The sequence below is a fragment of the Algibacter miyuki genome (genome assembly GCF_030409805.1).
GTDB lineage: Bacteria > Bacteroidota > Bacteroidia > Flavobacteriales > Flavobacteriaceae > Algibacter > Algibacter miyuki.
On sequence record NZ_JAUFQP010000013.1, the window covers coordinates 173,015 to 230,685 of the forward strand.

The window sequence follows — 57,671 nt, forward strand, 5'->3', positions numbered from 1 at the left end:
TGCCACTATATTAGGCGTATCAGTACGAGAGAATTTAGGCTTTGCCGATGGTTTTTTTGTGAATGATAAAACACATCAATTAGCGGTTATTAAAATGATTCGAAAATATCAACCCGAAATTATTTTATGTAATGCTTTTGATGATCGCCATATAGACCACGGAAAAGGAAGTAAATTGGTAAGCGATGCTTGTTTTTTAAGTGGTTTAATTAAAATTGAAACTACAGATGATAACGGCGAAATCCAAAAACCTTGGCGACCAAAACAAGTGTACCATTATATACAGTGGAAAAATTTAGAACCCGATTTTGTTGTTGATATTTCCGATGCTATGGAAAAAAAGATGAAATCGGTGTTGGCATATAAGACTCAATTTTACGATCCAGATAGTAAAGCGCCCGTAACTCCAATTTCGAGTAAGAACTTTACAGACAGTGTAGCCTACCGTGCACAAGATTTAGGGCGTTTAGTAGGTGTCGCTTACGCGGAAGGCTTCAATGTGGAACGATTACCAGTTGTAGATAGTTTGTTTGATTTGAAGTAGTTAGCGTTTTTTGAATATTTTTTTTCAATTTTTTGAAGAAATTTTTTGAAAAGTCTTTGTAGATAACGTTGAAATCGTTTACATTTGCACACGCATTACAAAATGCAAGTTACATGGTGGTTGTAGCTCAGTTGGTTAGAGCATTGGTTTGTGGTACCAAGGGTCGCCGGTTCGAATCCGGTCTTCCACCCAAAAAGTAAAAGCCTTTCAAGAAATTGAAAGGCTTTTTTTGTACGTGTTATTTTCGGTAAAACTTAATCTAACTTTAATCGGTTTTCACGGTTGGCTAGTTCCCAAGCAGTATAAAATACTAGGCGTGCACGTGTTTCCAATAAATCGTATCTAATTTTATCTGGCGTATCGCTAGGCTTGTGGTAATCGGCATGTGTACCATTAAAATAGAATATCACCGGAATGTTGTTTTTTGCAAAGTTGTAATGGTCCGATCGGTAATAAAAACGGTTTGGGTCGTTTTCATCATTATAAGTATAATCAAAATCTATTTTTGTATGCTCCTTATTTACAGCTTCCGAAATATCGTGTAATTCTTTACTCAATTTATCAGCTCCAATAAGATATAGGTAGTTTTCATTACCTTCATGTTTTGGGTCTACACGGCCAATCATGTCTATGTTTAAATTAGCTACGGTGTTTGCTAAAGGAAAAACAGGATCAACATCTGCATAGTATTTAGAACCATAAAGTCCAATTTCTTCAGCGGTAACATGTAAAAATAGAATAGAGCGCTTTGGGCCAAAACCTTTATCTGCTGCTTTTTTAAAGGCTTCAGCAATTTCCATTATAGCTACAGTACCCGATCCATCATCATCAGCACCATTGTTAATGTCTCCATTTCCTGAAACACCAATGTGGTCTAAATGTGCAGAAATGACAATAATTTCATCTGGCTTTTCTGATCCTTTAATGTAAGCTAAAACATTTTCAGAAGCTTTTACGCCTTTTTTAAAGTACGATGCAGGAATGTCTTGAAAATAATCACCGTCAGCAATAGGAGATGGGATGCCGTTGGCAACATAATGGTCTTTAATAAACTCGATAGCTTTTTTTTGGCCAGGTTCGCCCGTTGCTCGACCTTCAAACTCATCTGATGCATACGTGTAAAGCATCTCTTTTAATTCCGATTGAGTAATTGTTTTTGCGTAAACATCGGCGTTAGCACTTGTTTTAGATTTGTTTTGAGAGCTACTACAAGCAATTAAAGCAAATGACGCTAAGCATAGCGAAAGTATTTTTTTCATAATAAATTAGTTTTTCGCTAAGATATTATAAATTGAAAACATCAATAGGACTGTTGATGAATATTTTTAATGTCGTGTTATAAACTCATGGTAAATAACTAAACAAGGGGTTTCGATTTTAATAAGTGCTTAAAACCGAAAGCCCTTTATTTTAAAAATCAATATCTTCTAAATCCGATTCGTCTATTTCAAGATCCTCTTCGTTTATTTCTAATTCTGTGGCATCAATTTCTAGTATTTCACCTTCAGTCTCTATTGATTCAGGAGAAACTTCTAATTCAGTGCCTTCAATTTCTAACGATTCACCTTCTAGTTCTAGCTCTAATTCCGAAGAATCAAAATCCAGCTCTGCTTCATCAATTTCTAATTCTTCAATATCCAAACCTTCTAGTTCTTCCATGGCTTCCTCTTCCGATTCTAGCTCTTTGGCGTCAATTATTTCTGTGTCGGCCACTTCAGTAATTGTAAACACTGCTTTATAAGTAACAATCACTAATGCAGCAATGGTTAAAAAGAACGAAAACTGAATCATCTTATTAATTTTCCCTGTTTTTTTAGACAAGTAAAAAGCGATAAAGCCAAAAATTAGTGCGGCTATAGCAGGAAAAACAGCCAAGTTAGAGAGCGGTAATACCGAAAATATAATGGCAAGAGCTGAAGCTATAACGGCAAGTATGGTGAATATTTTTTTCATAATGATGTAAATATATTATTTTGATAGGCGCCACACAAAAGCGCTAAAGCATTTAATTTTTTAAACCCGAAGCCGATTTTATTTTAAGCTCACCGTTACCAACAGGAATTTTAAATTTTCCATAAACCGGAATTTTATTAGCATCGGCAGTTAACCATAAAAAGTTGCTCGATCCTTCTAATCCACTAGCACTACCAGCACCTACAGAAAGTTTGTAGCATTCTTTAGAACCAATGGCAGTCGATATGGTTTCCTTACCTAAATAAGTTACTTTTCCGTTAAATTCTTTGCGGTCAAAAATAATAGTAATGTTTTTACTGCTGCCTTTACTCATGCTTGCATAATCAAAAAGACGAATGTAATACAATGCAGAAACAATATCCTTAGTGCCCTTATTTATAGAAACTGTTTTATTTTCAACCTGGTTGTTTTTCTTGGTTTGTACAGATTTAACCGTGTTTGTTTTATGACTAAATGTGTATTTCATGGCTTTGTAGTAGCCACCTTCATTAATATCACGCTTGTATAAATAAGGTGTTAAGCTTTTAGGGCTTACATAACTCTCGTATAAATCTCTAATTTTAAAAAAACTATCCCATTTACTATAAGTCATCGCGGTGAATTTTAAACGCAATAAAGTCGCTTTCGAAGTATTCACTTTAGCTGTTTCCATGGTAACCTGAGCAATATCAGTTAAAATACCCGACATGTTGTACGAGGCTGTGTAAACTAATTTCTCATTTGTGCCAACAGCATTATTTTGAGCCTGAACGGCTAAACTAAAAAACAGAGTAATAAGTAAGGTAAAACGTAACATGCGTATTTTCATAATTATAGGTTATAAGGTGGCATTAATCATTTATTGTGCCAAAAATACAACATGAAAAATATTATCAAGCACTTAAAATATAAATATTTAACGGTAGTGCTGTAACAATCTGTAAGTATAAGCGTCATATAAGTATATCAATCAAAACAATCAAAAACAATCACAATCATGAGAGAAGATAATCAATTTATCGTTTTAGCCCATTTAAGTCAATTAATAATCTTAGTAACCGGCTTCGGAAGTCTGTTGCTTCCACTAATATTGTGGATAACACAAAAAGATAAAATTCACCAAATGGACACGCACGGTAAAAATATTGTCAACTTTCAATTAAGTCTCATTGTATGGTTTGTTGTTTGCGTGCCGCTTATTTTAGTTTTCGGTTTAGGCCTTTTAGGTTTTGCCGTTTTAGGAGTGCTTTCAATTATTTTACCCGTTGTAAATGCTATAAAAGCAAATCGTGGCGAAACAGCAACCTACCCATTCACATTCCAATTTATCTCTTAATTTTATTAGTTAGTTTAATGCGAGATATGTAAAACGTTCACTGTTTAGTGGGCGTTTTTTTATGCGCTAATTTGGGCGTTACCACAAGGGTCGGGCTTTCCGCTATATCTTTTTTTGTAATATTAACATCACTCAGTCTATAATTAAAGTAAGTTTTCCTTTTTAAAAGCTCCCGTTATCACTAAGAAGCAAAAAAGGATGCCGCATCAATCCCTAACGCGGGCAAGTCCGTAGTCATTTTTATATGTAAGGAGAAATTACAGCCGAGGTTTTTCAATCAAAATAATTACAAGGTGCGGAAAAATTAAACACAAGTCAATCGTGCCAAATAATCAAAATGTTCACCATCTTTAATAAGTTCACAATTTAAACCAACCGTTTCACAAGCTAGTTTTAAGGTTTCAAAATCTAAATAAAGCCATTTCATTGGCGTTTCTTCTTCACCTTTATACGATAGAAAATAGTCTAATTCGCCATAGTAATTCGCATTTGTATCCATCCAATAGCCACCATCTTCATCTTCGTACATGTATTTAATGTCCGACGAATCCATCAAAATTTGACCAGCATCATTCAGTAGACCTTTCAAATGCGTTAAATATTTAGAAACTTGCGACAGTTCTTGAAAAATTCCAGTACCATTCATTAGTAATAAAAGCGTGTCAAACCGTGTGCTTTCATCTAAAATATTTTTGACTTCAGCATGTAAAACACCGCGTAATTTAGCGACTTCAATAGCACCTTCCGAAATGTCAATCGCTTTTACCTTTAAACCTTTTTTCTGTAAATATAACGTGTGGCTTCCCGAGCCGCAGCCTACATCTAAAATATGGCCTTTGGCAAGTTTTAAAGCTTGTTGTTCCAGTTTAGGCATGTCTTTAAAATCACGAAATAAGTAAGGGATAGGCAAGGCATCTTCATCAGAAATATTGGTAGAGGTTATAATATCTTCTGTGTAATTTTCGTTTTGAAAATCGAGTAAAGCTTGTCCGAAAAGATCTTTCATTAAAAACTGTTTTTCATTTCCAATAAGACGGAAATGGCATAAATTAAAATGTTATTTTTGCAGCATGCAAGACATTATAGATCATCTTCCAAAGCAGGCCAAAGATACACATAACGAGAATAAAAAATTCTTCGCGAAGCTAAAAAAGAAGCCACCGAAAAATTTAGATTATGTAATGCAGGATCTACATGAGGCCGAATTTAAGCGTACCGATTGTTTAGAGTGTGCCAATTGCTGTAAAACTACAGGTCCGCTGTTTACCGATAAAGATGTAGATCGTGTAGCCAAACATTTCAGAATGAAAACTCAAAAATTTATAGATCAATATTTACGAATTGATGAGGACAATGATTATGTGCTTAAAAGTGTGCCTTGCACTTTTTTAGGGGCCGATAATTATTGTTCTATTTATGATGTGCGTCCTAAAGCGTGCCGAGAGTTTCCGCACACGGATAGAAGTAAGTTTCAGCAAATATCACATTTAACACTTAAAAACGTGGCTATCTGCCCAGCAGCATTTAATATTGTTGAAGCCATGAAAAAACGTATCAAGGTGTAAGTGTAACTTTAGTTGTTTTTATATTTCTCAATTTACTAGGAGGAGCGCGCCTTATTAGTATGCTATGTTTTTTTACTATCTTTAAAAACACTAATCTTTCAAAATTTTGGAAACGTTTTTAAATTATTTCGAAACCATACCATCATCACACCGTAGTTTAATTTTGGTCGGTGGTTTGGCTTTTTTCTGGATTTTGGAAAGTGCCGTGCCGTTGTTTAAGTTCGATTACAAAAAGTGGCAACATGCTTGGCCCAATATTTTTTTCACGTTAACTACCGTAATTATAAATTTTGCATTGGCCTTTTTGCTTTTAAATTCATCCGACTGGGTGATGGCTAATAATTTCGGTATTTTAAATTGGTTACCCGAAATGCCTTTAGGTGTTTACATCCTTTTAGGTGTGTTTTTAATGGATTTTTTTGGAGCCTATTTAGCGCATTTTATAGAGCATAAAGTAAGTGTTTTATGGATGGTGCATTTGGTACATCATTCCGATCATAAAGTAGATACAACCACAGCAAATAGGCATCACCCTTTAGAAAGTGTTATTCGCTTTATATTTACCCTGCTAGGTGTTTTTATTATTGGTGCGCCTATTGGTATCGTGATGTTATATCAATCTATGTCGTTAGTTGCAACGCAATTTACACATGCTAATATTAAATTGCCAAAACGCGTTGATAAAATAATAAGTTATATTTTGGTGTCTCCAGATATGCATAAAGTACACCATCATTATATGTTGCCTTATACAGATTCTAACTACGGCAATATTTTCTCGGTTTGGGATCGAATTTTAGGGACTTACATGGAGCTCGATCGCGATAAACTAACGTATGGCGTTGATGTTTTTCCTGATGAAAACGCAAACGGCAACATTAAAGCATTGCTAAAACAACCTTTTCAGAAATATGGACGCCCAACTATAATCCATGAGGAAGATTAGTTGTTTTTTTTTGTAGTTTAGTTTTGAAATTATACGCCATATGAAAACTCAGAAACCAGACATTCAAGGGCATCGGGGTTGCCGTGGATTACTACCCGAAAACACCATGCCAGCGTTTCTGAAAGCTGTAGAATTAGGTGTGGATACTTTAGAGTTAGATGTGGCTATATCTAAAGATAACGTCGTTGTTGTATCTCACGAACCTTATATGAATCCGTTAATTTGCTTAGATCCCGAAGGGCAAGAAATTCCAGATTCTGAAGGTGAAAAATATAATCTCTATCAAATGACTTTTGAAACCATAAAGCAATTTGATTGTGGTTTAAAACAGCATCCTAATTTTCCGGAACAACAAAAGATAGAAGCTCATAAACCCGCTTTGGATAACGTTTTTAAAGTTGTAAAAGATTTAAACCCAAATATAAAATTCAATATTGAAATAAAAGCTGAACCAAAATATGATAGGGTTTTTACACCTATCCCGAAAGAATTTGTCCGTTTGGTTTTAAAAGTAATTGAAGACAATAATATGGTCAACCAAACCAATTTACAAAGTTTTGATGTGCGTATTTTAGAAGAAATAAAAAAGCAATCTCCCAATATGCCTTTGGCGCTTTTAGTGGAAGAAGATGAGGATATTCAAGAAAAAATTAACCAACTTCATTTTTTACCCGAAATTATAAGTCCGTATTACAAATTATTAGATCTAAAAGTAGTTAAAAATCTACAGGCTAAAAATTTCAAAGTTATTCCATGGACCGTAAATACGGTGTCGGAAATGCAAACCGTTTTGGATTATAAAGTTGATGGTATTATCACGGATTATCCGGATAAACTTATAAACTTGTTGAGCAATTAAGTTCTAAAATAACCTATGGATACATTAAATACGATGCACGTGTTTTACTAAAAGCGTCTAATCCATTTTTCCAAGTTGCTCTTATTTCAGCTTCGCTTAAACCCGATTCAATTTGTTTTTGAAGCGTAGTAGTTCCTGCAAGTTTTGTGAAAAATGATGTAAAAAAATCAGCTTTATTTTTAGTGTTTTTATAAGCACCAATCAGCCAAGATAAATTCAACGCGTTTAAGTTTTCGGCCTGAGTTAAATCTGTGCCATAACATAATTTACCATCGTGCTTTGGGTATTTCGCGCCATGGTTTGGTTTTGGTGTAAATCTAAAATGATAAGCATTTGCATTTAAAAACGGACTTCCAAATATCTGAAATTGTTTTTCTGTGCCACGGCCGGCGCTTACATTTGTACCTTCAAAAAAGCATAAACTAGAGTAGAGGTTAATGGCTTTGTCGTTTGGTAAGTTCGGACTCGGTTTTATAGGTAAACTATAAGGAAGCTTGTTATTATAATTTTTAATAGGAATCACTTTTAACGCACATTGTACACCATTTTTTAACCATTTCTCTCCATTAATCATTTCGGCATATTCGCCGATAGTCATGCCATGAACCACAGGAATTGGGTGCATGCCAATAAAACTGGTATGCGCTTTTTCTAAAATCGGACCATCGATATAATGCCCGTTTGGGTTCGGTCTGTCTAAAATTAAAACCGGAATGTTTTGTTCGGCACAAGCCTCCATAACATAGTGCAAACTCGAAATGTAAGTGTAAAATCGAGCGCCCACATCTTGAATATCAAAAATAACAATATCCAAACCTTTAAGTTGTTCGACTGATGGCTTTTTGTTTTTTCCGTAAAGTGATACAATGGGTAAGTTGGTTTTTACATCTACACCGTCTTTTATCACTTCGCCAGCATCTGCAGTGCCTCTAAAACCGTGTTCTGGCGCAAAAACAGATTTAATATTGATGTTTAAAGCCAATAAAGAATCTACTAAATGTGTGTGTGTTTTACCTTTAAAAATAACACTCGTTTGGTTGGCAACAATACCTACACGCTTTCCTTGTAAAAGCGGCAAGTAAATTTCGGTTTGGTTAGCGCCAACTAAAATAGGGGCGATTTCTGGTTGCTGCTTAATTTCGATGGCTGAATCAATGGTTTCTACAGTTTCTATTTCAGTAAGAGAGCTTCTATCTTTAGATTTCGATGTGTTTGCACAAGAAATCATGACCAAAACAAATAATAAAACTGTATTTTTGAAAATATTTAATCGCATAGTAAATTTTGAATTACGAGTTTTTTTTAGCCAAACGTATTATAGGCAGTAAAGCGTATAAAAGTAGTATATCGGCACCAATAATAAAAATTGGTATTGCCGCTATTGCTATCGGTATTGTTGTTATGATGATTGCCATTGCCACCGGTATTGGTTTGCAACAAAAAATTAGAGACAAAGTAGTGGCTTTCAACGGGCATGTTACCATAAGCAATTTCGATAGCAATAACTCACAAGAAAGTATCGTGCCAATTTCCACGAATCAAGATTTTTATCCAGAATTTAATAGTGTTTCAGGTATAAAACACATTCAAGGTGTTGCTACAAAATTTGGTGTTATTAGAACCGAAACCGATTTCGAAGGTGCTGTTTTTAAAGGCGTAGGTCAAGATTTCGACTGGAGCTATTTCAAAGAATTTCTTATAGAAGGCGAGTTACCAACCTTTACAAAAAAATGGAGCGAAGAAGTTTTAGTATCGCAATATTTATCCAATCGATTAGGCTTTAAAGTAGGCGACAAATTCCAAATGGTATTTGCTAAAAATGATATCGAAAAGCCGCCAAATATCATCACCTTTAACGTGGTTGGTATTTATAATTCTGGATTTCAAGACTTAGATAAGCAATATTTATTAGGAAATATTCGACACATTCAGCGTATCAATAATTGGGAAAACGACCAAATTGGTAACTTCGAGGTTTTCATTTCCGACTATAGCCAACTTGATGAAATTGGTGTGGAAATCTACCAAAACACACCATCAACCCTTAATACTGCTACTGTAACTACAAAATATTATTCCATTTTCGAATGGATTAAAATATTCGATAAAAACATTTATGGCATTATCGGCATCATGATTCTCGTGGCCGGCATTAACATGATTACGGCGCTACTCGTTTTAATTCTCGAGCGCACCCAAATGATAGGGATTTTAAAAGCCCTAGGAAGTAATAATTGGAGTATTCGTAAACTCTTTATTTACAACGCCTCATACCTTATTTTACTCGGTTTATTTTGGGGGAATCTCATTGGTTTAGGGCTGCTTTTTGCGCAAAAATACTTCAAACTTTTTCCACTCGACCCTAGTGTGTATTATGTGTCCGAAGCACCGGTTTATATCAGTTTAGGTTACATTGTCGCGCTTAATATTGGCACGCTAGTCCTATGTTTACTCATGCTTTTAGTGCCGTCGTACATCATCACGAAAATATCGCCTGTAAAGGCCATTAGGTTTCAGTAAAATTTTGTGTTTTGGGCGTTCCCTAAAGGGCGGGCTTTCCGCTATATCTTTTTTTAAGGTGTATTTTCGGTATGTTTATATGACGAAGGTTCGTGTTGCTTTTTAGTACTGTTTCTCAATCTTAAAGAAAAAAAGGATGCCGCATCAATCCCTAACGCGGGTGTGTTTGCCGAGATTTGGTTTATATAATGTAAGTGCATAAAAGCAAACCTAATTTATTTTTTAAGATGGTCTTTACTTTGGCGGATGTGCTCGCGTTAGGGATTGAGCGGCATGTTTGAAATCCTTTTTGTTTTCTTAAAAAAACAAAAAGATTGAGTAGCGAAAGCCCGACCTGCAAGGTAACGCCCAAAAAATATTGAAGTTTTATTTACTAATAGAGGCTTGAAATTGCTGCGGCGTTATCATTTCCATTTTTTTAAATTGACGGTTAAAATAACTGGTATTGTTAAAGCCGGATTTAAATGCAATTTCGGACATGCGGAAGCCTTTGCGTTCTTTAATGAGTTTTTTAGAGAACTTTATTTTTTCGGAATTTATGTAATCTATAGGAGAAATGCCGAGTGTGTTTTTAAATTTTTTATGAAAATGTGAGGTGCTCATACACGCTTTTTTTGCGAGCAAATCGACACTAATATCTTTATTGGTGAGGTTGTTTTTTATAAATTTTATTGCCATCCCGATGCGGGTGTCGTTTAAAAAAGAATCGGTGTCGTTAAGGATAAACGATTTGGCTTTGGTTTGCAATAACCGAACAATGAGCTCTTGTATCATTAAATCGAGTAGCACATCTTTCGAGGTGTTGTTATTGGTAAAGGTGTAAACTAGGCGTTTTACCAAATGGTTTACATCGGTGTTATTAATAAGGTGCGAGGCGTTTTGATCGAGTTGCCATGTGTTGTTTTCATTTTCTATGGCGACTTGGTGATTAAATTTTTCGACCACCTCGTTAATTTTATGGTCGTCAATACCTAAGGCTAAACATTGGGTTGGATTATCCATTGTGGCTAAGGGGAAGTCGATGACCATTTCTTTTCCGGTAGGCATAACAACAGATTCTCCAGGGAAAAAATCGAAAGATTCTAGCCCATCAATATGCATTACTTTTTTTCCGGTAAGCATGCTCGCAATTATAGGGAAATCGAATTTGAGCGCTACTTGTTCTGCGTAAGCGTGTGTTTCGTATATATTTAATTCGGCATAATCGGCATTATAAGTGGTTCTGTTTTCAACCAAAGTGGTGAGTTTTCTAATGCTTCTGTGGTGGTTTAGTAGTTGGCTCATAATTAATAGTACAAAAAAAACAGGTGTTGAAAGTTAAATAATAGATATGTTCATTATTATAATAAATACGTTCAAGTGTTTTCGGATTTGATAGTTTAATTTTATGAAATGTAAATATTAAGCAATTTATTAATAATAATTATGAGAATATGTTAAAATGATGTGAAAATCAGGAAGACTATTCGGTAAGGTTGCTTAACGTAAATGTTCAACTAAATTTAAATAAGACCATAATGAGTTATTCTAAACCAAAATTTAAGGAATCGTATTCTAATTTTATCAACGGAAAATTTGTTGCGCCAATTGGAGGGCAATATTTTGATAATACATCGCCTATTGATAATACTTTAATTTCTAAATATCCGCGATCGCAAAAGGAAGATGTAGACTTGGCGCTCGATGCTGCTAATGCTGCAAAAGAATCTTGGGGAAATACGCCAGCTGCAGAACGTGCCGCTTTATTGAATAAAGTAGCCGATATTATTGAAGAAAATCTTGAAGAATTCGCCCTAGTTGAAACCTGTGATAACGGGAAACCTATACGGGAAACTTTAAATGCCGATATACCATTAGCGATAGACCATTGGCGTTATTTTGCGGCGTGTATTCGTGCAGAAGAAGGGAGTGCTACCGAGTTAGACTCCAAAACCTTATCGATGAATATTAAAGAGCCGTTAGGTGTGGTTGGGCAAATAATTCCGTGGAATTTTCCTTTATTAATGTTATCATGGAAAGTGCCACCAGCTTTGGCTACAGGGAATTGTGTGGTTTTAAAGCCTGCGGAACAAACACCATCTTCGGCCACATTATTAATGGAGAAAATTGCCGATGTATTTCCTCCGGGCGTTTTCAATATTGTACATGGTTTTGGTCCGGAAGCAGGGAAACCATTAGCATCTAGCCCAAAAGTGGATAAGGTGGCTTTTACAGGAGAAACCACAACGGGACAATTAATTATGCAATATGCCTCTAAAAACCTAAATCCGGTAACGATGGAATTGGGCGGAAAATCTCCAAATGTATTCTTTAACTCGGTTATGGATCATGACGATGAATTTTTAGATAAAGCCATTGAAGGTGCTGTTTTATTTGCCTTCAATCAAGGTGAAGTTTGTACCTGTCCTTCCCGTATTTTAGTACAAGAAGATATTTATGATGCTTTTATGGAGCGTGTTGTAGCAAGAACAAATGCCATTATTCAAGATAATCCTTACGATGTAAATACTATGGTTGGTGCGCAAGCATCAAACGATCAATACGAAAAAATTCAGTCTTATTTAAAAATAGGAAAAGAAGAAGGAGCTAAGGTGTTAACCGGTGGCGATGCTAAAAAACTAAGTGGCGATTTTGCAAACGGATTTTACATACAGCCAACTATTTTAGAAGGTCATAATAAAATGCGCGTTTTCCAAGAAGAGATTTTTGGTCCCGTAGCATGTGTTACAAAATTTAAAGATGAAGCCGAAGCGTTGGAAATTGCCAATGATACGCTTTATGGTTTAGGTGCTGGTGTTTGGACACGCGATGCACATCAATTATATCAAATTCCTAGAGCTATTAAAGCCGGTCGTGTTTGGGTAAACTGCTATCACGCTTACCCAGCACACGCGCCGTTTGGAGGTTATAAAAAATCGGGATTCGGACGTGAAAATCATGTGATGATGATGAATTATTATCGTCAAACAAAAAACATGCTGATTTCTTATGACAAGAATAAGTTAGGTTTCTTTTAGAATGAAATTAATAGATTAAGACTTAAAAGGTTGAACCGTGCAGTGTTCAGCCTTTTTTGTAATATTAAATTTAAAAATTATGAAAAGAGTAGAAATCACAAAAGAAGCAGCGGCTGTAGTAGAAGAATTGAAAGCAAAACATGGCGAACTTATTTTTCACCAAAGTGGAGGCTGTTGCGACGGGTCGGCACCTATGATTTTTGAAAAAGACGACATGTATCTCGATGAAAGCGATATTTTATTGGGCACGGTGGCAGGGGTTAATTTTTATATGAATCAAGATCAATTTGAATATTGGAAACACACCCATTTAACGGTAGATGTAACCAAAGGCAGAGGAGCCAGTTTCTCTTTAGAAATTCCTTTAGGGCTTCGATTTTTAATTCATTCTCGATTATTTACAGAAGCCGAACAAGCATTTTTTAAAACCGTTTAAAAATTAATTATTTTAAATATTTTTTTGTTAACAAAACCAAAAATTAAAGTCAAATACATATTATTTTGCTATTTTAGAACACAGAACTAAATAACTTTTTTAAAAACAGAAATCAGCAGGAAATTCCCACTTTTTCTGCTAAAAATCAACTAAAAAACACATCATGAGTAATTATCACATAAAACATTTAGAAGAATATTATCAAGTCTATAGAAAATCGGTTAGAGAACCCGAAAATTTTTGGGAAGAAATTGCTGAAGAGCATTTTATGTGGCAAAAAAAATGGGATAAAGTTTTAAGTTGGGATTTTTCAAAGCCTGAAGTTAAATGGTTTGGAGGCGCACAATTAAATATTACAGAAAACTGTATCGATAGGCATTTGCCAACACGCGGCGATAAAACGGCTATTTTATTTGAGCCAAACAACCCGAACGATCCAGCAGAACATATTACGTACAATCAATTGCACGATCGTGTCAATCAGTTTGCCAATGTTTTAAAAAGTCAAGGTATTACTAAAGGCGATCGCGTTTGTATTTACTTACCAATGATTCCTGAATTAGCGATTGCAACTTTAGCCTGTGCTAGAATTGGAGCTATTCATTCGGTGGTATTTGCAGGGTTTTCTGCTACAGCATTATCTACTAGAATAAACGATTCCGATTGTAAAATAGTAATTACTAGCGACGGTTCTTACCGTGGCTCAAAAACCATAGATTTAAAAGGTATTGTAGACGAAGCTTTAGAGAGTTGCCCAGGCATTAAAAATGTTTTGGTGGCCAAACGAATTAATACAGATATCCATATGGAAGCTGGGCGCGACCAATGGTTGCAACCCCTTTTAGAAGAAGCTTCAACTGTATGTAAAGCTGAGGTTATGAATGCCGAAGATCCGTTGTTTATTTTATATACGTCGGGTTCTACCGGAAAACCAAAAGGTATGGTGCATACCACCGCCGGATATATGGTTTACACGGCTTATACATTTAAAAATATTTTTCAATATAAAGAAAACGATGTGTATTGGTGTACTGCCGATATTGGTTGGATTACTGGTCACAGTTACATTCTTTATGGTCCGTTAACAAATGGCGCTACAACCGTTTTGTTTGAAGGTGTACCGAGTTATCCAGATTTTGGACGCTTTTGGGAAATTGTAGAAAAACACAAAGTGAATCAATTTTACACCGCACCAACCGCTATTAGAGCATTGGCAAAACAAGGCGTAGAATTAGTAGAAAAATACGATTTATCATCATTAAAAGTGCTTGGTTCGGTAGGCGAGCCTATAAACGAAGAAGCTTGGCACTGGTATAATGATAATGTTGGGAAAAAGAAAAGTCCGATTGTTGATACATGGTGGCAAACAGAAACTGGCGGAATTATGATTAGCCCAATTCCGTTTGTAACACCAACAAAACCAACGTATGCCACGTTACCGTTTATTGGTATTCAACCGGCTTTAATGGATGAAGAAGGACAGGAGTTAAAAGGCAATCAAGTCGACGGGCGTTTGTGTATAAAATTCCCTTGGCCAAGTATGGCTAGAACCATTTGGGGAAATCATCAACGATATAAAGACACATACTTTTCGGCTTACGAAAACAAATATTTTACAGGCGATGGAGCCTTACGTGATGAGGTTGGCTATTACAGAATTACAGGTCGTGTAGACGATGTTATTATCGTTTCGGGGCATAATCTTGGAACTGCACCTATAGAAGATGCGGTTAACGAGCATCCAGCAGTTGCAGAGTCGGCTATTGTTGGTTTTCCACACGATATTAAAGGAAACGCACTTTATGGTTATGTTATTCTGAAGGATTTTGGTGAAACCAGAGATCATAATAACCTAAGAAAAGAAATTAATCAAATGATTACCGAATCTATTGGTCCAATCGCGAAACTAGATAAAATTCAGTTTACCGTTGGATTACCAAAAACACGTTCGGGCAAAATTATGAGACGTATTTTACGTAAAATAGCAAGTAAGGATACTAGCAACTTAGGAGATACAAGTACATTATTAAACCCAGAGGTTGTTCAAGAAATTATGGATAACGTGCTGTAGTTTAATCTATGTAAATAGAAAATATATTACAGAATATATGCTGTAATATTTTGTAATAAAAAGAGAGTCGCAAGTTTATATGCTGAAGTTTTTTAGAAAACTGAAGTGTATGAGGTTTGCGGCTTTTTTATTGATTTTAGTGTGCGTGGGGGTTTGTTTGAAGCTTATTGTAACCTAAATAAAGGAATTAAAATAACATGTATACTGTCTATAACAGGTTATTAAGTTGAATCGAAAACTTGAGATTTAATAGTTTTACTGAATTATATGTTGAATTATTCTATTTGATATCTTTTTTTTCATCAACTTTTAATATCTTTAAAAACATTTTCTTCCCTAAATAATTTCTAAATGATGGATTTAGCTTATGATTTCATATTGAAGTCTAAACGATACATCATTTAAAAATAAATGAATAGCTTTAAGACCTTAATAAAAGGTATTATTAATCATAAAATAGATATATAGTTAATAGTATCTATATACTTATGTTGTCAGTAATTTGAGGCAACCAATAAGCCAGTTTTAGCTCAAATTTTTTTGTACTCTCATACTTTATTTTAACTAAATACATTAAAGATTAAATCTCTAATAAGCTTTAAAAACTTAAAGACATAGTTATATGTGCTTACATAACTCATCTTTATTTATGTTTTTCACTAAAATCTTCAACTATGTATCCGTAATAAAGACTTGTCCTCCAATCATTATAAGCCCTTAATACCATATTGTTATTATCTCTATAGCAACGACTACTTCGAGGACAGCCAACATATTCCAGGAAATCATTTTTTGATAAAATATTAATTGTTTGATTTATATTAAATTCTTTATTATCAATAATTACTTTTTCTATGAAGTACTCTTCTCCAGCTTTAAATTTTTTTGCATAAAAAGTAACACTCAAAAAAGTTTTTATTGGATAGACTAAATCATTTGCAAATAAATTAAAATCGTCTACTATTCCTTGTGCTTCTATTATTCTTCTTTCTCCTGAAGTTTTATTTAATAATGAAATAGTTGCTTCATAATTCTGCTTTTTATATGTTTTAAATGGATTACAAATAATTTCTATAGTAGTTCTTCTTCTTGGGTGGGTTACATTTGTTAGATATCTATAGGATGTTTTTTTTGGAGGTTGTAACTCATAACTATCTTCTGGTAAAACTTGATGTCTAGTTCTTTTTGGAAAATATGTTCTTATTTCAGCAAAATAATTAGCTGATAAACTATCAAGTAATTCAACTTTGTCATCGATTGCTCTTTTATCTGCGTATTCAGCTTTCTGTATTTTAAAACATAGTCTTCTTCCTCGTTCAATTTGATTCGCAATATTTTGTGCATCTTTGAAAAGATTAAAAGTTTGAGTTAAACTATAATTAGGATTATTGGTTTTGTTATAATATTTTAAATCCCCAGTTCCTTGACATTTCCAACATTTTTCTTTTCCAGATGCTTCTGATTTTGTATAACCAAATCTACAATTATGACAAGGAGTTTTTGAATCTTTATAAGTTCTTGTTCCTTCACATACATGACAATCAATTTCACCTCCACCATTACAAAGGTCACATTGTTGTGCTGTGGCAATAAAAACAAATATTAAACTAAAAAAAGATGTAAGAATATATGTTCTCATTGTATTCATAATTTACTTAATATTAGGCTAATATAAGAAATTTTAAAAAACTACAAGAATAAAAACTACTGCCAACACCATGTATAATTAATTGCTTCTGCCGGCTAAGACGACGATCTTTGTGTACATTTAATTATATTGTATTGCAGAAAATGAATCCTGTACTTTTACGCAACTAACCATACATAAACACGTTGATATTCATGGCTCACTCAGCTCTGGTAAAATAAAAACTACTCAAAAGTGGTTTAAAATTAATCCCTTAAATCCCACTCAACGGACTTCAGACAATTCAAAACGCCACTGTTACGTGCGACTGACTTTGCTCGTGCTAGAAAACTCTCAGGTTTCTAAATTTAGCCGCATATCTTTCGTAAAATAAGACGGATAAAAAATACCATGCACACAAACATGGCGCTATTCTTATAGGTAACCATTGTGCTGCTTTTTGCAACCAAACGAGATAATTACAAATTAAGCATTAAATCATTTAAAAACGTACTGTAATTATCCAATTCAAAAGGAACATCTGCATTTTTTTCCATATCGTGAAAATGATGTGTTGCTAACAATTCCATTCCTGTAAAAGCATTCATTCTATGAAACCCAAACATAACACCTTCATCTACGCTTTTTTGATTAAAAAATTCATTTTCTAAAGTAAATGCCGTCTTTGGTGCATTCCAACTTGTAGTAAGTATATATTTTTTTCCGTGCATTAACCCGCCAGTCCCGTAATTGATGTTTGGATTTTTTCTACTTCTTCCATCACTGGCATAAATTCCATTTTGATGGCCTTCCGTAAAAACTTCATCTATATATTTTTTAAATCCAAACGGTATTTGAAACCACCAAATTGGCGTATGATAAATCACTACATCTGCCCACTTAAATTTTTCAACTTCTTCTTTTACATCATAATTGTCGCCTACTTGAGTAAATTTCACCTCAAATTCCTTAAGCGTATCAAAATATGATTTAGTGGTATTGAAAAGTGTTTCGTTAAATCTTCCTCCAGAATGTGCAAAGGGATGACCTCCATTAATTATAAATATATTTTTCATTTGTATCTTATTTAGTTTGAGGCGAAATTAAAGCTATATATGTTATTGTAAAAATAATACAAATCATACCTTTGTATAAATATTTTAATAGTTATGGTAAATTTAGAATGGTACAGAACATTTAAAGAAATATATGAAAACGGAACTTTAACTAAAGCTTCTATTGCTTTATATGCTTCTCAACCCGGAGTTAGTGTCCACTTAAATGCACTAGAAGCTTATGTTGGGAAAAAGCTATTTGAACGTACTTCCAGAAAAATGATTCCAACAGAGGATGGGAAATTTTTATATGAATATATTATTGAGTCTTTAAAAAAACTTGAAATAGCAGAACAGCATTTTAAGAAAACCACGCAAGAAAAAAATCCATCTTTAAATATAGGAATGTGCTCTGAAATGTTTCAACTTATTATTGAACCCGAAATTACCAAGCTAGACTTCGACCTAGTAGCTAGATTTGGATCACATATAGATTTAATAAAAGACCTAAATAATGGCATTTTAGATTTGGTAATAACACCTAAAAAACAGAATGAAAAAAAATCGTTGGTTGAATATATTCCTTTTTCAAAAGAAAGAATCGTTTTAATAGCAGGAAATAAAACAGATACAACTCAAATTCAAAACCACATTAAATCAAATGATTTCAATAAGTTAGAGGAGGTGCTGTTTCAAAATATTTGGTATAGCTCATCAAACGAAATGGAACATTTTAGACGTTTTTGGTTTGAGAATTTTAATAAGAAACCGGCCTTTAAACCGAACTATATTTTACCAAATATTACTTCTATTATAAGATGTTTAAACAATGGAAACGGACTTGCATTAGTTCCAGATTTTTTATGCCAAGAACAAATTTTAAGAAACGAAATAAATTTAGTTTGGGAAGGAAAAGTAAAAACTGAAAACACCTTATATTTTGCATCAAGAACAGATTTGAAATACAAAAAAGAATTAGATACAATTAAGACTATATTTACATCAAAAATGAAATAAACGTAGTATAACACGTGTATAAAACATGGCTAGTAATTGATTTATCTAAGGTTCGTGCGTATTTGCAGAGTCCGCCAAATTTTAAAATTTGGCTTGTAGAAAAATAAAGATAAAAACAAAATGTAAAAATTCGACTCGGTGCTAATCTTAGAGTTATCGTATATTTATACGCTACGTTTCATACACCAACGGTTCTACGCAATTTAAGAGCACGTACATTGTAACATATTAATAATTTGCTCTACTTATACCTTGAACACTAACTTACAAGAAATGAAAAAGAATAATGGAACGATCTTTATGGTAATAGGATTGATGTTTACAACTCTTGGATTAACAATTTTGAAAGAATACAAAATTTTACAATATAGCGCTCTAATTCTTGGAGTTACATTAACAATATATAGTGTATTTGTATCAGGCAAATGGAAGAAAAACCAAAAAAGCATGAAAAATAAAAATTCTGCAAAATAATAAAATTAAAACGATTGAATAAAATACTCTGAATTGGAAAAAAATGCCGAATTTACTCTTTGGGAGTTATTACTCAAACGGAATTTAACAAGTTTGTGGAATTGATAAACTGAAAGAAAAATTAGCGGAATAAAAACGGCTTAGAATACCGTGCGTGGATAATTTTCTGGTTTTAGGTAGTTTACGAAAGCCTTTGCACTCAAAAACGCAGTCTTAATAAAGAAACACGTTAGAAAACATATACTCGTCTACCTACAATTTATTTATATGCCTTCTAAGGAACAATCGAAAGCAAAATAAAACGAAAAAAGGTGGTAAAAAAAATACCACCTTTAATTGTATATACGTATTTTAGAATGTCAAATAAGGTGAAATTAAATTATTTAAAAATAATTTTTTTATTTGTTTTTCCTAGTTCCGAAACAACCTCCACAATGTAAACACCACTATTAATTGAAGGTATACTTAATATATTTGATTTAGCAACTCCAACACTTTTATTTAATACATGTTTACCAGATAATGAATACATATTGATATCGGCTTTGGTATTTAATCCAACAATAGTGATTTCACTAGCATTAGATTGATATATTTTGATGTTTTCAAGATTTGAATCAAACTCATTAGTACCTAAAGTTGAACTATCAATATTAACTTCAAAAAGTACATCAAAAGTAGTATATGGGACAGTGTTAAAATAAAGTGTACCACCGTTGTAATTAGGGGAAGGTGTTTCATCATAATGAAAATCACCAGATGAAAGATCAAATGTGTAGGTGTCTCCACCAATTAAGCTTATGTTGGCACTAGATAAATCAAAAGTGCTATACTCTGCATCTGTGTAAGCTGTAGTTTGGGTTATGCTTTGTGAGCTTATTGAACCCATTATATTTCCAGAAAATCCATCTCCTTCGTATATAGTAACAGTTATTCCAGATACATCTCTTGAGCCAAATACTTTTAGGTTATTTAAGTCACCAGTACAACTAGCCTGAAAGCTTTGGCTCCATCTACCAAAACCACCAGCTTGAGTTCCGGATAGGTCATTATTGCCTGTGGAACATTGTTGTGCATGGCTATTATTGTTATAGGCTAATAAAAAAATAGTTAATAAAAAGAGTAATTTTTTTGTCATTTTGGTTTGATTTAAAGGGTTATATTTTTTTGTAAAGAAACATAAAAGTAGTGTTATTTTCAATAATAAACGTTGAAAAGATAATCTTGTAAGAAATAAAAACTAAATATTGTTAATTTCGTCCGATAATCGATATGTTTAGTTTGTTTCGGTATTGTTATTTTAAATAACTAATTCATAAAACGATTAATAAAAACTGAAATGAATTTCCTCTAACTATGAGGAAAGTTCCAGTAGCCCCGCATTCCGTTGAGAATGTAAGCGAAACGAAAACTCTTAGCTTGATTAGAGTAGCAATGAAACAATAATTTCAGAAAAGCATTCGAATTATGCACTCAATCACAAAATAAAACAGGTGAAGCCCAAATTATCCAATCCAACCAAGCTTAACTTTAGTATCTTGCCTTAATAAAATATTATTATGAAAATAAACTTATTGTCTTGTGATGCTCAAAGACCAGATAGAAGAGCGATAGCTAAATGTATTGTCGAAATTTCAACAGGCATAGATGGCGGTTTGGCAAATGAATTTACAGATATCCTTTTAGAAGGTGATCCTGTAGATATTGAGCTGGACGATAAAAACACAGGTTCTGCTTTACGTGCTTTGCGAAAGCTTGATATTGATTACGAAATTGTAGAGTAATTTTAATAGGTTTTCTAGACTTAGAAATCTAATGTTTTGTGTTTAATTTTGGTGTTAATTATTTGTTAATCAGGAGTTTGTTAAATTTGGTTAAAAAGGTTAAAACTATTTTAAATAGCATTTCAATCATGAAAAAAAGGTTTGCTTTGTTTCAAATAACAAATAAATTTTTAATTATGAAAAAAGTATTACTAGTTGCTGCGATGGCAGTTTTTTGGTTAACACAAGTGACTGCTCAAGATTTTCAATTTGGTGCTAAATTAGGGTTAAACTTTGCTTCAGTCAATGGCGATAACACCGACGGATTTGATGCGGTAACATCTTTTAATTACGGACTTGTGGCTGAGGTGCCACTTTCTGGAAAGTTTTCCTTTCAACCTGAGGTTTTATATTCTGGTCAAGGTTTTTCTTTGGGTTCTGATGAATCTGATACGGTTCAGTTAGATTATTTAACCGTGCCGTTAATGGGGAAGTATTACTTAACTAAAGGCTTAAGTTTAGAAGCCGGACCGCAAGTAGGCTTTTTAGTTTCTGCTAAGCAAGACGATGTTAATCTAAAAGATAGTTACAAAGGCTTAGATTTAGGTGTCAACTTTGGATTGGGCTATAAATTCGACAACGGACTTAATTTTTCAGCACGCTATAATGTAGGCTTATCAGATGTTAATGATGTTGATAGCTTTAATGAAAAATATAAAAACGGAGTTATGCAAGTGTCTATTGGTTACTTCTTTTTCTAAAAGATAGCATAAATAATATACTTAAAACCGAAGCCTAGTGTTTCGGTTTTTTAGTTTTAGCCGTGTAGTAAATACCCCCATTTTAAATGCTTGCGTTTATCTAATCGGGAAAGGATTTTCAAAAATATCATAGCCGTTATTAAGGCATCGCCACTAGCAGTATGTCTATCTACTTTAGGTACGTTAAGTTCTTTGCATAAGTCGTCTAGCGAGTAATGCTTCTGCAAGGTGTCTTGATATATCTTATGTTTAGATTTTTTGAAGAGTACGCCGGTATCGATAAACCTGTTTTTTAGTTTTCCTAAACCGTTACGTAGCATCATTTCATTCATCATGTTTTTATCAAAACCAGCATGGTGAGCTACAAGTACGCTGTTTTGAATGTATTCTAAAAAGGCTTTAATAGCTTCTAGTTCGGTTACTTTTTCATAATCACCATTTTTCATGATACCATGAATTTTTACAGTTTCAGATTTAAAAATATCCTGATGTATATAAAGCTCAAAACTGTTACTTACAGGTATGGTTTTGTGAATAATAGATACCGCTCCAATAGATAGCACACGATCTTCCTTTTTATCAAAACCTGTAGTTTCTGTATCAAAAGCTACAAAGCGCGTATCCTCAATGGGGTCTTTAGATTTCTTTTTAAAACGCTCTAAATAGGCCAAATAAAATTCGGGATAATTGTCTTGTTTCTTATTAAACCAATTAAATACCATTTTAGATAAAGTTTTTTAAATCGAAACGTAATTTTAAAGTTTCTTGTATATCGTGTATGGGTTTAAAACAGCGCTTTAATTTTAGTTTTTCTTCCTTAGTTAAAGTTTCTAGTTTTATAAATTTCCCGGAGTTGTTGTGCAATAAACCTTGTTTGGTTTTAAATTTAGATAAAGCCTTAAACGCATAAGCGCAAGACTCGTAAAGTTCTTTATTATTCGGATCTATTTCTGCCATTTTTTCGAAACGCTCGTAAGTGCTGTTTACGTTTTTAATTTGATTGCTTAGTACCAGTAAGCGTGCGGCATCAATTAAGGGCATTAAACCACGGCTTTTAATATTAAACAAATCTTTCTGTTCGCCATTTTGTTCAACTAAAAATTGTTTAAAAATACCAAGTGGTGTAGGGCTTTTTACAGCTTCGCTACCCAAGAATTTATAGAAAAGGCTCGATCCGGATAAGGCTTCAAAAATACTTTCCGATAAGGTGTCTACTAATTTTTCATTACCATAAACACGAGAATAATCAAAGAAAATAGACGATAGTAAAATGGCTTTATCATCTGGACTTAAAATCCAATTCTGAAATTGTGTTTTCCATTTAGAAATCGATTTACACCATTCTGGGTTAACCGCCATCATATCAGCTTCGCAATATTCAAAACCAATTTTATTAAGCGATTTGGTTACATATTTAGCCAGTTGCAAAAAGTAAGCTTGAGTTTCTTCATACTTATCTTCAGGAACATCTTCAAACACTAAAGCATTGTCTTGATCTGTAAACAATAGCTGTTCTCTTCTGCCTTGGCTACCTAGCGCGAGCCAAGAAAAAGCAACTGGAGGTTCGGTTGGCATTTTCTTTAAAGCAATTTCAATGGCACGAATGGTTACGGCATCATTAATTTCCGAAATAACATTAATAATATGTGTTAACGGAATGTTTTGTTCTAAATAACTTTTAAGTAAAGTGTTTGCTTTTAAGCGCGCTATACGTAGCTTTTTAGTACGGTTGGCACGTTTTATTTCTTTTAAAATTACCGAAGGCGTGTTTCCTAAAGTCACCAAAACATCATGGTGTGTAAGTACACCAATAAGGCGAGAGTTTACCGTACCATCTTTGGTGATACACAAATGACCAATACTGTTTTTAATCATTTTTAGTTGGCCATCGGCAACCGTTAAATCTTTTTTAGCCGTAATTACCGGCGAACTCATAATGTTGGTAACCGCTGTGGTAATCGGGAATTTACCCGTTGCAATTTTGTTTTTTATATCGCTATTGGTAATAATTCCAACAGGTTTTTTATTGTCCACAACAATAATACAACCAATTTTATGGGTACACATTAGGCTAGCAGCCTCTTGTAGTGTAGCTGTTTTAGCACAGGTAATTGGTGTTTTGGTATAGTTTGCCGTTTGGAAATTTACAATGTCTTGCGAGGTATTTGGTAGGTAATCTTTAAAAATGGCATTGTTTTCCTCGGTAGTGTAAGAGTCGTATGCATTTGTTGCAAAAGCCGTAATAAGGTATTTGTAAACCTTCGCATTATTCTCTGTAGCACTTTGGAAATTTTTAATAGGCAAGGCGTAAATAATAGTTTCCTCGTTTGCCGTAGCCGTTAATTTGTAATTTTCGCGCGCAATAAGTGGGCGCACGCCAAAAATATCGCCAGTATCATTAATAGTAACCAATTCTTGCGTGTCGTTTTCTGTGTGAAACAAGCTAATAGCACCCGCGCGCACAATATAGAAATACTCGTTTGCTGGCTGGTCTGCCTTAAATAAAGTGTCACCTTTTTCTAGATACACAATAACCACCTGCTCGGCAATTTCTAAAAGCTTTTTAAACTTTATTAAATCGAAGGGCGGATAAATTTTTAAGAAATCGCAAACACGTTCAGCAATCGAGTTTTTCATAAGTTTGTTTTCGGTGTAAAATTTATATTAATTTAAAATCTAAAAGTAATTCACCTTCAATCGATGCTTGTAAATGGTCGCCTTTTTCGTTTAATCCTGCACCTTCAGCTGGTGTTCCTGTAAAAATTATATCGCCAGGGTTTAAAGTCATATAAGTAGACACGAAGCTAATAATTTCAGCAAAATTATAAATCATAAAATCGGTGTTTCCAACCTGTTTTTGCGCGCCATTTATTTTTAAATCAAAATTAATGTCGCTCAAATCTTTAAACTCAGAAACCGATTTAAAACTTGAAATTGGCGATGCACCATCAAAACCTTTTGCCAGTGTCCAAGGGCCTTTGTTTTCACGACTTGCCGCAAGTACATCCTTTGCAGTATAATCAATACCAACCCCAATTTCAGAAATATAATCGTTAGCATCTGCTAAAGCAATATCCTTTCCTGTTTTTCCAATTTTCACAACTAATTCCACCTCGTAAGCCAATTTTGTTGTAATAGCCGGAAAAACCACATCGGCATTATCGGTAACAACAGAGCTGTCCGGTTTCGTAAAAATCACTTGCGCACCCGTTTTAATCGCGCTAATTTCAGCCTTATTAATCACGTAATTCTTTCCAATACCAATAACTTTCATGTGTTTAGTTTTAAGTTTTTAATTTAGTTTAACAAAAAATAAAAGTAGTAAATAAGCCGTTCAAAAAAGGGTTTTCATTAAATAATTTGGGCGTTACCACAAGGGTGGGGCTTTTCGCAGTCGCTTTTTTGTGTTGCATAGGCGCAACCACACAAAAAGAGCTCCAACAAATGCTTCAATCCCTAACGCGGGCTAGTCTGTTAAATTAAAACTTAGAGCTCGGTGTAATGTAAATATGTTAGGTTTTGTTAAAAAAAGTAAATGAAAATATGTCATAATCTCCACATGTGGTATCTTTATTGACTTGTATTCTCAATATACTAAAAATTCACATGCAACACCTTAAAGAATCCGAATCACCCAAAGATAAAACGAAACAAAAAGTTACCATGGCGCAAGCCTTTAAAACCATTATTTGGCCGCGCCGGAAATTGGTTTTATTAGGTTTATTATTAATTGTAATTCGCAGTTTGGCGGGTTTAGTATTGCCATGGCAAAGTAAAGTTTTACTAGATGATGTTGTGCCAAGTAAAGACATCTCATTATTATACAATTTAATAGGTATCGTTATTGCGGCTATTACAGTACAAGCGGTAACCTCGTTTTTACTAACACAAATTTTGAGCGTACAAGCGCAATATTTAATAAGCGAATTACGTGCACAGGTACAGAAAAAAGTGCTTTCACTGCCTATTAGCTTTTTCGATAATACTAAATCTGGTGCTTTAGTATCTCGAATTATGAGTGATGTAGAAGGTGTGCGTAATTTAATCGGTACTGGATTAGTACAGCTTGTTGGCGGATCGTTTACAGCGGTTGTGTCACTTATTATTTTAATCGATTTAAATCCTTGGATGACGCTTTTTGTGTTTGTCCCTTTATCCATTTTTGGATATATCGCGCTTAGAGCTTTTAAATATATTCGACCTATTTTTAGAAAACGCGGAAAAATTAACGCTGAGGTAAAAGGTAGACTTACCGAAACACTTGCTGGTGTGCGCGTAATAAAAGCTTTTAATGCTGAGGAACAAGAAAATATTGTTTTTGAAAAAGGCGTTGATAAATTATTTCAGAATGTAAAAAAGAGTTTAACCGCAACGGCTTTAATGACGAGTTCTTCGACCTTTTTAATAGGTGTTGCCACCACAGGTATTATGGGGATTGGTGGTTATTATATGATTTTAGGAGAAATGACCACTGGGGAATTTCTTTTCTTCACCTTAGTTCTTGGTTTTATGATTGCGCCTATTGTACAAATGAGTAATATTGGTAGTCAACTTACCGAAGCTTTGGCTGGTTTAGATCGTACCGAAGAGCTTATGAATATGACAGCCGAAGAAGATAATGAAGCGCGAAGCATAGAGCTTAATACATTAAAAGGTGATATAGAATTTAAGGATGTGTCGTTCTCATATGAGGAAGGAAAAGAGGTCTTACATAATATTAATTTTAAAGCGCCAGCAGGTTCTGTAACAGCTTTAGTTGGTAGTTCGGGATCTGGTAAATCGACTATAGCAGGACTTTCAGCAACGTTTTTAACACCTCAAAAAGGTCAGGTGACTATTGATAGTCAAGATTTATCTAAAGTCAGGTTAAGTAGTTATCGCCAGCATTTAGGTGTGGTTCTTCAAGATGAGTTTTTGTTTGAAGGTAGTATTAGGCAAAACATTATGTTTCCGAGACCAAACGCTACAGAAGCCGAATTACAAAATGCTGTAAAAGCGGCTTATGTTAATGAGTTTACAGATAGATTCGACGACGGATTAGAAACTTTAATAGGGGAGCGTGGTGTAAAACTTTCTGGCGGACAACGTCAACGTTTGGCTATTGCGCGTGCTATTCTTGCAAATCCGAAGGTTATTATTTTAGATGAAGCAACCTCGAGTTTAGATACCGAAAGTGAAGCTTTAATTCAGAAGAGTTTATCAGAATTAATAAAAGATAGAACCACCATAGTTATTGCACACCGTTTAAGTACAATTCGTAAAGCCGATCAAATTTTGGTTATCGAAGCCGGCCATGTTGTAGAACGTGGCACGCACGATGAACTGATTGCATTAGGTGGGCGTTATTATGATTTATACACATACCAAGCAAAAATTTAATACATGAAAGTAAGCGATTTAAGAAGGACTGAGTATCACGAGTATTACGCAGGCTATATAGGTAAGGTGCCAAAAACCTGGACACTAAAAAAAGGTTTTGATTTAGGTAAAACAGAAGTCGTTGATTTTTTTAAAGCTGTACCAAACGATAAATTGGAATACCGTTATGCCGAAAATAAATGGACCGTAAAAGAAGTGTTTCAGCACATTATAGATACCGAGCGTGTTATGGCGTATCGTTGTTTTAGAATGGCGCGTCACGATGCTACGGCTATGGCAGGCTTTGAGCAGGACGATTATATTAAACCTTCTAAAGCAAACCAAAAATCTATGGATATCTTGGTAAACGAATATTTAAGCGTTCGCCAAAGTACAAATGCCTTAATACAGAGTTTAAGCGACGAAGATCTAGAATTTGTAGGGAATGCTAACGGAGCGGCAATGTCGGCAAGAGCAGTCGCCTTTATGATCTTAGGACACGAAATCTGGCATATAGATATCATAAAAGCGTTGTATTTGTAATTTAAAATATCAATTTTAAGACACTTTCTTGTTTTTAGTGTTTTAGAGCATGTTTAGTAGTTGGTTAAATTGGATTTAAGGTGCTTTTTAAGAGATTTAAGACGTTTTTTAATAATTAACAAATGTTAATAATTATTGAGTGAAGTCGATAAAGTGTATTTAAAATGCCATTTTAATTCGTATATTTGTTTGTATTCAAAAGGATGCTCGATAGCATCTTTTTTTATGCTAATGAAATACTGAATCTTTTTTATAGAATTAAAAAATAGATGGTCAGAATTTCATTAATCCTGTATAAAAAGCAGGGTCTCATATTAATAATAAAATAATATCAATTCATAATTTATGAGCGAAGAAAAAGAAGAGTTTAACAAGCACAATTATTCTGCCGATAGCATTCAAGCTTTAGAAGGTATGGAGCACGTGCGTATGCGTCCGTCGATGTATATTGGCGATGTTGGTGTACGTGGTTTACACCATTTAGTTTACGAGGTTGTCGATAACTCGATTGATGAGGCTTTAGCCGGACATTGTAATAATATTACAGTAATTATCAACGAAGATAACTCGATTACTACTGAAGATGATGGTCGTGGTATTCCTGTAGATTTACACAAAAAAGAAGGTGTTTCGGCTCTAGAAGTTGTAATGACTAAAATTGGTGCTGGTGGTAAATTCGATAAAGATTCTTATAAAGTTTCTGGTGGATTGCACGGTGTTGGTGTAAGTTGTGTAAATGCTTTATCTGCACATTTAAGAGCTACGGTTTATAGAAATGGAGAAATTTGGGAACAAGAGTACGAGCGCGGTAAAGCTGTATATCCTGTAAAGAAAATAGGAGAAACGGATAAACGTGGTACTATAGTTACTTTTAGACCAGATGAAACTATTTTTAAACAAACTTTAGAGTATAGTTATGATACTTTAGCAAGCCGTTTACGTGAGTTAGCTTACCTTAATAAAGGTATTACAATCCATTTAGTTGATAGAAGAACTAAAAAAGAAGATGGCGAGTTTGAAGGTGAAACGTTCCATTCTGAAGAAGGTTTAAAAGAGTTTATCAAGTATTTAGATGCCACTCGTGAGCCTTTAATGAAAGATGTTATCGCTTTTGAAGGAGAGAAAAATGGTGTACCTGTTGAGGTTGCCATGATTTATAATACATCATACGCCGAGAATTTACATTCTTACGTAAATAATATTAATACACATGAAGGTGGAACACACCTTTCTGGTTTCCGTCGTGGTTTAACTCATACCCTTAAAAAGTATGCAGATGAATCAGGATTATTAAAAAACTTAAAGTTTGATATTGCTGGTGATGATTTCCGTGAAGGACTTACCGCTATTATTTCTGTAAAAGTACAGGAACCTCAATTTGAAGGGCAAACCAAAACAAAATTAGGTAACCGTGAAGTTTCTGCATCTGTAAGTCAAGCAGTATCAGAAATGCTTACCGATTACTTAGAAGAACATCCAGATGATGCTAAAATCATTGTTCAAAAAGTAATTTTAGCTGCACAAGCACGTCACGCCGCTCAAAAGGCCCGTGATATGGTACAACGTAAAACGGTAATGAGTATTGGTGGTTTACCTGGTAAACTATCCGATTGTTCTGAGCAAGATCCTGCAAAATGCGAAGTATTCCTTGTAGAGGGAGATTCGGCAGGTGGTACGGCTAAACAAGGTCGTGACCGTGCATTTCAAGCTATTTTACCTTTAAGAGGTAAGATTTTGAATGTTGAAAAAGCGATGACTCATAAGGTTTTTGAAAACGAAGAGATTAAAAATATCTTTACTGCGCTAGGTGTAACTATTGGTACTGAGGAAGATAGTAAAGCTTTAAACCTTTCAAAACTACGTTACCATAAAGTAGTGATTATGTGTGATGCCGATATCGATGGTAGTCACATTGCTACTTTAATTTTAACATTCTTCTTTAGATACATGAAGGAGCTTATTGAAAATGGACATATTTACATTGCAACACCGCCATTATACTTAGTAAAACGTGGTGCTAAAAAACAATATGCTTGGTCTGATGAAGAACGTGATACTATTGTTTCTGAGTTTGGAGATGGATCTAAGATTCAACGTTATAAGGGTCTTGGAGAGATGAACGCAGAACAACTTTGGGATACTACTATGAATCCTGAATTTAGAACCATGCGTTTAGTTCAAATTGAAAACGGAACAGAAGCTGATAGAGTTTTCTCTATGTTAATGGGGGATGAAGTGCCACCTCGTAGAGAGTTTATTGAGAAGAATGCTATTTACGCAAATATTGACGCGTAAAACATATTTATTTTATATACAAAAGCGCCTGTCTAAATTTAGACAGGCGCTTTTTATTTGGCTATTAATGTAGGGATAATTTGGGGCAAAGTTTTTATAATATTCTTTTCTAGAATAGCCCCAAGCCAGCTCTTACGCTTGGTGTGCTTACTCTAACTCTCGTGTTAACTGTACTTCTGTTATTATATCTATTATTGTAATAGTTGTTGCTATAACCATAGTAGTAAAAAGAAGTATGATGGTAGTAATGGTCGCTGTGATGGCAATGGTTATCACAATGCTCGTAGTGGTTTGCATAAGCATCTTTTTTGCCTTTCATGTATGCCCGGTAAGCTTTTTTATCGTTTTTCTTTAAGTTCTTTTCGTAAGTTTTTTGGTCTTCCCAAAAGGTTTCGTCATCGGCTTTTGTTTCTGCCGAAAATTGTTGTTCGTATTTAGCATCTTCTAATGCTCGTTTTTGGTAATACGATGTTTTGTCAATTTGTTTTTCTTGAGAAACTTCTGCTTCTTGGCTGTATGTTACAAAAGAACTTCCTATGATTACTGCGAATACTAATGTTTTAAATAATGTCATCTCTTTAAAATTTTAATGATTAATTAAGCTTTTAATAAGCCTTCATTAATAAGACACTTAGTATATAGTTTACCCTACGGGATATTTGTTTTTTTATTCGGAATTAGCTTTTTATTACAAATTGAAACCTAAAGAAAACTGCCAAACTCTATTTTGAGGAGATCCTTCATCATAAATATCTCCTAAGCCAAGATGATATCTCACTCCTAAACTTACGCCTGAGTTTGTTTTAAATCCGCAACCAAAATTCATACCCCAATCAAAGTTGTTAGGTTTAAATTCTTGAGTAGTATCAAATACTCCAAAGCTACTATCAAATTCTTCCTTATGCGAAATAGCTAAGCCTGCTTGCGGTCCTGCTTCTAAATAGAAATTGTCACTAGGATATATTTTTAATAATAGAGGTACATTGATGTAATCTAGTTTTTGTGTAAATCTGCCGCTATTGTCTTGTAATTCGTAACCTTGTTGCGAGTATAAAAATTCAATTTGTAGTGCGGCATGATTGCTGAAAAAAGATTCACCATATATGCCAGCATGAAAAGCATGCCTTTGTCCTGTTTCGGTTTCGCCATCAAAACTAACAGCGGCTAAATTATAACCGAATTTTATACCTACGTTTGATGTTTTCTCCTGTGCGTTTATACTAAGTAAGCTGCTTAAAGTTAATAAGCATGTTATAAGTAATGTTTTCATTTTAGTTGTTTTTTAATTGAGGTTTATTTACCACCGTTAGCTTGTAAATCGGCAATACACTGTGCATCTAGTTGAGGTGCAGTGCTCATACCTGCCATGTCGCTTAGGTTTGCTGCAGATTCTGATGCCCAATACATTAAGCAGTTTTCTATATCGCAATGTTTTGGGTGTTCTTCATCTTCATGTTCACTTTGTAGTGGTGTGCCTAAATTTGTGAGTCCTAATATATGTCCGAATTCATGGTTAATTACTGTCGTTTCTAGCAATGTTCTGTCCGGTTCAAATGGACTGTTACTAAAGCTTTCTACTGTTTCTTGATAAATAACAAACGAGGTATTCCAGTAAGCTGTTCCTAACACAACGGTGTTGTTTTCTTCGGAATCATTATCAGATTTTCCGTCAGAAAAATAAGCCCAAACCGCAATTTGGTTACTTGTGTTGTAGTGTGTTCTGTGTTCAGTTTCTATGTTGGCAATATCTTCTAAGCTATAAGTGGTTTTTCCTGGAGACGGGATCGCTCTTTTTTCAACAGTAATACCATTTGATTTATAGGTTCTGTTTTCTAAAAAAGTAGTGAAATTGTTTAAAGCACTTTCGGTAGGTTCAAAACCTTCTACATAAACGACTTCAATAATCATGCTTGTAAAGGTGTTGTCTGATAGTAAATCGCGAGCCGAACTACCTGTGGTTTGTCGGTTTAATACTTTTGATACAGTGTTATCTGTATCATTGTCTTCTCCCGATTCGTCTTTAGAACATGCGCTTATTATTAAAAGGCATAGAAAGGAAATTAATATTTTAAACTTCATTATATTTTGTTTTTATTTTATAAAAGCAGCTCTATATTAGTATAGAGCTGCTTTTAGTATAACATGCGCGAGACTATTATTTTAAATTTGAGTTAAAACTAATGTAATCGCTGAATTTGTTGAACTTTGCAGAGAGATAGAACTTTGAGAAAAGCTTGTAACTTTCCAAGTATTATTTAATAATTCGAAAGAAGCGTTTCCTGTAAAAGTTAAATTTAAAAATACTTCAAGCTCAGATGCTACGGTATAAGTGCCTTCGATATTGCTTATTGTTGTGTTTACTGTGTTTTCTGCAGTACAACTTAAATCGTTAGCAAAATCGATAGTGTAATCGGCATAGTTGTTCGCGGTATTAACACTAGCTGTTATAAAAGATTCTACTTTAAAAGTACCATCAACCAAAATACTTTCTAGTGTATTAGCGTTTTCTTCTGCTTCTTCGGTGGCTTCATCATTTTCTAAGCAATTTGTAATTGCAGTTTGTAAATCTGCATCACTATTCAGTTCAATTGCGGTATTATTTTCACCCGTTAATGTTGCTGTAATAGGGTAGTTAATTGAGAATAAAGCATCGTTATCAAAATTATTCATATAAGTGTATAATTGTTGTTCAGATTCTATAACAATACTACCGGTTTGTTCTGCGCTTAAATCGTAAGTTAAAATTGTAATAGGGAAATCGATGTTTACACAGTTTATAGCGTCTTTACCTTCATTTTCGGCCGCTTCACAAGCATCAATAAGTGCATCGTATTCGGTTTGATTTGCAACTTGTACTTCAGTATAGTTACTTAGTTTTACGGTTAATGGGAATTGAAATTCAATGCTGTCATCATCATTTGTAAACTGTCCTAAAATATTTAAAACAAGTTGGTAATCTGCTTGACTAATTAAAGTAATTTCTGTGTTATTAATTGTTGCAGTTAAAGGAAATAAAATAGAAGAACAAGATACACCATCTAAAAAATCATCAAAACTACCATCGTACATAGACGAGCGTTCTAAGTTATTTGCTGTGGGTGATGTTGCAGAATTTGTGTTTGGGTTTTGCCCGTTTTCGTTATCAATTTCATCTTGGCAAGATGTGAAACTCATAATTGATGTTAGTAGGATTGCTGTTAATAATTTTAAATTTTTCATGTTTTTAATTTTTAGGGTTTTTATAATTTTCTTTTTCACAGCCGTTTTTTTTCGCTGTTCTGTAATTAAGACCCTTAGATATAAGTTTACCCTACGATTTTTTTTAAAATATTTGAAATTAAATATAAGTCACTGTTTATCAGTATGTATTGTTGTTGATTTTTTTTGTCATATTTTTACCGCATATCAATTTGTATAAACTTTATGAATAGCCCCAAGCATAAACTTTGCGAAGAATCTCATTTTAACACCTTTTACACAGAACATATTCAAGCCGCAAGTAATTTTGCCTTTTATAAGTGTGGAAATAGTGATGCATCTTTAGATTATGTACAAGATGCGTTTGCTAAAATTTGGGAAAATTGTTCTAAAATAGATTTCTCTAAAGCCAAAACATATCTGTTTACCACGGTTAATAATTTGTTTTTAAATACTATTCGACACCAAAAGGTGGTGCTAAATTATGCAAAAGAATCGCCATATTTAGATGAAACTAATTTGAATCCAGAATATATAATGGAGGAAGATGAGTTTAAGCAAAAACTTATGTTGGTTATTGAGAACTTAAGCCCAGAACAACGCGAGGTTTTTTTATTGAATAGAATAGAAGATAAAAAATATAGAGAGATAGCCGAGTTGTTAGATATATCTCAAAAAACAGTTGAAAAACGAATGTCGGCAGCCTTAAAAATATTAAGAAGTAAAATTGAAGACTTAAAAATTTAATTTTTTAGTAGGGTAAATAAATAATAAGGTGTCTTATAGTTGTATAGCATAAAAGATGAATAAAGAAAACGACATATTAAAATGGTTTGAAGGTGAAATGTCTTTGGAAGATATTAAAAACAAATATCCTTCGGAAGATTTTTCGACTCTAGAAAAAATGGGCTTCTATTCTAAGCAGATTGAAGTGCCAAAAATAGATGCAGAACACGCTCTGGCCGATTTTAAGAAAAGATCATTTAAAAAAGAAGAAACCAAGGTTGTTCCATTAAACTTTAAAACGTTTATGAAGGTTGCTGCTGTATTGGTTGTGTTATTAACATCATCTTACTTTTTGTTTTTTAATCATACCGCATCTTATTCAACTGAAATTGCTCAAACCGAAACTCTAAAATTACCAGATAATTCTGAAGTGATACTGAATGCACAGTCAGAGTTAGCCTTCAATAAAAAAGAATGGAACCAAAATAGAAGTTTAACCTTAAAAGGTGAAGCTTTTTTTAAAGTAACAAAAGGTAAAAAGTTTACTGTAGATACCGATGCTGGGAGTATTCAGGTTTTAGGAACGCAATTTAATGTTAAGGAACGCGATAATTATTTTGAGGTACAATGCTACGAAGGTTCGGTTAGTGTTACACACAAAAATAATAAAACCATTTTAACTCCAGGAAAATCGGTGAGAGTTGTTAATGGAGACATTGTAGAGGTTAAACCTTTTAATGCTGAAAATCCATCATGGTTGGCTAAAGAATCTAGTTTTAGTGAGGTGCCGCTGTGGCAAGTAATAAACGAGCTAGAAGTTCAGTATGATATTGTTATCGATACGAGTAAAATTGATGCCGAGCAGATGTTTTCTGGAACTTTTACACATAACGATAAAAACATTGCCCTGCAATCTGTAACTATTCCGCTTAAATTAAGCTATAACATATCAGGGAAAAACGTTGAGTTTTATAACTATGAATCTAACTAAAATTTATTTTGTTTTAATTTTATTCAGTGGTTTCTTTTCTTTCGGATTTCAATCTCAAGATAAGAAGCCGTTAATAGATGTTATTGCTGAAGTTGAAGCCAAATTTGATGTTAAGTTTTCGTATTCGGTAACAGATGTGGATCAGGTTTTTGTTGATTCAATAAAAAAATCAGAATCTCTTCAATTTATAATAGACAGGTTAAATGCAAACACAAATTTAAATTTTAAATTACTTAGCGAACGGTATATTACCATTTCTACCATCGAAAAAACTATTTCGCTGTGCGGTGTTTTAATAGATAACATAGATCAGTTGCCTTTGCTTGGAGCTTCCGTGGTAATTAATAATAGATCTAAAGGTGTTATTACGGATATAGAAGGTCGATTTCAGTTAAGTAATATTCCCATTAATGAAACTATAGAAATTCGTTTTTTAGGGTTTAAATCTCTAACATTTAAAGCTAGTGAGCTGAGGTCTGTAAATGGTTTTTGTAAAACCATAATAATGGAAGAAGAAAGTCAGGCGCTGAATAAAATATTAATATCTAAGTTTTTAACAACAGGCTTGCAGAAACGTATTGATGGAAGTACGGTTTTAAATACGGCTAAATTTGGAGTGTTACCAGGGTTAACAGATCCCGATGTGTTGCAGTCTATACAAGCTTTACCTGGTGTAGAAAGCGTAAATGAAAGTATTGCTAATATTAATGTGCGCGGTGGTACAAACGACCAGAACTTAATACTTTGGGACGGTATTAAAATGTATCATTCAGGACACTTTTTTGGTTTAATATCTGCTTACAATCCATATTTAACAAACCAAGTCGTGGTTACTAAAAATGGAACGCCAAGTGAATTTAGTGATGGTGTTTCTAGTACCATTAATATGTCTACTAAAAATGAAATAAACAATACATTTTCTGGAGGTTTTGGTGCTAATTTAATGCATGCCGATGTGTTTTTAGAAATACCTATTAGCAAAAAACTGGCTTTGCATGTTTCTGGTAGACGCTCGTTTACAGATGTTTTTAATTCACCAACTTATGATAATTATTTTGAACGTAGTTTTCAGGATAGTGAGTTAACAACTAATAGTGATAACATAAGTGATGGTAACCGAAGTTCAGATTTTTTCTTTTACGATTATACAGCGAAATTATTGTTCGATTTAAATGAAAATCATCAGTTTCGTGCAAACGTAATTGGTATTAATAATAACTTAGATTATACAGAGGTGTATACAGATAATGACGATAATGTAAATTCTAAAACCAGTAATTTACAGCAAGAGAATATTGGTTTTGGTGGAAGCTGGAATGCAACGTGGAATGATAGATTCACAACAGAAGCCTCTGCTTTTTATTCAAACTACAATGTAGATGCTACAGATAATAGAATTGAAACTAACCAGCAACTAACCCAAGCAAACGAAGTATTAGAAACCGGTTTTAAGCTGAATACAAAGTATAAAATCAATAAATATTTGCACTTTTTAAACGGTTATCAATTTAGTGAAATTGGTATTCTTAATGAAACTACTGTAAGTGCGCCATCTTACGAGAAAACAAAAAAGGATGTTCTTCTAAATCATGCTTTGTTTAGTGAAATTGAATTTAATAAAAATAAGACGTATTTACGAATAGGTGTAAGAGGGAATTATTTTCAGAAATTTAATAAACTCATTATTGAGCCGCGATTAAATTTTAGGCAAAAACTATCACAACAAATAGCATTTAAACTTCAAGGCGAATTTAAAAATCAATCTGCAAATCAAATTATTGATTTTCAGGACGATTTTTTAGGTGTTGAAAATAGAAGATGGATTTTGGCTAACGAAAATGATATTCCAATATCTAAAAGTAAACAAGTGTCTTTAGGTTTCGAGTTTAATAAAAATAACTGGTTAATGGATATTGAAGGCTTCTATAAACATGTTGATGGTATTACGGCTTCAAACCAAGGGTTTTATAATAATTTTCAGTTTGTTAATGCCACCGGAAACTATACGGCAAAAGGTGCTGAGTTTTTAATTAATAAAACAGCTAATAAGTATAGTACATGGCTTAGTTATACTTACAGTCAAAATAATTACAAATTTCAAAGCTTTAGTCCTTCTGTATTTCCTAATAATGTAGATATACGGCATTCGGTATCGTTAGCTGTAAATTATAATGTTTTAAAGCATTTAGAACTATCTGTTGGCGGTATGTGGCGTTCAGGCCAGCCTTACACCAAACCTGTTGAAGATAATGAGACGGTTCGGGATGGGAATGATGTTTTGGTGAATTATAGTGATCCAAACAGTTTTAATCTTGATGATTTTATCAGATTAGATGCTTCATTAAATTATACTTTTCGGGTTACCGAAATAATGAGCGGTGCTTTAAGAGTTGGTGTATTTAATGTTTTAGGCAAGCAGAACGTTATAAATAGGTATTATGAAGTTAACCCAGAAGACTCTAATACTGCCATTCAAATAGATAATAAATCCCTTGATTTAACTCCAAATATGAGTCTTAGATTCAATTTTTAATCCGTTTAAAAACAATAAAGAATCGTTCAAATGCATTTTTTAGCGTTAAAATGTTGTGTAGTATAGAAATTAGTGTATCTTTGCTTTGGCTAAGACGGTGATTATAAAAACTTTAACCTAAAAACAAGCTGTTTTTGTAAAAGGAAGCGATATTTTGATTGAAGTGTAGTTTAATAATTGAAATTTATAGAATCCTTGCCCCCCTTAATTTTTAGCCATAAATAGTAAGTTTCAATTGAGTTGTTACAACTTAATTTTAAAAATAATATTACTCATTTATAAATCCTTTTTGAGGTTTTAAAATTGAGATTAGAGAAAGGAAAGTTTAGTTTTATTTAGTTTAGTTTAGTTAGTTGTTAGAAAAGCACAGAATTTTATTCTGTGCTTTTTTTTATTTCATTTTAAGGCGTATTAATCACTGTTCTTCATGAAAAATAGAAGTTAAATTTGTAAATTTGCGTGATTTGAAGCGTGTTTTTCAGGTTTTTAGTCAATTAAATGAATGAATTAAATAAAATATAAAAATTTAACTTATGAAAGTAACTGTAGTAGGAGCAGGAGCAGTAGGCGCAAGTTGTGCGGAGTATATTGCAATTAAAAATTTCGCTTCGGAAGTCGTTTTATTAGACATCAAAGAAGGCTATGCTGAAGGAAAAGCCATGGATTTAATGCAAACCGCATCTTTAAATGGGTTTGATACTAAAATTACAGGTGTAACTAACGATTATAGCCAAACAGCAGATAGTAATATTTGCGTTATTACTTCAGGAATTCCTCGTAAACCAGGAATGACACGTGAAGAATTAATTGGTATTAATGCTGGAATTGTAAAAACAGTATCTTCAAATTTAATTGAGCATTCTCCAAATACAATCATTATTGTTGTGAGTAACCCAATGGATACCATGACATATTTAGTGCATAAATCAACCAACTTACCAAAAAATAGAATTATTGGTATGGGTGGAGCTTTAGATTCTGCACGTTTTAAATACAGATTAGCTGAAGCTTTAGAAGCACCAATTAGCGATGTTGACGGTATGGTAATCGGTGGACATAGCGATACTGGTATGGTGCCATTAACGTCTCACGCTACAAGAAACTCTATTAAAGTTTCTGAATTTTTAAGTGCTGAACGTTTAGAGCAAGTTGCTGCCGATACTAAAGTAGGTGGAGCAACCCTTACAGGTTTATTAGGAACTTCTGCTTGGTATGCGCCAGGTGCTGCAGTAAGCGGTATGGTTCAAGCTATTGCTTGCGACCAAAAGAAAATGTTCCCATGTTCAACTTATTTAGAAGGTGAATATGGTTTAAACGATATCTGTATTGGTGTACCTGTAATTTTAGGTAAAGACGGTATTGAAAGTATTGTTAATATTCCTTTAAGTGATGCTGAAAAAGCACACGTACAAGCTAGTGCTGAAGGTGTAACAAAAACAAATGGTTTATTAGATTTATAGTCTTAAATCACTAAATTTCATAAATATATAGAGGCTGTAGCAATACAGCCTTTATTTTTTTATATTTGCGCCATGCAATTAAAAAGGTACATAAGTGCTATAGTTATAATCCTGAGTTTTTTCGCTGTGCTTTCACAGCAGGAATTCACGGTGCCTAATCAGGAAATTGTATTAGAATTTAATCAAGAAAACGTTTCTTCTCAAGAAACTTTAAGTGCCGTAGCCCAAGTAAAACAACAGTTACAAGATCTTGGTGCTCATAATATTCAAGTAAAACAAACTGCCAAGGGTACATTAAAAATCACGTATTATAGTGATGCCGATGTGGCTAGTATTAAGAAAACATTTTCGAAGTCTACTAAAGATGTTCTAAATAGCACACCTTTTAAAGATAATAATAAGTCTGCCGAATTTCCTTCCGAAGGAAACATGGCTTACAATTTAGATGTTTACGAAATAGAAAGCTCAAAGACTGCCAGTTTAGGTTTAAACGGTGCATGTGTTTTAAATACCGATTCTAAAAGTGATCGTTTTTTCGATCGAAATATGTTGTTTTCTATCGAGCCTGGTAAGGTTTCAGAAGAATGCAACTCAATTAAAACGGCTTACAAAGTGCGTAGAAATGTTTCTATTTCTACACAAAATAATCTTCATAATATCCCCGAAGTTCGGGCAGGACCAACCTGCTAAACCGATTCATGTATTGGGTTCAACGTCATTTTAAGTTGAAAAACCAACATTAATCATTCTTATAGAATTCCCAATTATATCAATTTCAACATAAAACTTGTCTAATTAAATAGGGTATTCCAAGTACATTTAAAATACTAAATGCGGCGTTTATGCTTTCCGAAGAAAGAAAGTAGAAGCAAATTTATTCTAGCATTTTTTAATGTTTATTTGGTTTAAATGATATATTTGCCCGTTAATTTTTTTTGACAAACTAAAAACAATCAAATGCAAAATAAAGGATTAGTAAAATTATTTGCTGTTTTGTTTGGTTTGGTAAGTATTTACCAATTATCATTCACATTCAAAGCAAAGCAAATTGAAACTGCAGCCGAAGAAGCTGCCATTAGTAAAATTGCCGAAACCGAAGAGGATTATCGTGCAAAACGTAGTATTGAAGAGACTTCTTATCTTGAAGCTATTGCTACAGATACCGTATTTAATATGGGTATTGCAAAATTCACTTACAATGAAGTGAAACAAAAAGCCATGAATTTAGGTTTAGACTTAAAAGGTGGTATTAGTGCTACACTTCAAATATCTATTAAAGATATCTTGAAAGGTTTAGCAAACAACACTAAAGATCCTGTTTTTAACAAAGCTTTAGACGATGCTTCGGAAATTCAAAAGAATAGCCAGAACACGTATTTAGAAGATTTCTTCGTGGCTTTTGAAAAAATTAAAGGAGACACTAAACTAGCTTCTCCAGATATTTTTTACACCAAAGAATTAGACGGTGAAATTAATGGAAACATGACTGATGATGAGGTTAAAACCATTATCGCAACTAAAATTGATGAGTCTGTAATTTCTGCATTCGAAGTATTACGTAAACGTATCGATGAGTTTGGTGTAACACAACCAACTATACAACGTATCGGGACTTCTGGTCGTATTTTAGTAGAGTTACCAGGTGTTAAAGATAAAGATCGTGCTATTAGCTTATTACAAAGTACTGCACAATTAGAGTTTTGGGATGCCTACAAAGGGGAACAATTCTTTCCATTTTTAGCACAAGCTAACGAAACATTAAAAGACATTGTTTCGCCAAAAACTGAAACTGCAGAAGTAGAACCACAAGATACTGAAGATGCAGATTCTGCAATTGATGATCTTTTAGGTGAAGCTGAAACAGATTCTACATCTGTAGCTACAACGGTAAACCCAATTTTTGATTTAATTAGAGGACAAGGATACCAAGGAGGACCAATTATTGCACAATTTGAAGCAAAAGATAAAGAACTTATCGAAAGCTATTTAAGCATGCCTCAAGTACGTGCTTTACTTCCAGCAGAACAACGTTACGCTAAATTTGTATTTGGTAAAGCTAAAAAAGGAAGCGAATTATTAGATTTATATGCCTTAAAAGGTAACAGAGAAAACCAACCACAATTAAATGGAGCGGTTGTAACCGATGCAAGAAACCAATTTGGAGCAACAGGAAACTCTGAGGTATCTATGCAAATGAATGCTAAAGGTGCTAAAATCTGGGAAGAAATGACTGGAAATGCATACGCTCAAGGAAGTCAAATTGCTATTGTTTTAGATAACGTAGTATATTCTGCTCCAGGTGTAACAACAGGACCAATTGCAGGTGGTAGTTCTTCTATCTCTGGAGATTTTTCTTTAAACGAAGCAATCGATTTAGCAAACGTATTACGTGCTGGTAAATTACCTGCCTCTGCAGATATTATTCAAAGTGAAGTTGTAGGACCATCTTTAGGTCAAGAAGCTATTGATAGCGGTAAAATGTCGTTCATGATTGCTTTAGCATTAGTATTAGTTTGGATGCTTATCTATTACGGTAAAGCTGGTGGATTTGCAGATGTTGCTATGGCATTAAACATCTTATTAATTTTCGGTATTCTTTCAGGCTTAGGTGCTGTGTTAACATTACCTGGTATTGCCGGTATTGTATTAACCATTGGTATGTCGGTGGATGCAAACGTACTGGTCTTCGAGCGTATTCGAGAAGAGTTATCTAAAGGGAAAGGTCAAAAAGAAGCCATTCAAGACGGATTTAGCAATGCTTTATCTTCAATCTTAGATGCGAATATTACAACCGGTTTAACCGCTTTAATATTATTTATATTTGGTACAGGTCCAATTAAAGGTTTCGCAACTACTTTAATTATTGGTATTGGTACATCATTATTTACAGCTATTTTCATCACACGTTTATTAATCGATTGGTATACAAACCGTGGTGGAAAATTAGAATTCTCAACAGGATTAACTAAAAACTTATTTAGAGATATCCGTATCAACTTCTTATCAAAACGTAAAGTAGCTTACATCATATCAGGTACATTTATCGTGGTAAGTTTAGGATCTTTATTTACAAATAGTTTAGATCAAGGTGTAGATTTCGTTGGAGGTAGAACATACCAAGTACGTTTTAATCACGATATTAGTGCTTCAGAAATTACAGGTGTATTGTCTAGTCCAGAAGTATTTGGTAGTGCAAACGCTAAAATATTTGGTGATGCTAACCAAGTAAAAATCACAACTAAATATAAAGTTGAAGAAACAAGTTCAGATGTAGACGAAGAAATCCGTAAAACACTTTACACGGCTTTACAACCTTATTTTGAAGGTCTTTCTTATGAAGAATTTATTAGCGATGCCGATACAAAAACGGTAGGTTTATTAAAAACAGATAAAGTAAGTCCAACTATTGCCGATGATATCAAACAAGAATCATTCTGGGCAGTATTAGGATCATTAATCGTCGTATTCCTTTATATCTTAATCCGATTCAAAAAATGGCAATACTCATTAGGAGCCGTAACTGCGGTATTCCACGATGTATTAATTGTATTAGGTGTATTCTCATTAACATACAAATTCATGCCATTCTCAATGGAAATCGATCAAGCCTTCATTGCGGCCATATTAACCGTAATTGGGTACTCATTGAATGATACCGTGGTAGTATTCGATAGAGTTCGTGAATTTTTCAACGAGCACACTGGTTGGAAATTTGAGCGTGTTGTAGATGCCTCATTAAGCAGTACATTAAGTCGTACCTTAAATACCTCATTAACCACATTAGTAGTATTATTAGCGATCTTTATTTTCGGTGGCGATTCTATTAGAGGGTTCATGTTCGCCTTAATTGTAGGTGTAATAGTAGGTACTTACTCGTCGTTATTTATAGCAACACCAGTAATGTATGATACCATCAGTAAATTAGAAGGAAAAAAGAAAGAAGAAGAGTAAATCAATTCTTTTCATTATTCAAAAGCCCGTCAGCGTTAGTTGCCGGGCTTTTTTTTATACCATAATTTGGGCGTTACCTTTCAGGTCGGGCTTTCCGCTATATCTTTTTTTTAGAACGTTCTAATTCAGTAAAATTTATCATTCAATGCTTTTCATCGCTTCCTTAAACCATCTTCAACCATCATAAAAAAAGGATGCCGCATCAATCCCTAACGCGGGCATACCTGCAAAATTACACCCGTTTTAAAGTGTAATCTTTCTGTGTTTATACAACACCATAATAATAGAATGCTTCATGGTTGTAAACGAACAATTATTAATGCTGTAACTCGTGCTTTTCGATTTTTTATTCAAAATGTATTTGCTATATTTATCGCTTAAACACGCAAATAATTAGTGATATAAGTATTTTACTGCAACTTATTAGCGTACTTTCGCGTTTAAACATGCAAAAATATCGTATATGTATGATTGTTTGCAACTTAGGTGCATGTCAGGTGTGTGTTTTTAAGGTTAAAACGCTCTGAATAAACAAATAAATAAAACGAATGAAAATTTATAAGCTGTCTTTCGGTGTTATTAATATTCATCATCCAAGGCTAGCAGAAGTTATTATTAACGAAGGTGTCGTTATGGATGAAGAAATTGTGGGTCAATATCACGACTTTCTACTTAGTAATTTGAAGGCGCCATTTTGTCTTCTTGTAAACAAGGAAAACGCATACACATATACTTATAAGGCGCAAGTAAGCGTGGCCGATTTAGACGCAATAAAAGCCGTAGGCGTTATAACAAAATCAACAGGCGCCGTTATGGCAACTGAAATGTTAATGGATATGAATGTTCCGCTTCAAAGTAAAATGAAACTATTCGGAAGCAGGGCCGATGGGTTAGCTTGGCTGGCTAAGAAGTAGCTGTTTTCTTCGGTTTTTCACACTTTATTCCGATTTAAATGCGTATATTATACAATACCGCAATAGAAGTGTAAATATAATAGTGATTTTCATTCAAACTTAAAATTACATCTCAAAGCTCTCAATGTTATAAAAGCAGTCTCCTTTAATTTTAATAACTCACCATGAAAGTCTATAAACTTCCTTTCGGAACCATAGAAATCTGCGCACCAAGCATCGCAGAGGTCACCTTTGACGAAGGTGTGGTTTTAGACGAAGACGCAGTTAATATTTGTCATCATTATTTAATCAATAGTTTAATAGCACCGTTTTCCGTACTTATAAATAAAAAATATAATTACTCCTTCACATTTACAGCGCAACAAAATATTGGCAATATCGCCGAGTTAAAAGCTATGGCGGTAGTTATAGGTACTACAGGTGGTACATTGTCTGCAAAAACCATAATGTCGATAAATGGCGCACTTCGCGAAAAAGCCAAACTATTTTATAAAAGAGAAATCGGTTTAAATTGGTTATTGGAACAACACCAATAAGTATTCCCTCTCAAACGTTTTAGTGGTTCTAAACGCAAAAGATAGTAGTTCTTGTTGTGTGGCAATTTATTAAACGTAAATTTGCACCCTCAAAAAACAACATTCATGACAGATTTTATTCGGAAGATAGCCCCTAATGCAAAAGACGATGTATTAGCAGGTATTACAACATCCTTAGCTATGATTCCCGAAGTAGTAGCTTTTGCTTTCGTGGCTCAAATAAGCCCTATTGTAGCGCTTTTCGGAGCTTTTGTAATTGGTATTGTTTCTGCGAGCTTTGGTGGGCGTCCTGGTCTTATTTCGGGTGCAGCTGGTGCTGTTGCTGTTATTTTTGTACACATGATTCAAGAAGGGCACGCTAAAGGCCTTTTATTCGATCAGCCTGTAGAAAATATGGGGTATTTTTATCTGTTAGCAGCCGTAGTTTTAATGGGGGTTATTCAAATTTTAGCAGGTGTTTTTAAGCTTGGTAAATTTGTGCGTTTAATTCCGCATCCTGTAATGATGGGGTTTGTAAACGGTCTAGCCATTGTTATTTTTATGGCACAACTGGGTATGTTTACCGAAAACACTAAAGATATTTATGGCCAGAACATGCGTAAAACGGAATCGAAAGAGTTGGTTTATAATGTGAGTGATCAAGCTGTAACGGATTTAGTTTCTAACACCGAATTGTTTTCAATTAAAGATAACTCGGTTGTAAACATCAAAACAGGCGAGGAAGTTTATGTTATGTCGGACAACCAAGTTTTTGATGTTAAAACCAAAAAAGTGGTTTTCAATGTAAAAGATAACGGGTTTTATTCCGTAAAAGATAGTGGTGTTGTAAAATCCACATTAGAAGGTAATACGCTCTACATTATGATAGGGTTGGTGCTTTTAACCATGCTTATTGTCTGGGGTTTACCAAAATTAACAACCAAGGTGCCAGCGGCTTTAACAGCTATTTTAATTGTTACTTTAATTGCTGTTTTTGGTGGTGTGGAATCTATTAATGTTGGTGAGTTTATTAGAGATGGAGGAGGAGCTGGTTTAAATGGTTTTGATGAATTATCTAAAAACCTAAACTTAGTAGAGCTTTGGAGTAATCTTCCTTTTAATTTAGATACCTTAAAATTTATTGCGCCATATGCATTTTTAGCAGCTTCTGTTGGTTTGATTGAAACTTTAATGACGATGAATTTGGTGGATGAGTTAACCGAATCTAGAGGTGATGGAAATAAAGAGTGTATTGCTCAAGGTTCTGGGAATATATTAAGTGGATTGTTCGGAGGAACAGGTGGTTGTGGGATGATTGGTCAAACCGTAATTAATGTAAACGCAGGTGGACGCGGACGCTTATCTGGAATTATGATGGCCTTAACCCTATTAACGTTTATTTTATTTGCTGATAAATATATCGAACAAGTGCCTATTGCTGCTTTGGTAGGAGTAATGTTTATGATGGTTATTGAAACCTTCGCATGGTCTAGTTTTAGAATCATGAAAAAAATACCAAAATCCGATGCTTTTGTATTAATTATAGTTTCGGCAGTAACCGTATTTTTCGATTTAGCAATTGCTGTTTTCGTTGGTGTTATCATTTCCGCTTTAGTTTTTGCTTGGGAAAATGCTAAGAAAATTAGAGCTAGAAAACGTGTTAAAGAAGATGGGACTAAGGTTTATGAAATTTGGGGACCATTATTTTTTGGAAGTATTCAAGCCTTTAACGAAAAGTTTGATATTAAAAGTGACCCTAAAGAGGTAGAGATCGATTTTGTTGAATCTCGTGTCAGCGATCATTCAGCAATTGAAGCTATTTTTAACTTAGTTGAGAAATATGAAGCTGAAGGGAAATCTATTAAGTTGAAACATTTAAGCGATGATTGTAAATTATTACTTTATAAATCAAACCCGAAATTCAGAGAAGTTATTGTTGAAGATATCGACGATCCTCGTTATCACTTAGCAGCAAATCCAGAGGCATTTCCTAAAGGCCTTTCTGAATATAAATTTTAAAATAAACAGTCAATAGTCAGCAGTATTCAGTCAGTAAATAGATTGGTATGCTGACTAAATGCTGAACACGAAGTACAGAAACTACTTCATTAACTTCCGTTTCCAGTACAGGATATAAACAGTACCTAAAAGTGTTGGCAGCGTCCAAGAGACAATATTCGAAATGCCTAAACCTGCAATAATAAACGCGGTGAAAGAGGCAATGAGTGCGCCTATCATTTTACCAATGTGCGATCGTAACCAGCCATTTTTAGCTTTCTTCGGATGCTTGTAAAACCGCATATCGTTAACAGATAGTAGCAGTCCGAAAGCTCCAAAGAATAGAAATAAGATACTATTGGTAATCTGACCGAAAAGCCCGTAAACTCCAATAAAAATCATGATTAACGAAAATACGAGCATACTAATAGATAGTATTTTGTCTAGATAATCGGCTTTTTGGTTTGTTTTGAATTTCAAGGCTCTTCGACCTGAAATCACGAGGTATATTGTAAACAAACCGATTAAGAATAAAAATAAGTTTTCATGGTTTGGCATACATGAAATTGGTAATGAAATTAATGAGCTACAAATCATGCCAACGGAAAAAAGTTTGCCAAAAAGTTTATGTGGTGTACTTCCTTTTTTTACTATTATACTTCCAATTCCCGTAATTAATCCCATGCCGCCAAAGAAAGCGTGTATGTAAATTAATATTTTAATTGTGTCTTCCATCTGTTTTTTTGTTTAACAATTCAAAAATCAGAATATAGTTTCATTTCAGGGAATTTAAAGTTCCGAAGTGTTGTTTTTAAGTGATGTGTTGTGAAAATGAAGAAATTCCAATTTTACTATTAATAGCAAAAACTACAAAATAGATTTCGGAAGAATTTTACGAGTCCAAGTTTTTAAACGCTTGTAACGGCTTACTTCGGAATCTGGATTAAAATTTAGCGTAGTTTCCCAAGAGTTTTCGGGTTTAAACTCGATTTCCATGCCTTTTAAAACACCTTGGGAAATATCTTCTGAATGCACAATCACAATACACTCCGTGTTTAAATTGGCGCTTCTAGGATCCAAATTAAAGGTGCCAACAACGGTAATATTATTGTCGATAACCATGGATTTAGCATGTAGGCCGAAAATAGGTTGGTAATCTAAAGTTTCTTGAAGTTCGCCTGTCATAATTTTTTTGCGTTCGTCAGCATCCGGACGAAATTCAAAAATGCGAACACCTGTTTTTAGTAATTTCTTACGATCACTTTGGTAGCTACTAAAAGCTTCTACATTATCTGTAGAGGCTAAACTATTGGTTAAAATTCTAACATTTACGCCGCGGTCTACTGCGTTTTTAAATAAATTCCGACTCAATTCCGAAGTAATTAAATAAGGCGTTGAAATTTCAATAGAAGATGTTGCGTTTTTCACCAAATCTACCAAGGCATCAGTAGAAATACCACCACCAGATAGTCCGTTTTTACCATCATTTTTTCCTGGTAAATCTGAAATAAATTGGACATCGTCCAGCCAAATTAAATGACCTGAATTTTTAATTGCCTCAAAAGTATCGGGTAAATTTTTAATACGAGTTTTTACCTGCGGCCAAAAATTTTCAGGATTGCATGCATATTCATGGAGTTTGTTAAACGTGGTTTCGGGATCGGCTTTTTGTGGGGCAACTTTAGCCACTTCAGTAACATCTTGGCTTAAATCACTATTCCAAAAATCGTTGAATGATGTTTTTACCGTGGCCGTTTCTTTTCCTAATAAAAGAATATCACGATCTCTAAAGTTGTACTCATGATCGTAATCAAAATATTCGTCGGCTATATTTCTTCCGCCAGTAATTACAACCTTATCATCTACAATAAAAGTTTTGTTGTGCATGCGTTGGTTCGCCATGACAAAATCGGTTGTGAATTTTTCTATCTTCTGAAAGATGTTTTTTCCTAAATTAACTCCCGGATTGTAGATTCTAACCGAAATATTCTCGTGCGAATTAAAGGTTAATATATCTTCAATGTCGGCATCCACCATAATATCGTCCACTAGAATACGTACTTTTACACCGCGATCGGCGGCACGTACCAAATAATCGCAAGCAATAAGGCCCACATTATCTGTAGAAAATATAAAATACTGAATATCTATTGTTTTTTCGGCATATTCACTTAACCATGCTCTGGCCACCATGGAGCCACTACCGTCTTCAAGTACGTAAACACCTGTTTTATCTTGCATTAAAGGCGCAATGTCTTGAAGGGCTTTAGATAGCGTTAGGCTGTCGTTTCTTTTCATAGTATCGCAAAAATGGGTGGTTATGCTTGGTGCTTTATCGTTTTTACACGATAATAAAGTACAGCAGATAATACAAAATGAAATTCCGAATTTTAAAATAGAGTGCATGTAGGTGTCTTATTTTACACGTACAGTAAGCGGAACCAGCTTGGTGTAATCACCATTATTCCGAATCACGTCGCGCACAATAGAGGATGCAATGTAAGATGTGCGTGCCGCGGTAAGGAGAAAAACAGTTTCAATAGGAGCAAGGTCTCTGTTGGTGTGGGCAATGGCTTTTTCAAACTCAAAATCGGCAGGATTTCGCAGGCCTCTTAAAATGAATTCTACACCTATTTCTTGACAAAAATCAACCGTAAGCCCTTTATAAGTCATTACTTTTACTTTAGGTTCATCGGCAAAAGTTTTTTCAATAAAGGCTTTACGTTCTTCCAACGAGAACATATATTTTTTATCAGCGTTTATGCCTATGGCCACAATAATTTCATCAAAAAGGGTGACGCCTCGCTTTATAATATCGTAATGTCCTAAGGTTATCGGATCGAAAGATCCCGGAAAAATAGCTCGTTTCATTCTATAAAATTACTGTTTTTATTTTAAAGCTTCCGTTATGGCATTATCAAACAAATCAGAAAGGCTAATTCCTGCGGCAGCGGCTTGTTGTGGTAGAATACTTTCTCGGGTAAGTCCCGGAATAGTATTCATTTCTAATAAATGGGGTTCACCATCTTTAAAAATATACTCACTACGGCTAAAACCTTTCATTTTTAAGACCTCGTAAACCCGTTTTGCTAGCGCATTTACCTTGTCTTCTTGTGTTTTTGTCAGTCTAGCAGGGGTTATTTCTTGCGATTTACCCAAATATTTGGCTTCATAATCAAAAAAATCGTTTTCGCTTACAATTTCAGTAATGGGTAAAACTTTAGTTTCTCCTTGATAGGTAATCACACCTACAGAAACTTCAATACCATCTAAAAATGATTCAATAATAATCTCATCATCCTCTTTAAAAGCCACATCAATGGCAGGCTGAATATCTTCTATAGTATGGGCTTTAGAAACTCCAAAACTACTACCTGCTTTATTGGCTTTTACAAAACATGGTAAACCTACTTTGCTCACAATATCAGCCGTGTTTATGGTGTCGCCTTTGTTTACAAAATACGATTCGGCAGTTTTAATTCCGTAAGGTTTTAGCACACTTAAACAGTCGCGTTTATTAAAGGTAACACCGGCTTGATACATATCACAGCTGGTTTGCGGCATATTTATCAATTTAAAATACCCTTGCATAAAACCATCTTCGCCAGGCGAACCATGGATGGCATTAAACACACAATCGAACTTTATTTTTTCACCTTCAACGGTAACTGAAAAATCGTTTTTATCGACCGGGAATTCAACATTATTAGTGTCTACATATACCCATTTTTCTTTAAAAATATGAATACGGTAAGCATTATATTTCGATGCATCAAGCGATTCAAAAACCACATTTCCGCTCGTTAATGAGATTTTGTATTCACTAGAATAACCTCCCATAATTATGGCTATATTTTTCTTCATTGGTCTGTTTTTATATCTTCCGCGAAAGCGAAAAAATCAATATTCCGTCTAAAATCAATAATAAAACGTACTTATTATTACAAAGCTAAAATATCATATATATTACAAAAGAAAAAACAGTTCTGTTTTTATATCTTTGCCAAACGAAAAAAAAATCATGAGCCTTATAAAATTCCTTACGAGTAAAACATTTTTTAAACAATTAGCATTGGCACTCGTTGCCGTTGTGGTACTTTGTTTTGTGATGCTAAAATGGTTAAATGTAACCACAAACCATGGTGAATTTGAAACCGTTCCCGATTTAAAAGGGAAATCTATAAGTGTGGCCGAGTTAGAGCTTAACGAGAACCGTTTAGTGATGCAAATTCAGGATTCGGCAAATTTCAATCCCGATTATCCTAAGTTTTCAGTAATTGAACAAGAACCTTTAGCAGGTACTCAGGTTAAGGAAAACAGAAAAATATATTTAACATTAAACCCATCAGGCTACCGAAAAATTGAGGTGCCAGATTTAAAAGAACGTACTTACAGACAAGCTAAACCAACTTTAGAAGCCTTAGGTTTTAAAGTAGGGAAATTAAGTTACGAAGATAATATAGCAGAAGATTTAGTATTGCGCATGAGCCATAAAGGTAACACTCTACAAGCCGGCGATAAACTACCTAAGACCTCGGTAATCGATTTGGTTTTAGGAAACGGTAACAGACCTTAAATAATGGACGCATACACACCACAATTACCCGACGATGATAATCTTTACGAGCATCACGCATTTACCGTAGATAAAGGCCAAACGCCACTTCGGATAGATAAATATTTAATGAATTTTGTTGAAAATGCCACACGAAATAAAATTCAGGCAGCAGCAAAAAATGGCAGTATTCATGTGAATAACGAGCCTGTGAAATCGAATTATAAAGTAAAACCTTTCGATGCTATTCGTGTGCTTTTTGCACATCCACCTTTCGAGAATTTATTGGTGGGAGAAGATATTGAAATCGATGTGGTTTACGAAGATGACCAGCTTCTTGTTGTTAATAAAAAACCCGGAATGGTTGTGCATCCAGGACATGGAAATTATTCGGGAACTTTAATAAATGCCTTAATTCACAGGTTTGATAATTTACCTAACAATTCTAGTGAACGTCCAGGATTGGTACACCGTATTGATAAGGACACTAGCGGACTTCTAGTGGTTGCAAAAACCGAAGAAGCCATGGCACATCTATCGGCTCAGTTTGCTAATAAAACTAGCGAGCGCGAATACGTGGCTATTGTATGGGGAAATATGGAAGAAGAAAATGGAACTGTTGAAGGTAACATTGGGCGCCATCCTAAAAACCGATTACAAAATACAGTTTTCCTTGATGATGAAGCTGATAAAGGTAAGCCAGCCGTAACACATTACTCTGTTTTGGAGCGCTTGGGTTATGTTACTTTAGTATCTTGTAAGCTCGAAACGGGGCGTACGCACCAAATTCGTGTGCACATGAAGCATATTGGCCATACATTGTTTAACGACGAGCGTTATGGTGGTGAAAAAGTATTAAAAGGGACCACCTTTACCAAATACAAACAATTTGTAGATAACTGTTTTAAAGTATTGCCGCGCCAAGCACTACACGCTAAAACATTAGGTTTTGTACACCCGAAAACAAACGAATTTATGCGTTTTGATAGCGAAATTCCAGACGATATGCAACAATGTATTGAAAAATGGAAAGTCTATTCTAAGCATCAAGAATTATAATACTATGTTTTGGGCGTTCCCCGAAAAGGGTCGGGCTTTCCGCTATATCTTTTTACAACGTATAGATAAGCTTTTAACGTAACCAGATAAAATAAGTAAAGCCTAGACTAACCACAGTCTAGGCTTTTTTGTTTTTGTAAAAAGGATGCCGCATCAATCCCTAACGCAAATACTTGCAGAGATTGGTGCGCAATCCATAGTTTATACCGGTTTGGAATTTTAATGCTTCTAAATAAATTGGATTAGTTTTATTTTGTTGATTACACACTCGCTGTATTGAGTAAACCGGTGCGGTACATCATAATTTGTTCTTTAATTCGGGTTTCTTGAGATAGGGTAAGTTCGTGCATCCAGTCGTCATCAACATAATTCATATAGTTGTGTATGGGTGCGTAATCGCCAATTTTACAAACATTATGTGGTTTGTTAGTTTCAGGTTTTCCGTAGTTTGCACCACTATGTGCAGGGGTATCTAAAACATGGTCGCCAATACCATCGCATCCACCTTGAAAGGTGTGGTATAAGCCTAACCAATGCCCAACCTCGTGCACGGCTGTCATTCCTAAATTGTATGGCGCAGCACTTCCGCCAGGTAACGACTCGTCTAACATCACAACACCATCAATATCAGGGTCGCCAGCCAAATCGAATGGAAATCGCGCCCAACCTAATAATCCAGATACCAAACCTCCGGTATAGAAATTAAGGTATTTATGCGGGTCGGCACCAAGTGCAATTTTCGCCTGACGCTCATTGGCCGAACCATGCCCCATATTGTACCAATTTTCATTATCGATAAATTTTACCTGCGATTCACTATAAACAAAGGTTAAGTTGGCACCTGCGTAAGCTTTATTTAATAACTCTATTTGTTGTCTTCTTTGTGTTTTTGTTATTAAACCACGAGCACCAAAAGTGATATGATGAAATCGAACTTCTATGGTTAATTTACTGAACAATTGTCTTCTAGATTTATTAGCGTTAATTTGTTCGTCTACACGCATAATCTCAATTGGGGTTGGGATTTTTGTTGCACATCCACGTCCGAATTTCGAAAATTCTTCCTGATTTAAAAATTCTTTGTTGTTAATAAAAAAAGCCATAGTTGTTGTGTTTTAGTGTTGGTTAATACTGCATTTTCTTTTGTTATTTTCGGTCTTTAAAATGTTCCAATCTTTTATTTAATCTGATGATGCCATTAATTTTTTTGGCAATATCTTCAATGGTTTTTTGTGTTTCTTCTATAATACTATCTAATTCTTCGTCAACATCAACCTGATATTCATTCAATTCGGTATGTACACCTTTTAGTTTCGCTTCGGCCATGCGTAAGCGTCGTTTTATATTGTCATTTCGGTTAATTTTTTTAGGCGACACAATGTTAAAAGCATATAACATATAGAGCATGAAAGAGATTGGGATGCATGTTATTAGGATAATGATAAACAAAATAGCCACCGTAATATCACTGATGCCTTCGTCAAACTCTTCGCCTGCATCGTTATAATAAGCTTCTTTACAATGGTGCGACCCATCAATAGGATAGAAGGTGAAGTTTATAATGTTTTTGTAAATGTTCCACCGCCACGGAACATCTTCAGGTTTGTAATAAGCTTCCGTATAATAGCCAACACGTGAGGAAATCGTGTTGTCTGGATTGCCACCTGCAATAACATTGCCGAGTTGATCGATGGATATAAGGGTGTTAAAAAAGAAATTCATGGTTATTGCAAAGTTTTTTCAAAACAAGTACTGTCTGTAATATTGGTGTATTGCCCGTAATTAGGAATAATATCATACCCATTTTTTTTGTACAAACCAATGGCTTCAGTTTGTTTAATTCCTGTTTCTAAAATACACTTTTTATAAGATAACTCGCTGGTCCATTGCTCTAGTTCTGCTAAAAGTATGGAGGCAATTCCTTTTCCTCTCCTTTGCGGTGCCGTGTACATGCGTTTAATTTCCATAACGGAATTGTTGTACGCTTTTATAGCTCCACAGCCTAAAGGTTGATTATCTTGATAGGCTATAACAACGTGTTTTATGGTATCTGCTTTATTAAATTGTGCATAAAAAGCATGGTCTTCGCCATCTTTTTCGGCTAAGTAAATATCCAATTGTTTGGCTAGATCAATAAAATCTTTGTTTTCAGAGTTTGTTCGGACGATATTCATTTTAGGGCTTCTGTTTTTACGACGTATTACTTTTAACCTGGTTTTTAATAGCATATTAAATTAACTATTTTCATCCATTTCTAAACCTAAAAAAGAAATTTTTATCAAGAAAGCACACTTTTTGAAAGTGTAAATATTAGTTTTTGTTTAGCGCCCAAGTAAGTGCTTTTTCTTTTGTAGCTCTAAAAATAGTGTTATGTTTTTCGTCCGATTCTTCACTATAATGCCATATTAAGGTTTCTGGAGCTTGGGTTTTCATGGTTTCGGCAATTTTATTGGTGTGCACCGAAATATCTTGAGCACTAGAACCCGCAAACCAGAGTTTTGTTGGCGTTTTAGGCAGTGCCTTAAGGTACTTTTTCGTGTTTTTTTCTAAATAATGATTATTCCACCAAAGTGATGGATCTACAGCAATATAAAAATCGAAAGTTTCTGGTTTAAGTAAAAAGGTTTCCATAACAAATAAGCCAGCTAGCGATTCGCCAATGATACCTTTTTCTTTTGTAGTGCGGTATCTTTTGTTAATTTCAGGGAATAATTCTTCAGTAAAAAAGTTTCTAAAGTTTTTAGCGCCATCGGTTAAAGGACAATATTGCGCATCTTCCTTAATTTCCGAAGGACCTGTTAAATCGCGTGCTCTTTTTGTGTTTTCTACACCAACAAGAATAATTGGTGGTATGGTTTTATTTTTAATAAGTTTGGAAATCGTATTTGCTATATGTGGAAAATCTTCTTTTATTCCGCCGTCGGGCATATAAATTACGGGTAGCGCGGTATCTTTTGTTTTGAATTCTTCCGGCATCCAAACGTTAATCACTCGGGTTTCGTTTACGTATTGAGACTCTAAAGTGAAATTATCGTGTATTGGAATAAGGTCGGTTTGTGTTGCTTTTTTTGAACAGCTTATCAAAATGATTGATAATAGAAGGAGGGATAATATTTTTTTCATTTTTGAACATCTTTAATTGTGATGTTTATCGCTCTTAAATATAGTGGGGCCATGCGATTTAAGAGGTAATAAATATCTTACTTTCAAATGTTTAGCTAAAATAAGTAAAAATTTTATTCTAGACTAGAGTAAAATGAACTAAACTATTGATTTTTAAAGAGGTATCGTTTTTGCTCGGGTTGGTTTAGTTTCAGTAGTTTAATAGACTCAAAAGGTGCTTGATGGATCACACCTAAAAGGGAGTTTAAAATCCTTCAAATAAAAAAGTCCATAAAGTTTTTTTTAAACTTTTTATTTGAAGGATTGAAATTTATAATACTAACTGGGTGTAACTATGCCAGTTCATTTTTGTAATATTTTTTCTTCAGCCAAAAAGAAATACGTACCAATAAAATTAATGCAGGAACTTCTACTAATGGGCCAATAACCCCTGCGAAAGCTTGACCTGAATTTAATCCGAAAACAGCAATAGCTACAGCAATGGCTAACTCAAAATTATTTCCAGCTGCTGTAAATGCTACAGAAGCAGTTTTACTATATTCTGCACCTGTTGCTCTGGTGACAAAAAAGCCAATGATAAACATGAGTGTGAAATAGATAAGTAGTGGTACTGCAATAATTAAAACGTCCATTGGAATTTCAACAATAAGCTCGCCTTTTAGCGAAAACATAACTATAATGGTAAATAACAGCGCAATTAAAGTAAGTGGCGATATGGCTGGAATAAAGACGGTAGTGTACCAATGTAGTCCTTTTAATTTTACCAAAATATACCGACTTAAAATTCCTAATACAAACGGAAGGCCTAAATAGATAAGGACACTCTCGGCTATGGTGGCTATTGAAATATCGACTATGGCCCCTTCGAAACCAAAATAGGGTGGTAGTACGGTAATGAAAATCCAAGCATAAAAACTGTATGCAAATACTTGAAATATACTATTTAATGCAACCAAACCTGCGCCGTATTCTGTGCTGCCATCGGCGAGATCGTTCCATACCAAAACCATGGCGATACAACGTGCTAGGCCAATTAAAATGAGGCCCACCATATATTCGGGATAATCGCGTAAAAAAGTAATGGCTAAAATGAACATTAAAATAGGGCCTACAATCCAATTTAAAAATAAGGATATAGACAAAATTTTGGTGTTTTTAAAAACCTTTGGTAACAAGGCGTAATCCACTTTTGCTAAAGGTGGATACATCATTAAAATTAAACCTATGGCGATGGGTATATTCGTAGAGCCGCTACTCATGCTGTTTATAAAATCTGGAAATGTTGGTATAAAATAGCCTAAGCTAACGCCTATAGCCATAGCAACAAAAATCCATAAGGTGAGGTTTCTGTCTAAAAAACTTAATGATTTAGTCTGTGCCATAATTATAAGTTAATTTGCGAAAAAATATAAAGCATTTCGGTAGCAATTTGTAAACTTCTTTCGTTGTATTTTTCGGCCTGTTGTGGGGTGTTGTCAAAGGCTTTTGGGTCATTGTAAGTAATGGGAATACGCTGTTCGGCACCTGAAATAAATGGACACCCATTATCGGCTTGGGAGCAGGTCATTATTGCAGCAAACTCCGATTTCGGGTTAAAGCGATCGTCAAGTGTTTTTGAAAATCCAATAATAGGCATGGCATTGTCGGCATATTTAATACTATAAATAGGATTCTGAGTTTCGGCAATTTTATGAATCTCAAAACCTGAATGTTCCAACGTTTTTGCAGCCATCGGAAAAAGTGCTGTAGCTTCGGTGCCTCCCGAATAGCAAAATACATTTTTTACATTAAAATGATAAGCCATCGTTTGTGCCCAAACTTGCGATAAATGACTTCGGCGCGAGTTATGGGTGCAAATAAAATTAATTCGGATATCGGCATTACTGTCCACTTTCTTTTGAATAAATTCAACTAAAGGTTTTAGTATTTCCTTTCGTTCAGTAGTAATGGTTTCAACGTTTAATGTTGAAATTAACTGTTCAATTTTTGTATATAATATCATGCTATAAAAACGAGATTTTATTAATAGATTAGCAACATCCGCTACCTGGTGCACAGGAATTATTACTTTGAATGTCCATCATTTTTAATTTTGGTTTTTCATCCGGAATACCACATTTATCTTTAGCTAAGCAATCGGTTTGTTTACTTGTTAGTAAAAAGTTTGTGCCATCGAAATCCATTCCGAATTTGCCAATAGTTTCTGCTTGATATTCAACTTCAACTTCTAAATCGCCAATGTTTAGTGTTTTTTCAGAAAGTTCAATAATATGTAATAACTTTTCTGGGTGCAATCTGTGGTCGTAATCGTCGGCATTCCAAAGTTGGAAATTCACAACTTCTTCTTGTCTTACCGTGCCACCACAATCAATAAAATGTTTGGTTACTTTTCCAACTTCAGTAACATGAAAATGATTTGCTACTAAGTCGCCATTTGGTAATTTAAAAGCAATTTTTTCTAATGTGTTTAAAACATGTTTTACTTCTGATAATTTCATAATTCAATTT

Annotated in this window: 54 protein-coding genes and 1 tRNA gene (1 of these 55 cut by a window edge); 28 read left to right on the forward strand and 27 right to left on the reverse strand. The window is 34.2% G+C overall.

Going from position 1 to position 57,671, the window contains the following annotated elements; genetic code table 11:
• Nucleotides 1-544, forward strand: partial view of a bacillithiol biosynthesis deacetylase BshB1 gene (bshB1, locus tag QWY92_RS12975; protein ID WP_290271960.1) — the 3' portion only. Its footprint begins 176 nt before the window's first position; 544 of the gene's 720 nt are visible here — the last part of the coding sequence; its start codon lies beyond the left edge, outside the window; it ends in the stop codon at nt 542-544.
• Nucleotides 545-659: 115 nt separating this feature from the next.
• Nucleotides 660-735 (forward strand) — tRNA-His (locus tag QWY92_RS12980).
• Between the two features lie 63 nt (nt 736-798).
• On the opposite strand, the gene QWY92_RS12985 is transcribed toward QWY92_RS12980, so the two are convergent.
• The 3 genes from QWY92_RS12985 to QWY92_RS12995 all read right to left on the reverse strand — a co-directional run bounded on the left by QWY92_RS12985 (nt 799) and on the right by QWY92_RS12995 (nt 3,326).
• Nucleotides 799-1,803 (reverse strand): M28 family metallopeptidase, encoded by a 1,005-nt coding sequence (locus tag QWY92_RS12985; RefSeq protein ID WP_290271962.1) that lies wholly within the window; start codon nt 1,801-1,803, stop codon nt 799-801.
• 151 nt (nt 1,804-1,954) lie between these two features.
• Nucleotides 1,955-2,497, reverse strand: coding sequence for a hypothetical protein (locus tag QWY92_RS12990; RefSeq protein ID WP_290271963.1), 543 nt, complete (start codon nt 2,495-2,497; stop codon nt 1,955-1,957).
• 52 nt (nt 2,498-2,549) lie between these two features.
• Nucleotides 2,550-3,326: a DUF3108 domain-containing protein gene (locus tag QWY92_RS12995; protein ID WP_290271964.1), complete on the reverse strand. Its 777-nt coding sequence runs from the start codon at nt 3,324-3,326 to the stop codon at nt 2,550-2,552.
• Between the two features lie 168 nt (nt 3,327-3,494).
• Between QWY92_RS12995 and QWY92_RS13000 the strand changes: the two genes are divergently transcribed.
• Nucleotides 3,495-3,833 carry a DUF4870 domain-containing protein gene (locus tag QWY92_RS13000; RefSeq protein WP_290271966.1) on the forward strand — a complete coding sequence of 113 codons (339 nt, stop codon included), beginning with the start codon at nt 3,495-3,497 and terminating at the stop codon, nt 3,831-3,833.
• A gap of 304 nt (nt 3,834-4,137) precedes the next feature.
• Here the strand turns inward: QWY92_RS13000 and QWY92_RS13005 are convergent, their stop codons facing one another.
• Nucleotides 4,138-4,839, reverse strand: coding sequence for a class I SAM-dependent methyltransferase (locus tag QWY92_RS13005; protein WP_290271968.1), 702 nt, complete (start codon nt 4,837-4,839; stop codon nt 4,138-4,140).
• Nucleotides 4,840-4,903: 64 nt separating this feature from the next.
• Here QWY92_RS13005 and QWY92_RS13010 point away from each other — a divergent pair, with 64 nt between their 5' ends.
• The 3 genes from QWY92_RS13010 (at nt 4,904) to QWY92_RS13020 (ending at nt 7,203) form a co-directional block, all read left to right on the forward strand.
• A complete protein-coding gene (locus QWY92_RS13010) occupies nt 4,904-5,398 on the forward strand; it encodes a YkgJ family cysteine cluster protein (RefSeq protein WP_290271970.1) in 495 nt (164 codons plus the stop codon).
• A 106-nt stretch (nt 5,399-5,504) separates the two neighbouring features.
• Nucleotides 5,505-6,344 carry a sterol desaturase family protein gene (locus QWY92_RS13015; protein ID WP_290271971.1) on the forward strand — a complete coding sequence of 280 codons (840 nt, stop codon included), beginning with the start codon at nt 5,505-5,507 and terminating at the stop codon, nt 6,342-6,344.
• A gap of 40 nt (nt 6,345-6,384) precedes the next feature.
• The gene (locus QWY92_RS13020; RefSeq protein WP_290271974.1) at nt 6,385-7,203 is read left to right on the forward strand and encodes a glycerophosphodiester phosphodiesterase family protein; all 819 of its coding nucleotides are present in this window, start codon (nt 6,385-6,387) and stop codon (nt 7,201-7,203) included.
• A gap of 13 nt (nt 7,204-7,216) precedes the next feature.
• On the opposite strand, the gene QWY92_RS13025 is transcribed toward QWY92_RS13020, so the two are convergent.
• Entirely contained in the window at nt 7,217-8,479 is a 1,263-nt protein-coding gene (locus QWY92_RS13025) for an exo-beta-N-acetylmuramidase NamZ family protein (protein ID WP_290271975.1), read from the reverse strand.
• A gap of 8 nt (nt 8,480-8,487) precedes the next feature.
• On the opposite strand from QWY92_RS13025, the gene QWY92_RS13030 reads away from it, so the two are divergent.
• Nucleotides 8,488-9,723, forward strand: a complete 1,236-nt coding sequence (locus QWY92_RS13030) for an ABC transporter permease (protein WP_290271976.1) — start codon at nt 8,488-8,490, stop codon at nt 9,721-9,723.
• 366 nt (nt 9,724-10,089) lie between these two features.
• On the opposite strand, the gene QWY92_RS13035 is transcribed toward QWY92_RS13030, so the two are convergent.
• Entirely contained in the window at nt 10,090-11,007 is a 918-nt protein-coding gene (locus QWY92_RS13035) for an AraC family transcriptional regulator (RefSeq protein ID WP_290271979.1), read from the reverse strand.
• Nucleotides 11,008-11,240: 233 nt separating this feature from the next.
• On the opposite strand from QWY92_RS13035, the gene QWY92_RS13040 reads away from it, so the two are divergent.
• From QWY92_RS13040 to acs, 3 genes are all read left to right on the forward strand, one after another.
• Nucleotides 11,241-12,740, forward strand: a complete 1,500-nt coding sequence (locus tag QWY92_RS13040; RefSeq protein ID WP_290271982.1) for an aldehyde dehydrogenase family protein — start codon at nt 11,241-11,243, stop codon at nt 12,738-12,740.
• Nucleotides 12,741-12,819: 79 nt separating this feature from the next.
• Complete coding sequence (locus QWY92_RS13045) at nt 12,820-13,176, forward strand: DUF779 domain-containing protein (RefSeq protein ID WP_290271985.1); 357 nt, start codon at nt 12,820-12,822, stop codon at nt 13,174-13,176.
• Between the two features lie 163 nt (nt 13,177-13,339).
• Nucleotides 13,340-15,247, forward strand: coding sequence for an acetate--CoA ligase (gene acs / locus QWY92_RS13050; RefSeq protein ID WP_290271987.1), 1,908 nt, complete (start codon nt 13,340-13,342; stop codon nt 15,245-15,247).
• Between the two features lie 643 nt (nt 15,248-15,890).
• On the opposite strand, the gene QWY92_RS13055 is transcribed toward acs, so the two are convergent.
• Entirely contained in the window at nt 15,891-16,886 is a 996-nt protein-coding gene (locus QWY92_RS13055; protein WP_290271990.1) for a DnaJ-like cysteine-rich domain-containing protein, read from the reverse strand.
• A 467-nt stretch (nt 16,887-17,353) separates the two neighbouring features.
• Nucleotides 17,354-17,950, reverse strand: coding sequence for an NAD(P)H-dependent oxidoreductase (locus tag QWY92_RS13060; protein WP_290271993.1), 597 nt, complete (start codon nt 17,948-17,950; stop codon nt 17,354-17,356).
• Between the two features lie 93 nt (nt 17,951-18,043).
• Here QWY92_RS13060 and QWY92_RS13065 point away from each other — a divergent pair, with 93 nt between their 5' ends.
• Entirely contained in the window at nt 18,044-18,946 is a 903-nt protein-coding gene (locus QWY92_RS13065) for a LysR family transcriptional regulator (RefSeq protein WP_290271995.1), read from the forward strand.
• Nucleotides 18,947-19,219: 273 nt separating this feature from the next.
• Nucleotides 19,220-19,420: a hypothetical protein gene (locus QWY92_RS13070; protein ID WP_290271997.1), complete on the forward strand. Its 201-nt coding sequence runs from the start codon at nt 19,220-19,222 to the stop codon at nt 19,418-19,420.
• Between the two features lie 379 nt (nt 19,421-19,799).
• Here QWY92_RS13070 and QWY92_RS13075 read toward each other — a convergent pair whose 3' ends face one another.
• Nucleotides 19,800-20,558, reverse strand: coding sequence for a T9SS type A sorting domain-containing protein (locus QWY92_RS13075; RefSeq protein ID WP_290272000.1), 759 nt, complete (start codon nt 20,556-20,558; stop codon nt 19,800-19,802).
• 421 nt (nt 20,559-20,979) lie between these two features.
• Here QWY92_RS13075 and QWY92_RS13080 point away from each other — a divergent pair, with 421 nt between their 5' ends.
• Together QWY92_RS13080 and QWY92_RS13085 are read left to right on the forward strand one after the other, a co-directional pair.
• Entirely contained in the window at nt 20,980-21,204 is a 225-nt protein-coding gene (locus tag QWY92_RS13080; protein ID WP_290272002.1) for a hypothetical protein, read from the forward strand.
• A 176-nt stretch (nt 21,205-21,380) separates the two neighbouring features.
• Nucleotides 21,381-21,944 (forward strand): porin family protein, encoded by a 564-nt coding sequence (locus tag QWY92_RS13085; protein ID WP_290272005.1) that lies wholly within the window; start codon nt 21,381-21,383, stop codon nt 21,942-21,944.
• Between the two features lie 56 nt (nt 21,945-22,000).
• Here the strand turns inward: QWY92_RS13085 and QWY92_RS13090 are convergent, their stop codons facing one another.
• From QWY92_RS13090 to QWY92_RS13100, 3 genes are read right to left on the reverse strand one after another with little or no spacing between them, the layout of a single operon-like run.
• Complete coding sequence (locus tag QWY92_RS13090) at nt 22,001-22,666, reverse strand: 3'-5' exonuclease (RefSeq protein ID WP_290272008.1); 666 nt, start codon at nt 22,664-22,666, stop codon at nt 22,001-22,003.
• 1 nt (nt 22,667) lies between these two features.
• Nucleotides 22,668-24,581 carry a DUF294 nucleotidyltransferase-like domain-containing protein gene (locus QWY92_RS13095; protein WP_290272009.1) on the reverse strand — a complete coding sequence of 638 codons (1,914 nt, stop codon included), beginning with the start codon at nt 24,579-24,581 and terminating at the stop codon, nt 22,668-22,670.
• A 22-nt stretch (nt 24,582-24,603) separates the two neighbouring features.
• Nucleotides 24,604-25,218 (reverse strand): fumarylacetoacetate hydrolase family protein, encoded by a 615-nt coding sequence (locus QWY92_RS13100; protein WP_290272011.1) that lies wholly within the window; start codon nt 25,216-25,218, stop codon nt 24,604-24,606.
• Between the two features lie 332 nt (nt 25,219-25,550).
• On the opposite strand from QWY92_RS13100, the gene QWY92_RS13105 reads away from it, so the two are divergent.
• The 3 genes from QWY92_RS13105 (at nt 25,551) to gyrB (ending at nt 30,140) form a co-directional block, all read left to right on the forward strand.
• Nucleotides 25,551-27,323 carry an ABC transporter ATP-binding protein gene (locus QWY92_RS13105; protein WP_290272013.1) on the forward strand — a complete coding sequence of 591 codons (1,773 nt, stop codon included), beginning with the start codon at nt 25,551-25,553 and terminating at the stop codon, nt 27,321-27,323.
• 3 nt (nt 27,324-27,326) lie between these two features.
• Nucleotides 27,327-27,845, forward strand: a complete 519-nt coding sequence (locus QWY92_RS13110; protein WP_290272015.1) for a DinB family protein — start codon at nt 27,327-27,329, stop codon at nt 27,843-27,845.
• 345 nt (nt 27,846-28,190) lie between these two features.
• The gene (gene gyrB / locus QWY92_RS13115; protein ID WP_290272017.1) at nt 28,191-30,140 is read left to right on the forward strand and encodes a DNA topoisomerase (ATP-hydrolyzing) subunit B; all 1,950 of its coding nucleotides are present in this window, start codon (nt 28,191-28,193) and stop codon (nt 30,138-30,140) included.
• Between the two features lie 109 nt (nt 30,141-30,249).
• On the opposite strand, the gene QWY92_RS13120 is transcribed toward gyrB, so the two are convergent.
• From QWY92_RS13120 to QWY92_RS13135, 4 genes are all read right to left on the reverse strand, one after another.
• Complete coding sequence (locus QWY92_RS13120; RefSeq protein ID WP_290272019.1) at nt 30,250-30,714, reverse strand: hypothetical protein; 465 nt, start codon at nt 30,712-30,714, stop codon at nt 30,250-30,252.
• Nucleotides 30,715-30,828: 114 nt separating this feature from the next.
• Nucleotides 30,829-31,410 (reverse strand): porin family protein, encoded by a 582-nt coding sequence (locus QWY92_RS13125; protein WP_290272021.1) that lies wholly within the window; start codon nt 31,408-31,410, stop codon nt 30,829-30,831.
• Nucleotides 31,411-31,433: 23 nt separating this feature from the next.
• Nucleotides 31,434-32,219, reverse strand: coding sequence for a membrane metalloprotease (locus tag QWY92_RS13130; protein WP_290272023.1), 786 nt, complete (start codon nt 32,217-32,219; stop codon nt 31,434-31,436).
• 81 nt (nt 32,220-32,300) lie between these two features.
• A complete protein-coding gene (locus QWY92_RS13135) occupies nt 32,301-33,359 on the reverse strand; it encodes a hypothetical protein (RefSeq protein ID WP_290272025.1) in 1,059 nt (352 codons plus the stop codon).
• 204 nt (nt 33,360-33,563) lie between these two features.
• On the opposite strand from QWY92_RS13135, the gene QWY92_RS13140 reads away from it, so the two are divergent.
• The 9 genes from QWY92_RS13140 to QWY92_RS13180 all read left to right on the forward strand — a co-directional run bounded on the left by QWY92_RS13140 (nt 33,564) and on the right by QWY92_RS13180 (nt 46,447).
• Nucleotides 33,564-34,085: an RNA polymerase sigma factor gene (locus tag QWY92_RS13140; RefSeq protein WP_042506293.1), complete on the forward strand. Its 522-nt coding sequence runs from the start codon at nt 33,564-33,566 to the stop codon at nt 34,083-34,085.
• Nucleotides 34,086-34,140: 55 nt separating this feature from the next.
• On the forward strand, nt 34,141-35,055 hold the full coding sequence (locus tag QWY92_RS13145) for a FecR family protein (protein ID WP_290272028.1): 915 nt from the start codon (nt 34,141-34,143) through the stop codon (nt 35,053-35,055).
• Nucleotides 35,042-37,588: a TonB-dependent receptor plug domain-containing protein gene (locus tag QWY92_RS13150; protein ID WP_290272030.1), complete on the forward strand. Its 2,547-nt coding sequence runs from the start codon at nt 35,042-35,044 to the stop codon at nt 37,586-37,588. Before QWY92_RS13145 ends, QWY92_RS13150 begins: the two co-directional genes overlap by 14 nt.
• A gap of 533 nt (nt 37,589-38,121) precedes the next feature.
• Nucleotides 38,122-39,048: a malate dehydrogenase gene (gene mdh / locus QWY92_RS13155; RefSeq protein ID WP_290272032.1), complete on the forward strand. Its 927-nt coding sequence runs from the start codon at nt 38,122-38,124 to the stop codon at nt 39,046-39,048.
• Nucleotides 39,049-39,174: 126 nt separating this feature from the next.
• Nucleotides 39,175-39,738: a hypothetical protein gene (locus QWY92_RS13160; RefSeq protein ID WP_290272035.1), complete on the forward strand. Its 564-nt coding sequence runs from the start codon at nt 39,175-39,177 to the stop codon at nt 39,736-39,738.
• Between the two features lie 267 nt (nt 39,739-40,005).
• Nucleotides 40,006-42,999 carry a protein translocase subunit SecDF gene (secDF, locus tag QWY92_RS13165; protein ID WP_290272037.1) on the forward strand — a complete coding sequence of 998 codons (2,994 nt, stop codon included), beginning with the start codon at nt 40,006-40,008 and terminating at the stop codon, nt 42,997-42,999.
• Between the two features lie 548 nt (nt 43,000-43,547).
• The gene (locus tag QWY92_RS13170) at nt 43,548-43,913 is read left to right on the forward strand and encodes a hypothetical protein (RefSeq protein ID WP_290272039.1); all 366 of its coding nucleotides are present in this window, start codon (nt 43,548-43,550) and stop codon (nt 43,911-43,913) included.
• Between the two features lie 164 nt (nt 43,914-44,077).
• The gene (locus tag QWY92_RS13175) at nt 44,078-44,449 is read left to right on the forward strand and encodes a hypothetical protein (protein WP_290272041.1); all 372 of its coding nucleotides are present in this window, start codon (nt 44,078-44,080) and stop codon (nt 44,447-44,449) included.
• A 105-nt stretch (nt 44,450-44,554) separates the two neighbouring features.
• On the forward strand, nt 44,555-46,447 hold the full coding sequence (locus tag QWY92_RS13180; RefSeq protein WP_290272043.1) for a SulP family inorganic anion transporter: 1,893 nt from the start codon (nt 44,555-44,557) through the stop codon (nt 46,445-46,447).
• Nucleotides 46,448-46,528: 81 nt separating this feature from the next.
• Here the strand turns inward: QWY92_RS13180 and QWY92_RS13185 are convergent, their stop codons facing one another.
• The 4 genes from QWY92_RS13185 to QWY92_RS13200 form a co-directional block, all read right to left on the reverse strand.
• A complete protein-coding gene (locus QWY92_RS13185) occupies nt 46,529-47,161 on the reverse strand; it encodes a hypothetical protein (RefSeq protein ID WP_290272044.1) in 633 nt (210 codons plus the stop codon).
• Between the two features lie 132 nt (nt 47,162-47,293).
• Nucleotides 47,294-48,724, reverse strand: coding sequence for a phospholipase D-like domain-containing protein (locus tag QWY92_RS13190; protein ID WP_290272045.1), 1,431 nt, complete (start codon nt 48,722-48,724; stop codon nt 47,294-47,296).
• A gap of 117 nt (nt 48,725-48,841) precedes the next feature.
• Complete coding sequence (gene coaD / locus QWY92_RS13195; protein WP_290272047.1) at nt 48,842-49,297, reverse strand: pantetheine-phosphate adenylyltransferase; 456 nt, start codon at nt 49,295-49,297, stop codon at nt 48,842-48,844.
• 18 nt (nt 49,298-49,315) lie between these two features.
• Nucleotides 49,316-50,290 carry a D-alanine--D-alanine ligase gene (locus QWY92_RS13200; RefSeq protein ID WP_290272048.1) on the reverse strand — a complete coding sequence of 325 codons (975 nt, stop codon included), beginning with the start codon at nt 50,288-50,290 and terminating at the stop codon, nt 49,316-49,318.
• A gap of 157 nt (nt 50,291-50,447) precedes the next feature.
• On the opposite strand from QWY92_RS13200, the gene QWY92_RS13205 reads away from it, so the two are divergent.
• Together QWY92_RS13205 and QWY92_RS13210 are read left to right on the forward strand one after the other, a co-directional pair.
• Nucleotides 50,448-51,002, forward strand: a complete 555-nt coding sequence (locus tag QWY92_RS13205; RefSeq protein WP_290272049.1) for a PASTA domain-containing protein — start codon at nt 50,448-50,450, stop codon at nt 51,000-51,002.
• 3 nt (nt 51,003-51,005) lie between these two features.
• Nucleotides 51,006-52,040 carry an RluA family pseudouridine synthase gene (locus QWY92_RS13210; RefSeq protein WP_290272051.1) on the forward strand — a complete coding sequence of 345 codons (1,035 nt, stop codon included), beginning with the start codon at nt 51,006-51,008 and terminating at the stop codon, nt 52,038-52,040.
• A gap of 260 nt (nt 52,041-52,300) precedes the next feature.
• Here QWY92_RS13210 and QWY92_RS13215 read toward each other — a convergent pair whose 3' ends face one another.
• From QWY92_RS13215 to QWY92_RS13245, 7 genes are all read right to left on the reverse strand, one after another.
• Nucleotides 52,301-53,143, reverse strand: coding sequence for a zinc metalloprotease (locus QWY92_RS13215; RefSeq protein ID WP_290272052.1), 843 nt, complete (start codon nt 53,141-53,143; stop codon nt 52,301-52,303).
• Between the two features lie 43 nt (nt 53,144-53,186).
• Complete coding sequence (locus QWY92_RS13220) at nt 53,187-53,762, reverse strand: hypothetical protein (protein WP_290272054.1); 576 nt, start codon at nt 53,760-53,762, stop codon at nt 53,187-53,189.
• A 2-nt stretch (nt 53,763-53,764) separates the two neighbouring features.
• Nucleotides 53,765-54,268, reverse strand: coding sequence for a GNAT family N-acetyltransferase (locus QWY92_RS13225; protein ID WP_290272056.1), 504 nt, complete (start codon nt 54,266-54,268; stop codon nt 53,765-53,767).
• Nucleotides 54,269-54,350: 82 nt separating this feature from the next.
• The gene (locus QWY92_RS13230; RefSeq protein WP_290272058.1) at nt 54,351-55,163 is read right to left on the reverse strand and encodes an alpha/beta hydrolase; all 813 of its coding nucleotides are present in this window, start codon (nt 55,161-55,163) and stop codon (nt 54,351-54,353) included.
• A 332-nt stretch (nt 55,164-55,495) separates the two neighbouring features.
• Nucleotides 55,496-56,545 (reverse strand): ACR3 family arsenite efflux transporter, encoded by a 1,050-nt coding sequence (arsB, locus tag QWY92_RS13235; protein ID WP_290272061.1) that lies wholly within the window; start codon nt 56,543-56,545, stop codon nt 55,496-55,498.
• A gap of 2 nt (nt 56,546-56,547) precedes the next feature.
• On the reverse strand, nt 56,548-57,165 hold the full coding sequence (locus QWY92_RS13240; protein ID WP_290272063.1) for an arsenate-mycothiol transferase ArsC: 618 nt from the start codon (nt 57,163-57,165) through the stop codon (nt 56,548-56,550).
• Nucleotides 57,166-57,193: 28 nt separating this feature from the next.
• Complete coding sequence (locus tag QWY92_RS13245) at nt 57,194-57,661, reverse strand: DUF6428 family protein (RefSeq protein ID WP_290272065.1); 468 nt, start codon at nt 57,659-57,661, stop codon at nt 57,194-57,196.
• Nucleotides 57,662-57,671: the final 10 nt, after the last annotated feature.

Bases quoted from the DNA above. Each gene is read 5' to 3' on its own strand.
- QWY92_RS13175 (WP_290272041.1), top strand. From the start codon at position 44,078: ATGAAAGTCTATAAACTTCCTTTCGGAACCATAGAAATCTGCGCACCA.
- QWY92_RS13150 (WP_290272030.1), top strand. From the start codon at position 35,042: ATGAATCTAACTAAAATTTATTTTGTTTTAATTTTATTCAGTGGTTTC.
- acs (WP_290271987.1), top strand. From the start codon at position 13,340: ATGAGTAATTATCACATAAAACATTTAGAAGAATATTATCAAGTCTAT.
- QWY92_RS13090 (WP_290272008.1), bottom strand. From the start codon at position 22,666: ATGGTATTTAATTGGTTTAATAAGAAACAAGACAATTATCCCGAATTT.
- QWY92_RS13000 (WP_290271966.1), top strand. From the start codon at position 3,495: ATGAGAGAAGATAATCAATTTATCGTTTTAGCCCATTTAAGTCAATTA.
- QWY92_RS13075 (WP_290272000.1), bottom strand. From the start codon at position 20,558: ATGACAAAAAAATTACTCTTTTTATTAACTATTTTTTTATTAGCCTAT.
- QWY92_RS13010 (WP_290271970.1), top strand. From the start codon at position 4,904: ATGCAAGACATTATAGATCATCTTCCAAAGCAGGCCAAAGATACACAT.
- QWY92_RS13140 (WP_042506293.1), top strand. From the start codon at position 33,564: ATGAATAGCCCCAAGCATAAACTTTGCGAAGAATCTCATTTTAACACC.
- QWY92_RS13040 (WP_290271982.1), top strand. From the start codon at position 11,241: ATGAGTTATTCTAAACCAAAATTTAAGGAATCGTATTCTAATTTTATC.
- QWY92_RS13100 (WP_290272011.1), bottom strand. From the start codon at position 25,218: ATGAAAGTTATTGGTATTGGAAAGAATTACGTGATTAATAAGGCTGAA.
- QWY92_RS13225 (WP_290272056.1), bottom strand. From the start codon at position 54,268: ATGCTATTAAAAACCAGGTTAAAAGTAATACGTCGTAAAAACAGAAGC.
- QWY92_RS13240 (WP_290272063.1), bottom strand. From the start codon at position 57,165: ATGATATTATATACAAAAATTGAACAGTTAATTTCAACATTAAACGTT.
- QWY92_RS12985 (WP_290271962.1), bottom strand. From the start codon at position 1,803: ATGAAAAAAATACTTTCGCTATGCTTAGCGTCATTTGCTTTAATTGCT.
- QWY92_RS13135 (WP_290272025.1), bottom strand. From the start codon at position 33,359: ATGAAAAATTTAAAATTATTAACAGCAATCCTACTAACATCAATTATG.
- QWY92_RS13085 (WP_290272005.1), top strand. From the start codon at position 21,381: ATGAAAAAAGTATTACTAGTTGCTGCGATGGCAGTTTTTTGGTTAACA.
- QWY92_RS12995 (WP_290271964.1), bottom strand. From the start codon at position 3,326: ATGAAAATACGCATGTTACGTTTTACCTTACTTATTACTCTGTTTTTT.
- QWY92_RS13125 (WP_290272021.1), bottom strand. From the start codon at position 31,410: ATGAAAACATTACTTATAACATGCTTATTAACTTTAAGCAGCTTACTT.
- QWY92_RS13070 (WP_290271997.1), top strand. From the start codon at position 19,220: ATGAAAAAGAATAATGGAACGATCTTTATGGTAATAGGATTGATGTTT.
- QWY92_RS13220 (WP_290272054.1), bottom strand. From the start codon at position 53,762: ATGAATTTCTTTTTTAACACCCTTATATCCATCGATCAACTCGGCAAT.
- secDF (WP_290272037.1), top strand. From the start codon at position 40,006: ATGCAAAATAAAGGATTAGTAAAATTATTTGCTGTTTTGTTTGGTTTG.
- QWY92_RS13145 (WP_290272028.1), top strand. From the start codon at position 34,141: ATGAATAAAGAAAACGACATATTAAAATGGTTTGAAGGTGAAATGTCT.
- QWY92_RS13215 (WP_290272052.1), bottom strand. From the start codon at position 53,143: ATGGCTTTTTTTATTAACAACAAAGAATTTTTAAATCAGGAAGAATTT.
- QWY92_RS13170 (WP_290272039.1), top strand. From the start codon at position 43,548: ATGAAAATTTATAAGCTGTCTTTCGGTGTTATTAATATTCATCATCCA.
- QWY92_RS13120 (WP_290272019.1), bottom strand. From the start codon at position 30,714: ATGACATTATTTAAAACATTAGTATTCGCAGTAATCATAGGAAGTTCT.
- QWY92_RS13020 (WP_290271974.1), top strand. From the start codon at position 6,385: ATGAAAACTCAGAAACCAGACATTCAAGGGCATCGGGGTTGCCGTGGA.
- QWY92_RS13200 (WP_290272048.1), bottom strand. From the start codon at position 50,290: ATGAAGAAAAATATAGCCATAATTATGGGAGGTTATTCTAGTGAATAC.
- QWY92_RS13190 (WP_290272045.1), bottom strand. From the start codon at position 48,724: ATGAAAAGAAACGACAGCCTAACGCTATCTAAAGCCCTTCAAGACATT.
- QWY92_RS13185 (WP_290272044.1), bottom strand. From the start codon at position 47,161: ATGGAAGACACAATTAAAATATTAATTTACATACACGCTTTCTTTGGC.
- QWY92_RS13210 (WP_290272051.1), top strand. From the start codon at position 51,006: ATGGACGCATACACACCACAATTACCCGACGATGATAATCTTTACGAG.
- mdh (WP_290272032.1), top strand. From the start codon at position 38,122: ATGAAAGTAACTGTAGTAGGAGCAGGAGCAGTAGGCGCAAGTTGTGCG.
- QWY92_RS13080 (WP_290272002.1), top strand. From the start codon at position 20,980: ATGAAAATAAACTTATTGTCTTGTGATGCTCAAAGACCAGATAGAAGA.
- QWY92_RS13110 (WP_290272015.1), top strand. From the start codon at position 27,327: ATGAAAGTAAGCGATTTAAGAAGGACTGAGTATCACGAGTATTACGCA.
- QWY92_RS13035 (WP_290271979.1), bottom strand. From the start codon at position 11,007: ATGAGCCAACTACTAAACCACCACAGAAGCATTAGAAAACTCACCACT.
- QWY92_RS13025 (WP_290271975.1), bottom strand. From the start codon at position 8,479: ATGCGATTAAATATTTTCAAAAATACAGTTTTATTATTTGTTTTGGTC.
- gyrB (WP_290272017.1), top strand. From the start codon at position 28,191: ATGAGCGAAGAAAAAGAAGAGTTTAACAAGCACAATTATTCTGCCGAT.
- QWY92_RS13105 (WP_290272013.1), top strand. From the start codon at position 25,551: ATGCAACACCTTAAAGAATCCGAATCACCCAAAGATAAAACGAAACAA.
- QWY92_RS13045 (WP_290271985.1), top strand. From the start codon at position 12,820: ATGAAAAGAGTAGAAATCACAAAAGAAGCAGCGGCTGTAGTAGAAGAA.
- arsB (WP_290272061.1), bottom strand. From the start codon at position 56,545: ATGGCACAGACTAAATCATTAAGTTTTTTAGACAGAAACCTCACCTTA.
- QWY92_RS13205 (WP_290272049.1), top strand. From the start codon at position 50,448: ATGAGCCTTATAAAATTCCTTACGAGTAAAACATTTTTTAAACAATTA.
- QWY92_RS13055 (WP_290271990.1), bottom strand. From the start codon at position 16,886: ATGAGAACATATATTCTTACATCTTTTTTTAGTTTAATATTTGTTTTT.
- QWY92_RS12990 (WP_290271963.1), bottom strand. From the start codon at position 2,497: ATGAAAAAAATATTCACCATACTTGCCGTTATAGCTTCAGCTCTTGCC.
- QWY92_RS13180 (WP_290272043.1), top strand. From the start codon at position 44,555: ATGACAGATTTTATTCGGAAGATAGCCCCTAATGCAAAAGACGATGTA.
- QWY92_RS13245 (WP_290272065.1), bottom strand. From the start codon at position 57,661: ATGAAATTATCAGAAGTAAAACATGTTTTAAACACATTAGAAAAAATT.
- QWY92_RS13230 (WP_290272058.1), bottom strand. From the start codon at position 55,163: ATGAAAAAAATATTATCCCTCCTTCTATTATCAATCATTTTGATAAGC.
- QWY92_RS13130 (WP_290272023.1), bottom strand. From the start codon at position 32,219: ATGAAGTTTAAAATATTAATTTCCTTTCTATGCCTTTTAATAATAAGC.
- coaD (WP_290272047.1), bottom strand. From the start codon at position 49,297: ATGAAACGAGCTATTTTTCCGGGATCTTTCGATCCGATAACCTTAGGA.
- QWY92_RS13065 (WP_290271995.1), top strand. From the start codon at position 18,044: ATGGTAAATTTAGAATGGTACAGAACATTTAAAGAAATATATGAAAAC.
- QWY92_RS13060 (WP_290271993.1), bottom strand. From the start codon at position 17,950: ATGAAAAATATATTTATAATTAATGGAGGTCATCCCTTTGCACATTCT.
- QWY92_RS13095 (WP_290272009.1), bottom strand. From the start codon at position 24,581: ATGAAAAACTCGATTGCTGAACGTGTTTGCGATTTCTTAAAAATTTAT.
- QWY92_RS13005 (WP_290271968.1), bottom strand. From the start codon at position 4,839: ATGAAAGATCTTTTCGGACAAGCTTTACTCGATTTTCAAAACGAAAAT.